This window comes from Endozoicomonas ascidiicola (assembly GCF_001646945.1).
Taxonomy (GTDB): domain Bacteria; phylum Pseudomonadota; class Gammaproteobacteria; order Pseudomonadales; family Endozoicomonadaceae; genus Endozoicomonas; species Endozoicomonas ascidiicola.
This window is the reverse complement of sequence record NZ_LUTV01000004.1, coordinates 503,519-561,189: the sequence shown is the minus strand read 5'-3', so window position 1 is coordinate 561,189 and position 57,671 is coordinate 503,519. Positions and strand designations below refer to the sequence as shown.

General features: G+C 47.1%; 52 protein-coding genes (2 of these 52 running past the window's edge). 30 read left to right on the top strand and 22 right to left on the bottom strand.

What is annotated here, in order from left to right:
* Positions 1–1,317 carry the 3' portion of an ATP-binding cassette ATPase Uup gene (uup, locus tag AKL11_RS13130; protein ID WP_067518118.1) on the top strand. The gene continues 585 nt to the left of window position 1, outside the view, so the window shows 1,317 of its 1,902 coding nt (coding positions 586–1,902); the start codon falls outside the window, past its left edge; it ends in the stop codon at positions 1,315–1,317.
* 61 nt (positions 1,318–1,378) lie between these two features.
* Here uup and AKL11_RS13125 read toward each other — a convergent pair whose 3' ends face one another.
* Positions 1,379–1,822, bottom strand: coding sequence for a universal stress protein (locus tag AKL11_RS13125; RefSeq protein WP_067518116.1), 444 nt, complete (start codon positions 1,820–1,822; stop codon positions 1,379–1,381).
* Positions 1,823–2,217: 395 nt separating this feature from the next.
* Here AKL11_RS13125 and fadB point away from each other — a divergent pair, with 395 nt between their 5' ends.
* The 5 genes from fadB (at position 2,218) to AKL11_RS13100 (ending at position 9,656) form a co-directional block, all read left to right on the top strand.
* Positions 2,218–4,368 (top strand): fatty acid oxidation complex subunit alpha FadB, encoded by a 2,151-nt coding sequence (fadB, locus tag AKL11_RS13120; RefSeq protein ID WP_067518113.1) that lies wholly within the window; start codon positions 2,218–2,220, stop codon positions 4,366–4,368.
* Between the two features lie 46 nt (positions 4,369–4,414).
* Complete coding sequence (gene fadA, locus AKL11_RS13115; protein ID WP_067518111.1) at positions 4,415–5,587, top strand: acetyl-CoA C-acyltransferase FadA; 1,173 nt, start codon at positions 4,415–4,417, stop codon at positions 5,585–5,587.
* A 509-nt stretch (positions 5,588–6,096) separates the two neighbouring features.
* Positions 6,097–8,739 carry a type I DNA topoisomerase gene (gene topA / locus AKL11_RS13110; RefSeq protein WP_067518109.1) on the top strand — a complete coding sequence of 881 codons (2,643 nt, stop codon included), beginning with the start codon at positions 6,097–6,099 and terminating at the stop codon, positions 8,737–8,739.
* Between the two features lie 91 nt (positions 8,740–8,830).
* Positions 8,831–9,307 (top strand): DUF6586 family protein, encoded by a 477-nt coding sequence (locus AKL11_RS13105; protein WP_067518107.1) that lies wholly within the window; start codon positions 8,831–8,833, stop codon positions 9,305–9,307.
* Positions 9,308–9,413: 106 nt separating this feature from the next.
* The gene (locus tag AKL11_RS13100; protein WP_067518488.1) at positions 9,414–9,656 is read left to right on the top strand and encodes a hypothetical protein; all 243 of its coding nucleotides are present in this window, start codon (positions 9,414–9,416) and stop codon (positions 9,654–9,656) included.
* Positions 9,657–9,665: 9 nt separating this feature from the next.
* Here AKL11_RS13100 and AKL11_RS13095 read toward each other — a convergent pair whose 3' ends face one another.
* On the bottom strand, positions 9,666–10,091 hold the full coding sequence (locus AKL11_RS13095) for a SulA-like leucine-rich domain-containing protein (protein WP_067518106.1): 426 nt from the start codon (positions 10,089–10,091) through the stop codon (positions 9,666–9,668).
* 168 nt (positions 10,092–10,259) lie between these two features.
* On the bottom strand, positions 10,260–10,856 hold the full coding sequence (gene lexA, locus AKL11_RS13090) for a transcriptional repressor LexA (RefSeq protein ID WP_067518103.1): 597 nt from the start codon (positions 10,854–10,856) through the stop codon (positions 10,260–10,262).
* Between the two features lie 197 nt (positions 10,857–11,053).
* On the opposite strand from lexA, the gene AKL11_RS13085 reads away from it, so the two are divergent.
* The 3 genes from AKL11_RS13085 to AKL11_RS13075 all read left to right on the top strand — a co-directional run bounded on the left by AKL11_RS13085 (position 11,054) and on the right by AKL11_RS13075 (position 13,435).
* On the top strand, positions 11,054–11,683 hold the full coding sequence (locus tag AKL11_RS13085) for a TetR/AcrR family transcriptional regulator (protein WP_067518101.1): 630 nt from the start codon (positions 11,054–11,056) through the stop codon (positions 11,681–11,683).
* A 52-nt stretch (positions 11,684–11,735) separates the two neighbouring features.
* Positions 11,736–12,218 (top strand): L,D-transpeptidase, encoded by a 483-nt coding sequence (locus AKL11_RS13080; protein WP_067518098.1) that lies wholly within the window; start codon positions 11,736–11,738, stop codon positions 12,216–12,218.
* A 101-nt stretch (positions 12,219–12,319) separates the two neighbouring features.
* Positions 12,320–13,435 (top strand): mechanosensitive ion channel family protein, encoded by a 1,116-nt coding sequence (locus tag AKL11_RS13075; protein WP_067518096.1) that lies wholly within the window; start codon positions 12,320–12,322, stop codon positions 13,433–13,435.
* Between the two features lie 217 nt (positions 13,436–13,652).
* On the opposite strand, the gene AKL11_RS13070 is transcribed toward AKL11_RS13075, so the two are convergent.
* Positions 13,653–14,738, bottom strand: coding sequence for an IS630 family transposase (locus tag AKL11_RS13070; protein WP_067518094.1), 1,086 nt, complete (start codon positions 14,736–14,738; stop codon positions 13,653–13,655).
* A 179-nt stretch (positions 14,739–14,917) separates the two neighbouring features.
* Between AKL11_RS13070 and AKL11_RS26640 the strand changes: the two genes are divergently transcribed.
* The gene (locus AKL11_RS26640) at positions 14,918–15,076 is read left to right on the top strand and encodes a pilus assembly FimT family protein (protein ID WP_095210363.1); all 159 of its coding nucleotides are present in this window, start codon (positions 14,918–14,920) and stop codon (positions 15,074–15,076) included.
* Here AKL11_RS26640 and AKL11_RS13065 read toward each other — a convergent pair.
* Positions 15,059–16,708, bottom strand: a complete 1,650-nt coding sequence (locus AKL11_RS13065) for an IS66 family transposase (protein ID WP_067518092.1) — start codon at positions 16,706–16,708, stop codon at positions 15,059–15,061. The genes AKL11_RS26640 and AKL11_RS13065 overlap by 18 nt on opposite strands.
* Before the next feature lie 213 nt (positions 16,709–16,921).
* Between AKL11_RS13065 and AKL11_RS13060 the strand changes: the two genes are divergently transcribed.
* From AKL11_RS13060 to AKL11_RS13040, 5 genes are all read left to right on the top strand, one after another.
* The gene (locus tag AKL11_RS13060) at positions 16,922–17,212 is read left to right on the top strand and encodes a GspH/FimT family protein (protein ID WP_067518089.1); all 291 of its coding nucleotides are present in this window, start codon (positions 16,922–16,924) and stop codon (positions 17,210–17,212) included.
* Positions 17,213–17,344: 132 nt separating this feature from the next.
* Positions 17,345–18,367, top strand: a complete 1,023-nt coding sequence (locus AKL11_RS13055) for a mechanosensitive ion channel family protein (RefSeq protein WP_157673552.1) — start codon at positions 17,345–17,347, stop codon at positions 18,365–18,367.
* An 18-nt stretch (positions 18,368–18,385) separates the two neighbouring features.
* Positions 18,386–19,555, top strand: a complete 1,170-nt coding sequence (locus AKL11_RS13050; protein WP_067518085.1) for a SpoIIE family protein phosphatase — start codon at positions 18,386–18,388, stop codon at positions 19,553–19,555.
* Positions 19,556–19,596: 41 nt separating this feature from the next.
* A complete protein-coding gene (locus AKL11_RS13045) occupies positions 19,597–19,929 on the top strand; it encodes an STAS domain-containing protein (RefSeq protein ID WP_067518083.1) in 333 nt (110 codons plus the stop codon).
* Between the two features lie 2 nt (positions 19,930–19,931).
* On the top strand, positions 19,932–20,375 hold the full coding sequence (locus tag AKL11_RS13040; protein ID WP_067518081.1) for an ATP-binding protein: 444 nt from the start codon (positions 19,932–19,934) through the stop codon (positions 20,373–20,375).
* 24 nt (positions 20,376–20,399) lie between these two features.
* Here AKL11_RS13040 and AKL11_RS13035 read toward each other — a convergent pair whose 3' ends face one another.
* A complete protein-coding gene (locus AKL11_RS13035; RefSeq protein ID WP_067518079.1) occupies positions 20,400–21,203 on the bottom strand; it encodes a CsiV family protein in 804 nt (267 codons plus the stop codon).
* A 33-nt stretch (positions 21,204–21,236) separates the two neighbouring features.
* Positions 21,237–24,704, bottom strand: coding sequence for a transcription-repair coupling factor (gene mfd / locus AKL11_RS13030; protein ID WP_067518076.1), 3,468 nt, complete (start codon positions 24,702–24,704; stop codon positions 21,237–21,239).
* A gap of 304 nt (positions 24,705–25,008) precedes the next feature.
* On the opposite strand from mfd, the gene AKL11_RS13025 reads away from it, so the two are divergent.
* The 4 genes from AKL11_RS13025 (at position 25,009) to AKL11_RS13010 (ending at position 29,698) form a co-directional block, all read left to right on the top strand.
* Entirely contained in the window at positions 25,009–26,448 is a 1,440-nt protein-coding gene (locus tag AKL11_RS13025) for a glyceraldehyde-3-phosphate dehydrogenase (protein ID WP_067518074.1), read from the top strand.
* Positions 26,449–26,819: 371 nt separating this feature from the next.
* Positions 26,820–27,050, top strand: a complete 231-nt coding sequence (locus AKL11_RS13020; RefSeq protein WP_245673475.1) for a FeoA family protein — start codon at positions 26,820–26,822, stop codon at positions 27,048–27,050.
* Positions 27,047–29,407, top strand: coding sequence for a Fe(2+) transporter permease subunit FeoB (feoB, locus tag AKL11_RS13015; protein WP_067518072.1), 2,361 nt, complete (start codon positions 27,047–27,049; stop codon positions 29,405–29,407). The genes AKL11_RS13020 and feoB overlap by 4 nt, the downstream gene beginning before the upstream one ends.
* 30 nt (positions 29,408–29,437) lie before the next feature.
* The gene (locus AKL11_RS13010) at positions 29,438–29,698 is read left to right on the top strand and encodes a FeoC-like transcriptional regulator (protein ID WP_067518070.1); all 261 of its coding nucleotides are present in this window, start codon (positions 29,438–29,440) and stop codon (positions 29,696–29,698) included.
* 5 nt (positions 29,699–29,703) lie between these two features.
* On the opposite strand, the gene AKL11_RS13005 is transcribed toward AKL11_RS13010, so the two are convergent.
* The 3 genes from AKL11_RS13005 to AKL11_RS12995 form a co-directional block, all read right to left on the bottom strand.
* Positions 29,704–30,216 carry a class I SAM-dependent methyltransferase gene (locus AKL11_RS13005; RefSeq protein ID WP_095210361.1) on the bottom strand — a complete coding sequence of 171 codons (513 nt, stop codon included), beginning with the start codon at positions 30,214–30,216 and terminating at the stop codon, positions 29,704–29,706.
* Between the two features lie 11 nt (positions 30,217–30,227).
* Positions 30,228–30,683, bottom strand: coding sequence for a DUF2147 domain-containing protein (locus AKL11_RS13000; RefSeq protein ID WP_253705199.1), 456 nt, complete (start codon positions 30,681–30,683; stop codon positions 30,228–30,230).
* Positions 30,684–30,942: 259 nt separating this feature from the next.
* Positions 30,943–31,956, bottom strand: a complete 1,014-nt coding sequence (locus AKL11_RS12995; RefSeq protein ID WP_067518068.1) for a GlxA family transcriptional regulator — start codon at positions 31,954–31,956, stop codon at positions 30,943–30,945.
* A gap of 192 nt (positions 31,957–32,148) precedes the next feature.
* On the opposite strand from AKL11_RS12995, the gene AKL11_RS12990 reads away from it, so the two are divergent.
* The 3 genes from AKL11_RS12990 (at position 32,149) to cobB (ending at position 36,277) form a co-directional block, all read left to right on the top strand.
* Positions 32,149–33,987, top strand: coding sequence for a beta-ketoacyl synthase (locus AKL11_RS12990; protein ID WP_067518066.1), 1,839 nt, complete (start codon positions 32,149–32,151; stop codon positions 33,985–33,987).
* 184 nt (positions 33,988–34,171) lie between these two features.
* Complete coding sequence (locus tag AKL11_RS12985; protein ID WP_157673551.1) at positions 34,172–35,557, top strand: hypothetical protein; 1,386 nt, start codon at positions 34,172–34,174, stop codon at positions 35,555–35,557.
* Between the two features lie 24 nt (positions 35,558–35,581).
* On the top strand, positions 35,582–36,277 hold the full coding sequence (gene cobB, locus AKL11_RS12980; protein WP_067518061.1) for a Sir2 family NAD+-dependent deacetylase: 696 nt from the start codon (positions 35,582–35,584) through the stop codon (positions 36,275–36,277).
* A gap of 14 nt (positions 36,278–36,291) precedes the next feature.
* Here the strand turns inward: cobB and AKL11_RS12975 are convergent, their stop codons facing one another.
* Positions 36,292–37,467 carry a vWA domain-containing protein gene (locus AKL11_RS12975; RefSeq protein ID WP_067518059.1) on the bottom strand — a complete coding sequence of 392 codons (1,176 nt, stop codon included), beginning with the start codon at positions 37,465–37,467 and terminating at the stop codon, positions 36,292–36,294.
* Between the two features lie 6 nt (positions 37,468–37,473).
* Entirely contained in the window at positions 37,474–38,313 is an 840-nt protein-coding gene (locus tag AKL11_RS12970; RefSeq protein ID WP_067518056.1) for an AAA family ATPase, read from the bottom strand.
* Positions 38,314–38,560: 247 nt separating this feature from the next.
* Between AKL11_RS12970 and cysK the strand changes: the two genes are divergently transcribed.
* Positions 38,561–39,532, top strand: coding sequence for a cysteine synthase A (cysK, locus tag AKL11_RS12965; RefSeq protein WP_067518054.1), 972 nt, complete (start codon positions 38,561–38,563; stop codon positions 39,530–39,532).
* A 214-nt stretch (positions 39,533–39,746) separates the two neighbouring features.
* A complete protein-coding gene (locus tag AKL11_RS12960) occupies positions 39,747–40,031 on the top strand; it encodes an RNA recognition motif domain-containing protein (protein WP_067518052.1) in 285 nt (94 codons plus the stop codon).
* Here AKL11_RS12960 and AKL11_RS12955 read toward each other — a convergent pair.
* From AKL11_RS12955 to gloB, 7 genes are all read right to left on the bottom strand, one after another.
* Positions 40,025–41,620, bottom strand: coding sequence for a dipeptide ABC transporter ATP-binding protein (locus tag AKL11_RS12955; RefSeq protein ID WP_067518050.1), 1,596 nt, complete (start codon positions 41,618–41,620; stop codon positions 40,025–40,027). The two genes, AKL11_RS12960 and AKL11_RS12955, sit on opposite strands and share 7 nt — an antisense overlap.
* Positions 41,621–41,626: 6 nt before the next feature.
* The gene (locus AKL11_RS12950; RefSeq protein ID WP_067518047.1) at positions 41,627–42,658 is read right to left on the bottom strand and encodes an ABC transporter permease; all 1,032 of its coding nucleotides are present in this window, start codon (positions 42,656–42,658) and stop codon (positions 41,627–41,629) included.
* A gap of 2 nt (positions 42,659–42,660) precedes the next feature.
* A complete protein-coding gene (locus AKL11_RS12945) occupies positions 42,661–43,749 on the bottom strand; it encodes a microcin C ABC transporter permease YejB (protein ID WP_067518045.1) in 1,089 nt (362 codons plus the stop codon).
* Between the two features lie 17 nt (positions 43,750–43,766).
* Positions 43,767–45,761, bottom strand: a complete 1,995-nt coding sequence (locus AKL11_RS12940; protein WP_067518042.1) for an extracellular solute-binding protein — start codon at positions 45,759–45,761, stop codon at positions 43,767–43,769.
* 75 nt (positions 45,762–45,836) lie between these two features.
* A complete protein-coding gene (locus tag AKL11_RS12935) occupies positions 45,837–47,642 on the bottom strand; it encodes an extracellular solute-binding protein (protein WP_067518040.1) in 1,806 nt (601 codons plus the stop codon).
* Positions 47,643–47,796: 154 nt separating this feature from the next.
* Positions 47,797–49,401 (bottom strand): lytic transglycosylase, encoded by a 1,605-nt coding sequence (locus AKL11_RS12930; RefSeq protein WP_095210360.1) that lies wholly within the window; start codon positions 49,399–49,401, stop codon positions 47,797–47,799.
* A 41-nt stretch (positions 49,402–49,442) separates the two neighbouring features.
* Positions 49,443–50,225, bottom strand: coding sequence for a hydroxyacylglutathione hydrolase (gene gloB / locus AKL11_RS12925; protein ID WP_067518038.1), 783 nt, complete (start codon positions 50,223–50,225; stop codon positions 49,443–49,445).
* A gap of 169 nt (positions 50,226–50,394) precedes the next feature.
* On the opposite strand from gloB, the gene AKL11_RS12920 reads away from it, so the two are divergent.
* From AKL11_RS12920 to nudC, 4 genes are read left to right on the top strand one after another with little or no spacing between them, the layout of a single operon-like run.
* Positions 50,395–51,216 (top strand): methyltransferase domain-containing protein, encoded by an 822-nt coding sequence (locus tag AKL11_RS12920; RefSeq protein ID WP_157673550.1) that lies wholly within the window; start codon positions 50,395–50,397, stop codon positions 51,214–51,216.
* Complete coding sequence (gene rnhA / locus AKL11_RS12915) at positions 51,213–51,656, top strand: ribonuclease HI (RefSeq protein WP_067518034.1); 444 nt, start codon at positions 51,213–51,215, stop codon at positions 51,654–51,656. Before AKL11_RS12920 ends, rnhA begins: the two co-directional genes overlap by 4 nt.
* 25 nt (positions 51,657–51,681) lie before the next feature.
* Positions 51,682–52,407 carry a DNA polymerase III subunit epsilon gene (gene dnaQ / locus AKL11_RS12910; RefSeq protein WP_067518032.1) on the top strand — a complete coding sequence of 242 codons (726 nt, stop codon included), beginning with the start codon at positions 51,682–51,684 and terminating at the stop codon, positions 52,405–52,407.
* A 45-nt stretch (positions 52,408–52,452) separates the two neighbouring features.
* Entirely contained in the window at positions 52,453–53,256 is an 804-nt protein-coding gene (gene nudC / locus AKL11_RS12905) for an NAD(+) diphosphatase (protein ID WP_067518030.1), read from the top strand.
* 13 nt (positions 53,257–53,269) lie between these two features.
* On the opposite strand, the gene AKL11_RS12900 is transcribed toward nudC, so the two are convergent.
* Positions 53,270–54,523 (bottom strand): ISL3 family transposase, encoded by a 1,254-nt coding sequence (locus AKL11_RS12900; RefSeq protein WP_067518028.1) that lies wholly within the window; start codon positions 54,521–54,523, stop codon positions 53,270–53,272.
* 213 nt (positions 54,524–54,736) lie between these two features.
* Between AKL11_RS12900 and AKL11_RS12895 the strand changes: the two genes are divergently transcribed.
* Together AKL11_RS12895 and fghA are read left to right on the top strand one after the other, a co-directional pair.
* Positions 54,737–55,864 (top strand): S-(hydroxymethyl)glutathione dehydrogenase/class III alcohol dehydrogenase, encoded by a 1,128-nt coding sequence (locus tag AKL11_RS12895; RefSeq protein ID WP_067518026.1) that lies wholly within the window; start codon positions 54,737–54,739, stop codon positions 55,862–55,864.
* Positions 55,865–55,921: 57 nt separating this feature from the next.
* Entirely contained in the window at positions 55,922–56,770 is an 849-nt protein-coding gene (gene fghA, locus AKL11_RS12890; RefSeq protein ID WP_067518023.1) for an S-formylglutathione hydrolase, read from the top strand.
* Positions 56,771–56,856: 86 nt separating this feature from the next.
* Here fghA and AKL11_RS12885 read toward each other — a convergent pair whose 3' ends face one another.
* Both AKL11_RS12885 and AKL11_RS12880 read right to left on the bottom strand, forming a co-directional pair.
* Positions 56,857–57,168 (bottom strand): carboxypeptidase-like regulatory domain-containing protein, encoded by a 312-nt coding sequence (locus tag AKL11_RS12885; RefSeq protein WP_067518021.1) that lies wholly within the window; start codon positions 57,166–57,168, stop codon positions 56,857–56,859.
* Positions 57,169–57,600: 432 nt separating this feature from the next.
* Positions 57,601–57,671: the 3' end of a cytidine/deoxycytidylate deaminase family protein gene (locus tag AKL11_RS12880; protein WP_157673549.1), read on the bottom strand. It continues 499 nt past the right edge of the window; only the last 71 of its 570 coding nucleotides appear in the window; its start codon lies beyond the right edge, outside the window; its stop codon occupies positions 57,601–57,603.

The following is a 57,671-nucleotide window of genomic DNA, read 5'->3' as shown; positions in this document are numbered from 1 at the left end:
TTGAAGGACTTTGGTGGTGCACTGTTGTTCATCACCCACGATCGTTCTTTCCTGCAATCGTTGGCCACGCGCATCATCGAGTTAGATCGTGGTCAGCTGACCAGTTGGGACTGTGATTACAACACCTATCTGGAACGCAAAGCGCACGCTTTAGAAGTGGAAGCAGAGCAGAACGCCCTGTTTGATAAAAAGCTTGCCCAGGAGGAAGTGTGGATTCGTCAGGGCATCAAAGCTCGCCGCACCCGTAACGAAGGTCGGGTTCGTGATCTGAAAAAGTTGCGGGAAGAACGCAGCCAGCGTCGTGAAGTGCAGGGCAATGCCAACTTTGGACTGGAGCAGGGTGACAGCTCCGGTAAGTTAGTGCTTGAAGTGAAGAATGCGTCACAAGCCTTTGATCAAAATACGGTTATCAAAGATTTCAATCTTCGTGTCATGCGTGGTGACAAGATTGGTTTGATCGGTGCTAACGGTGCCGGTAAATCCACATTGCTCAGTATTTTGTTGGGCAATCTTGAGCCGCAAGTTGGCACGGTAAAAATGGGCACCAAGTTAGAAATCGCCTATTTTGATCAGCTGCGCAATCAATTGGATCTTGAGAAAACCGTTATTGATAACGTGGCCGAGGGGCGCGAAAGCATCATGATTAATGGTGCCAGCCGTCATGTGATCAGTTATCTCGGTGATTTCCTGTTTCCAGCCAACCGCTGTCGTGTGCCTGTAAAGGCATTGTCCGGTGGGGAGCGAAATCGATTATTGCTGGCCCGTTTGTTCAGTAAACCTGCCAACCTGTTAGTACTTGATGAACCGACCAACGATCTGGATGTAGAAACTCTTGAATTGTTGGAATCGCTGCTGATGGATTTCCAAGGCACGATTCTACTGGTGAGTCACGACCGAACATTTTTGGATAATGTGGTTTCCAGCACGCTGGTGTTTGAACCAGGTGGTCATATCAGCGAATACGTTGGCGGTTTTGATGACTGGCTGCGGCAGGGTGGTGCTATCAACAAGCTGGTTGCAGAAAGTGGCTCTGCAAAGAAGCAAGGAAAGCCCAGCGAATCGGAAGCAGCGCCAGTGAAAGACAGCGCGCCCGCCAAAAAGAAACTGAGTTACAAGCTTCAGAGAGAGTTGGATGGGTTGCCCGCTGAGATTGAAGCGTTGGAAGCAGAGCTGAATGATCTGGAAACGAAAACAGGTCAGGCTGACTTTTATCAGGGTGATCAGGAGGCTGTGCAACGGGTGCTTAGTCGTCTAGCGGAGTTGAACGAATTGATTGAAGAAAAGATGGAACGTTGGGAAGAGCTCGATAATATGTAAATCAGATCTGAAAAAAAGGGTGTCATTTGACGCCCTTTTTTGTGTGTCTTTCAAGACTGCATTAGCTGTCGTTTTTACCAACCCGAACCGCAAGAACATCACAGTTTGCGCCGTGCAGAACGCTGGTAGAAGTCGATCCTAAAATCAGCGCCAGTCCGTGACGACCATGACTGCCTACTACGATCAAATCCACATCGCTTTCTTCAGCAATACGATGCACTTCCCGCTCTGGGCGTCCGTAAACAACATGCTGTTCACCTTTTTCCAGATTGATCGAGTTTGCCAGATTGGCAATGCGTTCTTTGGCTTGTTCGGTGATCTCGTCCTGAAGGGTGGTTAGATCCAGAGGAATGTCGCTGCCATAGGCAACGCTCAGTGGCTCAACCACGTGTACCAGAGTGAGTCTGGCTTGATGTCTTTCGGCAATGGTCTTGGCCTTGTTGAGTACGTCATCGGACTCATCGGATAGGTCAACCGCAACAAGGATATGCTTGTAGAGGCTCATAAGCTGGTTTCCTTTATGAAATCTTCTCAAGTCTTGGCCTCTCTATTGTAAGGCTTCGTCGTGTTTTATCCATGATTTTCTTTGCATTGGTCAGTAAAAACCATTAAAAGACAATGGTTATCTTTGTGCTGTCTTATTTTTTGTAAAAGAGCGGGTTTCTCTGTCATTTTCTGTTTTTATGCCGGGGCTTCAGGGTTGACTTTGAATCTCTTTTCAAAGAAGGTAGGCATAAATTCAAACACCTGTATGAATTTGCAAGGAAGTAACTGGTTTTGCCAGTGTTAATTCAGGAAGTCATATAGGATCGGAAACACTGCTCTATAAATAGAAAGGCGAGCAGACAGTATCCGATTGCTATAGAGCAATAATAATCAAACATCCGAAAGGAGACGTTCATGATCTACCAGGGCAAGGCGTTCAGGGTTCTGCCTGTGGAAGACGGTATCGCCGAATTGCAGTTCAATCTGGAAGGTGAGTCCGTCAATAAATTCAGTCGCCCGGCGATTGAAGATCTTGCAGCGGCCATTGCAGCGATCAGTGCTGATGGCTCTATCAAAGGGCTGGTTTTGACCAGTGGCAAAGACAGTTTCATTGTCGGTGCCGATATCAACGAATTCGTTCAAACCTTCAAAGAAAGTGATGACGTTCTCTATGCCGGCGTGATGGAAGTGAACAAAATCTTCTCCAGCTTTGAAGATCTGGATATGCCAACCGTTGCCGCCATTAATGGTATTGCACTGGGTGGCGGTTTTGAAATTTCTCTCTGTGCTGACTACCGGGTGTTGTCTACCAACGCCAAGGTTGGTCTGCCAGAAGTCAAACTGGGCATCTATCCAGGTTGGGGCGGTACGGTTCGTCTGCCAAGGGTTATCGGTGCAGACAATGCCGTTGAGTGGATTGCCAGCGGTAAAGAGTTTCGCCCGGATGCTGCACTGAAAGTGGGTGCGGTTGATGCAGTGGTTGCTCCGGAAAAACTGAAAGACTCGGCTGTTGCCCTGATCAAAGATGCATTGGCTGGTGAGCTGGATTATAAAGCTCGTAAGGCTGAGAAGAAGGGTAAACTGACACTGTCTCCTATCGAAAGCATGATGGTGTTCGAAACCACCACTGCTTTTGTTAAGCAACAGGCTGGTCCACACATGCCAGCGCCGGTTGCAGCGGTTAAATCCATCCAGAAGCATGCTTTCCTGGAGCGTGATAAAGCGCTGGAAGTAGAAGCCAAAGGCTTCATCAAACTGGCGAAAACCGATGTCAGCGATGCGCTGGTTAACCTGTTCCTGAATGATCAGAAGCTGAAGAAAAAAGCCAAAGACTCTGCTCATCTGGCTTCAGAAACCAACAAGGCTGCTGTTCTTGGTGCTGGTATTATGGGTGGCGGTATTGCATACCAGTCCGCTCTGAAAGGCACGCCGATCCTGATGAAAGATATTAATCAGGCGGGTATCGATCTGGGTCTGTCCGAAGCCAGCAAATTGCTGTCCAAGCGTGTATCCCGTGGTCGTATGGACGCTGCCAAGATGGGTGGTGTGCTGAACAACATCGTACCAACACTGTCTTACGGTGATTTTGAATCTGTAGACGTTGTTATTGAAGCCGTTGTTGAAAATCCTAAGGTGAAGAAAGCGGTGCTGGCGGACGTTGAAAACTACGTTGCTGACAACGCGGTTCTCACATCAAACACCTCAACCATTTCTATTACTGATCTGGCCAGCGACCTGAAACGTCCTGAACAGTTCTGTGGTATGCACTTCTTCAACCCTGTGCACGCTATGCCACTGGTGGAAGTTATTCGCGGTGAGAAGACCAGCGAAGAAACGGTAGCCACTGTCGTGGAATACGCTCGCAAGATGGGTAAGACACCGGTTGTCGTTAATGACTGCCCGGGCTTCATGGTAAACCGTGTTCTGTTCCCGTATTTCGCTGGCTTTGCTTCACTGCTTCGCGACGGTGCTGACTTTAAGCAGGTTGATAAAGTCATGGAACGTTTCGGTTGGCCAATGGGTCCAGCTTACCTGCTTGACGTAGTGGGCATGGATACCGGTAACCACGCTGAAGGTGTGATGGCTGAAGGTTATCCAGACCGTATGCAGAAAAGCTTCAAGACGGCTATGGACGTTATGTTTGAGAACAAGCGCTTTGGTCAGAAGACAGAAGCCGGCTTCTACAAATATGAGCAAGACAAAAAAGGCAAGCCGAAGAAGGTCGTTGACGAGTCTGTTTACGAGTTGATGGCTGACGTTTGTGCTGAACGTAAAACCTTTGAAGATGACGAAATCATCGCCCGCATGATGGTGCCGCTGTGCATGGAAACCATTCGTGCCCTGGAAGATGGCATTGTTGACTCCGTTGCTGATGCAGATATTTCCCTGATCATGGGTATCGGTTTCCCACTGTTCCGCGGTGGTGCACTGAAATACATCGATACCATGGGTGTTGCCGAGTTTGTGGCCCTGGCGGATAAATACGCCGAGATCAGCCCACTGTACGCGCCAACGGACAGACTGCGGGAAATGGCTCGTAACGGCGAAACATTCTACGGCGCTTAAGTCGCGACCGATGAACCATTTTCAGGGATTATAAAGAGAGAAAATCATGAGCCTGAATCCAAGAGATGCAGTGATTGTTGATTACGGCCGAACCCCAATGGGGCGTTCCAAGGGAGGCATGTACCGCAATGTACGTGCTGATACCCTGTCGGCTGAACTGATTACCGGTGTTTTGAACCGCAATGCGGCGCTAAACCCGGCAGAAGTAGAAGACGTTATTTGGGGTTGTGTCAACCAAACTCTGGAACAGGGCTGGAACATTGCCCGTATGGCTTCGTTGATGACGCCAATTCCTCATACCTCAAGTGCTCAGACGGTCAGCCGTCTATGTGGTTCTTCCATGAGCGCACTGCACACTGCTGCGCAAGCCATTCAAACTGGCAATGGCGATGTGTTTGTTGTAGGTGGTGTTGAGCACATGGGCCACGTTGGCATGATGCACGGTGTGGATCCAAACCCGCGTCTTTCCAAATACGGCGCCAAAGCGGCGGGTATGATGGGACTGACAGCAGAAATGCTGGGCACCATGCACGGTATTACACGTCAGGCGCAGGATGAGTTCGGCGCTCGTTCTCACCAGCGTGCCTGGGCTGCTACGCAAGCGGGAAATTTCAAAGATGAAATTATCCCAATGCAGGGGCACGATGCAGACGGCAATCTTCGTCTGTTTACTCAGGATGAAACCATTCGTCCAGAAACGACAGCGGAAAGTTTGTCTCAGCTGAAGCCAGCCTTTAACCCTAAGGGTTCGGTTACGGCGGGTACCTCTTCACAGATTACCGATGGCGCGTCCTGCATGATCGTGATGTCTGCCCAGCGTGCTCAGGACTTGGGTCTGCAGCCATTGGCTGTGATTCGTTCCATGGCGGTGGCTGGTGTTGATCCGTCCATCATGGGTTACGGTCCTGTACCAAGCACCAAGAAGGCGCTGAAGCGTGCTGGCCTGACCATTGACGACATTGACCATGTAGAGTTGAACGAAGCGTTTGCTGCCCAGGCTCTGCCCGTGTTGAAAGACCTGAAACTCCTCGACAAGATGGATCAGAAGGTCAACCTGAATGGTGGCGCTATTGCTCTTGGCCATCCGTTTGGTTGTTCCGGTGCCCGTATCTCCGGCACTCTGCTGAATGTGATGAAGCAGAATGGCGGCAACATTGGCCTCTCTACCATGTGCGTAGGTTTGGGTCAGGGTATTACAACTGTCTTTGAACGGGTTTAATCCTGTATCAATGATAAAACAGAAGCTGGTTTCAGCTTCTGTTTTTTTATGCACTTAGAAAAGGTAATGCTTTCTATTGTCTTTTCTAAGTACATATCCTTAGTGTTTACGGCCGAGCGTAGCTTGTCAGTAAACCCCTAAGTTTTAGATCATCTTGCCGTTATCGTTTACATGAATTCAGGGCTGACTGGATTGATGACGTGTGTTTTTGCAGCACAGCGATAATTTTTTATACAGTGGGATATAACAGAGAAACTGCGGATCGAAGGCGTTTTCAGCGATGTTTCAGAGTGTTAATTGATCAAGGTTTTGGTAAGTGTTTTCATGGTTTTCCTTGACCGATTATTGACTTCGCCTTATATATTGAAGCAATTTCTATCCCGGCTTTCCTGTTTTGGCTGATGACTTTTTCTGCAAAAACTGGGCATACAGCATAATATGCTGATAACCTGCTCTCAGAATCTGATCAGTCGGAACAATGGAACAGATGACAGGACGTGTAAGGCAGCATGGGTAAATCGCTAGTTATTGTGGAGTCGCCAGCCAAGGCGAAAACCATCAACAAATATTTGGGCAAAGACTATGTTGTCAAATCCAGCGTTGGTCATATAAGAGACCTGCCAACGTCGGGTGGTGCCAAGAAGCCTGTTGATGCAAAAGCCCGAGCGAAAGCCGCGGCCGAATCGAAGAAGCTCCCACCAGAAGAACGGGAGATTCGCAAAAAAGCCAAAGCGCGTAAGCAGCTTATCGAGCGCATGGGCATCGACCCGGACAACAACTGGGAGGCACACTATGAGGTGCTTCCTGGTAAAGAGAAGGTGGTTGATGAACTGACGCGTCTGGCAGAAAATGCCGACACTATTTATCTCGCAACGGATTTGGACCGCGAAGGGGAGGCTATTGCCTGGCACCTTCAGCAGGCCATTGGTGGTAATCCTGATCGCTACCGACGTGTTGTGTTTAACGAGATCACCAAAAAGGCGATTCAGAAAGCCTTTGAAGCACCCGGTGAGTTAAACCAGGATCGTGTGGATGCCCAGCAGGCTCGCCGGTTTCTGGATCGAGTGGTTGGCTACATGGTTTCACCACTGTTGTGGTCGAAAATTGCCCGAGGCTTATCTGCTGGTCGGGTTCAGTCCGTAGCAGTTAAGCTGGTGGTTGATCGTGAGCGTGAAATTCGCAGCTTTATACCGGAAGAATTCTGGGAAGTGTATGTGGATCTGACTACTGCCAAAAAGAACACTGTTCGCTTTCAGGTGGCTAAAGAGAACGGTGAAGCGTTCAGACCCACCAATAAAGCAGCTACTGATAAAGCGCTGGCTGTTCTTGAGAAAGCGGAATACTCCCTGACCAATCGGGAAGATAAGCCTACCAAGAGTAAACCTTCAGCGCCTTTTATTACTTCGACGTTACAACAAGCAGCAAGTACACGACTCGGGTTCAGCGTTAAGAAAACCATGATGATGGCTCAGCGTCTCTATGAGGCAGGCTATATCACCTATATGAGAACCGATTCCACCAACTTGAGTCAGGATGCAGTGGAAAGTGCCCGCACTTACATTGTTGATCAGTACGGTGAGGATTATTGCCCAGAACAGCCAAACCGCTATTCCAGCAAAGAAGGCGCTCAGGAAGCCCACGAAGCGATTCGTCCTTCCAGTGTGACGCAGGAGCCGGGTAGTCTGAAATCCATGGAGAGGGATGCTGAGCGGCTTTATGAGTTGATCTGGCGACAGTTTGTTGCCTGTCAGATGACACCTGCCCAATACCTCAGTACCTCATTGACCATTGATGTGGATGGCTATCAGCTGAAGGCTAAAGGTCGCACCTTGAAGTTTGATGGTTACACCCGTGTTCAAAAAGCAGTGGCTAAAAAAGGTGAAGACCTTATTTTGCCTGCGCTGGACAAAGGTATTGGCTTCGACTTGGATAAACTGGATCCAAAGCAACTGTTTACACGACCACCGGCACGTTTCAGTGAAGCGGCATTGGTTAAGGAGCTGGAGAAACAGGGGATTGGTCGTCCATCTACTTATGCTTCGATTATCTCAACGATTCAGGATCGAGGCTACGTGACTGTCAAGAGTCGTCGATTTTATGCTGAGAAAATGGGCGACATTGTTACGGATCGTCTGGATGAATCTTTCCGTGACCTGATGGATTATCACTTCACTGCTCGCATGGAAGAGCAGTTGGACGATATTGCTGAGTCTGGTAAAAACTGGAAGCAGGTTCTTGACGAGTTTTATGCGGATTTTTCCGAGAAGCTCGCTAAAGCGGAACAAGAAGAAGGTGGCATGCGTGCCAACGAGCCTTCTCTAACAGATATTGAATGTCCGAGTTGCAGTCGTCCAATGATGATTCGTACTGCTTCTACTGGCGTGTTTCTCGGTTGCTCAGGCTATGCGCTCCCCCCGAAGGAGCGTTGCAAGACCACCATTAACCTGGTGCCAGGTGAAGAAGTTGAAGATGTTGATGATGAGTTTGCCGAAGTCAATGCCCTGAGAGCCATGCGTCGTTGTCCAAAATGTGCAACGGCGATGGAAAGCTACCTGATTGATGAAAAGCGCAAGCTTCATGTTTGCGGCAATAATCCTGATTGCTCTGGCTATGAAGTCGAACAGGGTAGCTTTAAGCTGAAAGGCTACGATGGCCCGGTACTTGAGTGTGATAAATGCGGCAGTGAAATGCAGTTGAAGACGGGCCGTTTTGGTAAGTACTTTGGTTGTACCAATGCTGAATGTAAGAATACGCGGAAACTCCTGAAAAATGGCGAAGCGGCGCCACCAAAGATGGATCCGGTGCCTATGCCAGAATTGAGCTGTCTCAAGGTTGAAGACCATTACATCCTCAGAGATGGCGCGTCAGGATTGTTTTTGGCGGCCAGTCAGTTTCCAAAGAACCGGGAAACCCGTGCCCCGTTGGTTGCCGAGCTTTTACCGCATCAGGCGGAGATTGATCCTAAGTACGGTTACTTGATGGACGCACCAAGACAGGATCAGGATGGCAACCCTTCCATTATTCGTTACAGTCGCAAGACTAAGTCTCAATATGTCATGACTGAAATTGAAGGAAAGGCGACCGGTTGGAGCGCTACTTTTGACGAAGGCAAGTGGCACGAGAAGCAAACGAAGAAGCGCAAATCCAGTTAGTGGATGACCAACACACAGGTTAAATAAAAGTAGCAATGCTTTTGTTTAACCTGTTTGGTTACTTTGTATTTGGTGATTTCAGGAGTTGGTTATGACCAATAATTGGCAGGGATATACTAACAAAATGTTGTTCCACTCCCGTTTGCTGTTAGAAGCCTGGGAGAGTGCAGACGATATTGCCAAGCCTGCGTTTCGCGAAGCTTGTCTGAATGCCATGATACAGGCGTATTATTCTCTACTGGCTGAGATAATGACTAATTACCGCCTCCCTGTTCATCAGTTACCAACCCTTGATCAAGCCATTAAAGGCATTCACCAGAAAGGTGAGGTTTCTTCCGAGCTGAAGTATGTTGAGCGTTTAGAGCAACAGGATTCCTGGCTGGCAGCACTGTTGAAAAGCCATGAAGAATGCTCAATGCCCATTGAACGAAAGGGTATCAATCACAATGAAATTCCACTATTCAATGAGAGCTCAATTCGCTATGACCTTCCAGGTAATCTTTTGTCGGCGCTTGAGTCTTTAAAAGAGTTGGTAACTTATAGTCGGAACTTTAGTCTTGAGTGGTAGGTGATGGTGATATATTCAGTGCTTCGCCTTGAAAGCACTGGATGGCTCATGCAAAATGCTTTTCAATATTTATTTGTCCGTTATTTTATCTAAGCACGGGATGTCTATGTCAGCGTCGTTTCTGGAAATTGTAGAATTACCTTCTGGCGAGATTGTTTTGCGCCGAAGTGATGAAGAAGATGCTGAACCACTGGTGACCATGTCATTTTCTCAGGAATTGGTGGATTTCCTGCAGGGAGATCAGTTTGAAATCGCCCGCGTTATGTTAGACGCCTGTATTGAAGAAGTAGGGCGTAAAACTGAGACGGATGCCGGTGAGTATGTTCCGGAAGACCGAGTGCTCCACTAAGTAATTAAATTACCGGTTTCTAATGGCTAATGCATGACATTGGCCTGACCTTGCAGCACATTCGAGCTCGGATAATTCTCTACTGGTTAGTTCATTAACCCAGCTGACGACTGTGTGGCTGGTGCCTGAGGCAAGTGCCTTTTGAGTGAGTTTAAATGGGTCTGCTTTTGCTGAATGATTCAATACCTGTAGACGTTGATTCTTCAGGCCATTCGTTTTCAACCAACTAATAGTGTTTCCCGCCTGTTCGCCAGAGAGTATCAGTGTCAGCCAGCGTTGATCCTGTGGGTCATTTGCTAGATCATTTAATAGGGACTTTAATAGCTTTCCTGATTTGAATAATGAGCCTGAAAGAATCACTTCATCAATTGAGTGAATGCTTTCAGGTTCAGGGAAAGCGTATTGTTTTTTTTCTGCCAGTGATAATAATTGCATGTCTGACTCCTACAACGGCAATACCTGCCTTAGATTAACTATCATACTTCTTTATTTACAGGTGCCAGCCCCCTCAGACATCACATGTCTGTATAAATGAGGAGTAGGCATTTAATGGATCGAAGCGGTATCAATACTGTCGAATAAAAACTCAGTTTTTTTTGTAATTTAGTGTCTAATTACGCCAACACTTAAGCCTTCAATCGCAAAATCATCAACACTGAGATCAACCTCGATGGTATTAAAGTCTTCGTTCTCAGGGTGGAGATAGACCTTGTTTTTAATCTGCTCAAAGCGTTTCACAGTGACTTCATCTTCAATTCTGGCCACTACAATCTGACCGTTAGATGCAGTCGCTGTTTTGTGAACAGCTAATAAATCACCGTCTAAAATGCCAATGTTCTTCATGCTCATTCCTTTAACTCGAAGCATGAAGTTTGCTTTGGGCGAAAAGAAATCGGCATTGATTGAAAGGTGATTTTCAATATGTTCCTGGGCAAGAATTGGGCTACCTGCAGCCACTTGACCTACAATGGGAAGGCCTAGCTGGTCAGAGCCGGGTATGCGGATGCCCCGTGATGCACCAGGCGTGATTTCAATCGCTCCTTTACGGGCAAGAGCTCGCAAATGTTCTTCGGCAGCATTGGGTGACCGAAAGCCAAAAGTTTTCGCAATTTCGGCACGGGTAGGTGGAAAACCTGTTTCTTCTATATAAGAGCGAATCAGGTTTAGTATTTCCGTTTGGCGTTTGGTTAGTTTATACATGATGGTATCTGTTTTTATATACAGTACATGTGATTATATACAGTATTTTTTCGGCTGCAATAGCTGATTCTTCAGCAAACACGATAAACAACCTAAAACCCTGTTGGCATATAGATGCATTACACGAATTCTGACTTGAAGTTTTATGTCTCGAACGGTAGTTTTAAACAAACGTTTACATTGGAGGTATATATAATATGTCACAGCCAGCAACCGTAGACAGGATTCTGGATGCTGCGGAGAAGTTGTTTGCTGAGCACGGATTTGCTGAGACCTCCCTGCGCTCTATAACCAGTAAGGCCGGTGTTAATCTAGCTGCCGTTAATTATCATTTTGGCTCCAAGAAAGCACTGATACAGGCTGTTTTTTCCCGTTTTCTGGATCCGTTTGTCCAGAACCTATCCGGGGCATTGGCAGATTACGAGTCCGGGGAAAAGGAGGTGGATCTGGAGGGTATTCTGCATCTTCTTGTGGATCAGATCATGGCCGTGCAGCCGAGAAAATCACAGGATCTTTCTGTCTGTATGCGACTGATTGGGCTTGCTTATACCCAAGGGCAGGGACACCTTAAAAAATATCTGCGAGAAGTATATGGAGATGTTTTTCAGCAGTACCTTCAATTAATGGTCAAGGCGTGCCCTGAACTTCCGATTGATGATCTTTTCTGGCGCGTGTATTTCATGCTGGGATCTGCTGTGTTTACATTGTCCGGTGCCAATGCGTTGCGTGCTATTGCGGAGAGTGATTATGGTGTTCATCATGATCTTGAAGAAATTATGCGTAAAATGGTGCCGTTTATGGCGGCCGGTCTTCGGGCGCACGTTTAAATATTGTTGTTTGACTGTATTCGTTGAATAGAATGTTGGAGTAAATTCCCTCATGCACATAACGGTCCATGTTGCGACTCAGGAAATGGTGCTCCATGAAGATGATGGCAGTAAGCGACGTTACTTGATTTCGACGGCCAGTAAGGGCACAGGCCAGCAGGAAGGCAGCTGGCAAACCCCTTTGGGCAAGCACATTATCAGGGCGAAAATTGGTGATGGCCTTCCCAGGCACGCCGTTTTTGCTGCGCGTCGATTTACTGGTGAAATATATGATGAAGCACTTAAATCCCAGTATCCTGCGAGAAAAGACTGGATTTTGAGTCGAATTCTCTGGTTGAGCGGTCTTGAACCTGGTTTTAACCGGCTGGGTAGTGTCGATACTATGCGACGATACATCTATATTCATGGTTCTCCGGATACAGCGGAAATGGGTAAACCCGGTTCCCGCGGCTGCATACGGATGCACGGTGATGACATTATCGATTTGTTCGCTCGGATATTATCCGGGACGCCAATTGAGATCTTATCTGCTTAGTGATTATAATCAGCTGTCGTATATTCTTACCGCCAGAGCCTGACACTTGGTTTATAGTAAATACCTGAGTATTTGGCTTACCTTTCAGGTCTTCTTCTCCTATGGATTTTCAGTCCTTGCTTCACGAACCTCTGCCTGAATGGCTGTATGTGCCGGTTATAGCTCTTGTCACCACGGCGATTATCCGTTTTCTGTCTGGCTGGTTATTCAAGGCACTGATTGCTGAAGCCAAAACCACGAATAATATCTGGGACGATGCTCTGTTAATGTCTGGGCAGAAACCAGTTCACCTTTTTATTTGGGTGGCTGGTATTAGTTGGACTATAGAGGAGTGTTGGGAAGGTTCAGCGGGCGAACTGTTTACACGATTTTTGACCTTCAGAGACTTTTTGTTTGTCCTGCTATTTTGCTGGATTTTTATATCCTTTATAAAAACAATGGAGAGCCATTACCTTCAGCTGGCTGGCAAAAAGAAATTTGATCAAACGAGTGTGATTGCCGTGGCAAGGTTATCCATTATTGCCGTTGTGATCGCAGGTATTTTGATTGTTATGCAATCCATGGGCTATAAACTGTCCGGTCTACTTGCCTTCGGCGGTGTGGGTGGTTTGGCGCTTGGTTTTGCGGCAAAAGACATGCTGGCCAATTTTTTTGGTGGCTGGATGATTTATCTGGACAAACCTTTCCGCGTTGGAGACTGGATCAGTTCTCCCGATAAGAATATTGAAGGCACTGTTGAGTATATAGGCTGGCGACAGACCCGGATTCTGACTTTTTCAAGGAGACCACTATACGTACCGAACTCAACCTTCATGAGTATCTCGGTGGAAAACCCATCAAGGATGCAAAATCGAAGAATCAAGCAGATGTTTGGGTTACGTTATGATGATAATACTCTGATCAATCGGATACTTGAGGACATACGAAGCTACTTGGCTGACCATAAGGATGTTGATCAGAGTAAAACCTTAATGGTTAATTTTGTCGGCTTTGGCGGATCCAGTCTTGATTGCAGCTTGTATTGCTTTACACGAACGACTGATTGGGCAAGGTATTTATTAATTCAGGAAATGATCCTGCTTGAAATTTTAATTATTGTTCATCGCCATGGTGGTGATATTGCTTTTCCAACCAGAACACTGGATTTGCCATCTAATCATCAAATGAACCCATCAAGCATGAAAATGGTTAAAGAGGTTGAAGAAAATGCTTTCTGATGGTCTGTACTAACTGTATTTTTAATACTTTTAATCTTCTCTAGGCATGCCCTCGTGAGCCATATGCGTAACTGCTCATTTTTTGGTGGTAAAAACACACTTTCTGAAAATTCTTCATTGATTTTACTGGGCTGCAGAGGCAACGCTGCGAAATCTACCACCAAATTTTGAGCAGTTACCCATATGCATTAATTGTGGGCTGCCACAATAACTCAATCTAGTGTAGTGCGCCGTTCTTTTTGCTGCTTAAGCGGCAATTAGCTCGAACTACCTTCTCCAGTATGTCATTAGCCTTGGCTGTCCATATAAACGGCTTGGGCTTCTCGTTATGTTTTTCGATATATTCCTCTATTGCCTCCACAAGCTCTGGAACACTTTTGAATACCCCTCGACGTAAACGCTGTGTGGTTAAATCTCGGAAAAACCTCTCAACCATGTTCATCCATGAAGCTGATGTCGGTGTAAAGTGAACGTGGAATCGCGGGTGCTTTTCCAGCCACTCTTTTACCTTCGGATGTTTATGAGTTGCGTAGTTATCACAGATAAGATGTAAAGACTTATCTTTTGGGGTTTCCCKATCAATCTGTTTCAAAAACTTCAGCCACTCTGCATGAGTATGCTTTTGCTGGCATTGACCAATAATATTTCCTGTAAGTACGTTCAGTGCTGCAAACAAGGTAGTTGTCCCATGTCGTTTGTAATCATGAGTCATTGTCGCAGCACGTCCCTTTTTCAGAGGTAAGCCCGGCTGTGTGCGATCAAGTGCCTGAACCTGACTTTTTTCATCACAGCACAACACTAGGGCATGTTCTGGAGGAGTCAGATAGAGTCCAACGATATCCTCAAGCTTTTCCACAAACTTTGGATCACGAGAAACTTTGAATGTCTTTTCCAGGTGAGGCTTAAGGCCATGGGCTTTCCATATGCGACGCACGCTTGTCGCACTGATGCCAGCGGCTTCAGCCATAGAGCGAGTGCTCCAGTGAGTAGCATTATCCGGCTTTGTTTGAGTGGTCAAACGAACGATTTCCGTAGCATTAATCTGTTTGTTACGACCACCACGAGGAAGGTCTTTCTCTATTCCCCGAAAACCTTCAGCTACATAACGAACTCGCCAACGGCTTACTTGTCCCCGTTCGATATTTAATGCTTCCGCAATTTCAAGATTGGTTTTTCCATCTGCAGCCAAAAGAATAATTTTAGAACGACGGGCAATGCGTACAGAGCTTTTATTTGACGACGATAGWCGTTTTAGTAGTTTTTGTTCCTGTTCACTCAGGCTTATCTTGGCTGCGACTCTCATAGATAGTATCCGTCCTTAGATGCTCTTACCTATAATGGCACAGCGAGATTATTTATGTTGTATTAAATGCAGCTCACTACACTAGTGGTTATTGGATTAAGGTATATGCCGATTAATTAAGTGATATTTAAAATCATTTTAAGCAATACATGGTTTTTCTACGCTGATTAACAAATAGGATGGCATGGCGAATGCTGGTTTTAAAACGAAGGGAACATGGCTTTACGCTGATCGAGCTGCTGATTACAGTCATTATTATTGCTATCTCAATTTCTCTCGTCACGCCCATTGGTCAAATTGCAGGTAACTGCTCATATTTCCTATGCAGAACCACATAGCAGTAGCTCTGATTTTTCTCTAATCAGATCTGACAAACGCGAAATATCTCCAGTACCCGAAAGCCTGTCCTTTAGGTACCTCGCAAACGACAGCCCATACTGACGGCACGTTTTTTTCAGGCTTGCGAATGTATCCCGACAGCGTTGACCTTGCTCGCTTCGTGTACCTCCGCTGATCTTTCGTCGTTTAACATACTCCCGGATTTGTCGTTCACTCCAGTTGTTGTGCAAAGGTAACCAGGGATGTTCCAGAATCAATAATAGATCGTCCCTAATGACCCGTAGCTTCCCGAGAACACTGCGTAAGTCGTCATAACACGTATGCGTTGATATCCAGTGATTGAAGTCTTGTTCAATCTGATGCTTTTTATGGTCTGTAGGGCTCTGGCAGTATACCTCAATATCATCATAAATCCGCCAGTACTGATCCAGTACCTTGTCACGATCTGCTCGTTCCAGATCGTTTTCGGGAATGAGTTTCGCTAAGGGTCTGCCTGCATGAAACCAGCAGGAGGAATGGGCAAAAACAGTATCAAATTGTCGGGCTCCGTCGCTATGGATCACCATAGACTCCGGAAATCCATGTTGCAGCAATCCGGCCTTGAGAACACCCTCTGTCGCCATACGTCGTTGATTTTTAGAAAGCAGTTTCTGATCATCCAGAAAGGCTTCCCAGCTAGCTTCATTAAGAAAATGTACTTCCCCAAATGATGACAACACGTCAACCCACTTTGCAGCCATCTTCACTTGTTTCATGTAGGCAATGGCGACAGGATTCAGAACATGGCATCTACGTTGCCCCTGCAGCAGAGTCAGGAAATTAATGCGGCTTTTACTCGATGTGCTGGCAAAGAAAGTAAACAGATTATTTTCAATCACCGTACAAACACCATTTTTGCCTCCGTGACGGGCTCCGGTGTCGTCCACTTGTAAAGTGCGGGAGCAGGCAATACCCGTCTCAAGTAACTCATCTTTCTCCTGATGGAAGAGCTCGTTATTCTCCGTCAGAAGATTATTGAGAGAGCCTTCAGAAATAGGGCAACCGTAGTCGTGTAACCAGTCCAGAAGCAGCGGTTGGGTTACACTGCAAGAGTGGTACATTTCAAGTATCAGTGCTTTAAGATTATGACCAAAGCGGTTCTTAACGTGATCAGGCAAAGGGGCAAGGATGGTTTTGCCCTCTGGGGTTTTCCAGTACTCACGCCGGTAAACCGCTGTGACAAATTGCAGGTCGACATCAATGTGTGTGAAATCCTGATAACCACCATTTATCCAGTCGTCTTGCACATCATCAACACGACAAAATGCCTCTTTAACTGTGGAAGGGACTGGCTTAGAAGTTTCTCCCGGCTTTTGTTGTCTGGTGCGTTTGCCTTTTGGCGGTGGGCTGTTACCCGAACCTGATGCAGTCTTGTCCTCATCCTCTGAGTCAGAATCTTTTTTCTGAGGACGAATATTGGGCTTGCCCTTAAGCTTCTTCAGATGCCGTATTTCTGCATGCAATTTGGTGTTTTCAGCAGTTAGTTTCTCGATCTGGACAGCTTGCCTCTCGACTTTTTCGAGAAGGGTTTGTATCTGGAGCAAAAGTTCGCTGACGGATACTTCTGGGGAAAGAGAGGCTGGCAGATTCATGGCGGTGATTATATCGAAGTTTCAGGATATTTCATTGCTCTACGTGTGTTGACTTGCATAGGAATTATGAGCAGTTACAATTGCAGAGCGCTTTCGCCTGGATTATTTTAACCAGAGGGTATATTCCAGCGCGATGCTGGTAAAGAGTGAGGCGATTAAACGATTACAGTTGGTCAGTGCCTGCCTGCCAGTCTAATTCTGGAACCAGTTGCGATGGTGATGCAAACTGGGCAGGTGGTTGGGTTATTTTTGAAAATCCGAATGAATAATGATGATTTGATTGACCCAACTGAAGAAGTGATTCGTGTTTACAACGCTATCGATTCAATCATTGAAATACGTTGGGGCGGTGGAACCCGGTTATCATTTACCTCGGCAGGTGTCCCCGTCGCCAGTGGTGAATTTTCAATGTGCACCTCCACTTCAAGAGCCATCGAAGAAAGGGTTGTCAACGTAACCAGTACAGGTTTGATTACCAAGCAGGTAAGGGGAGCGTGTCCATAAATGGTGGTCAAATTCGATGTTAGCTGATTAGGCTTGGAAATGAGTACTAAAGTTCAGTATCGAACAATTTGAAAGTACTGGTTACTCAGCAAGCTACACTGTATTGAACGATAATTATGCTTGGCTGCTGCAATGAGTGACGGTTTTTTGTCTTTTTACTACCACATTATTTTTGCTTTCTTGCTGTCTGCCATTTTCTTCTATGGCTTTCGGCGGGTATCCATATCACTTCAAAATGACTCGCACGAAAATTTTAGAACGATTGTTATAAAAACAGTTAAGTTGCCTTTGCTGTTATTGCCTTGGTTTCTCTTTTTGTTTTACACAGCGTACGCCTGGCCTGGTGATAAAAGTGATGAGTATTTGAATGTTCTGGATTTGGTTCGCCGGGTTTTCTGGATTCTCTATGTGGGCTGGTTCAGTTGGGAAGTCAGTCTTAATGTCGGTGCAATGCTGCAGGCTTCCAGCGGTAGACTGGCCGAGCAGGTTTCCCATTCAGTGGTTAGCCGCACCATTCAGTTGCTGGCGACTATTGGTATTTTTCTAAATCTCGTTCATGTGTTTGGTTATAGTCTGTCTACTTTGCTCGCTTTTGGTGGAGTGGGCGGCATTATTCTGGGTCTTGCTGCTAAGGACTGGTTGTCCAATTTCTTTGGTGGATTAATGCTAATGCTCGATCGTCCATTTTCAGAAGGCGACTGGATTCGATCGCCAGATCGTTCCATAGAAGGCCACGTTGAAAAGGTAGGCTGGCGATTAACCAAAATCCGTACATTTGATCGTCGTCCGATTTATGTTCCTAATTCAATTTTCAGTGGCATTGTTGTTGAAAACCCGAGTCGAATGCGTAACCGTCGAATGGTAGAAGATTTCTCCCTGTGTTATGAAAATCTCGAAAAAATGCCTCGTATCCTCAAACGGATCGATGAAACGGTTTCTTTGTTATCGGATGTGGACGCTACCGAACCTCACTATGCTGTTTTCATGCGCTACGACGACTCTGGTCTGTTATGTCAGATACGTGCGCACATTACTCGAGTTGATCGAGTGGGCTATTTACAGGTGCAGGAAAAAATACTGCTGATTGTATCTGACATTGTGGCGGAAGAAGGGGCGGCGTTTGCCTACCCCACCCGAAGGATTATCAACGAATAACCAGGCTCCGAGAAAGATATGGAAATCTTAGTAGTAGAAGATGCCCGCGATCAGCGAATGATGCTGACGAGGTTGCTGAAAAAACAAGGCTTTCAGGTTTATGAAGCGGCTGATGGCCGTGAGGCGTTGGTGATGATTCATGATCATCGGGGTATTCGTTTTGTCGTTAGTGATTGGATGATGCCCGGGATGGATGGCATAGAACTGTGCAAGGCTATCCGCGCCACTGATTTTCACCGCTATATCTATTTTGTTCTGTTAACTGGTAACTCCGATGAAGAAGCCGTGGTTGAGGGAATCAATGGCGGGGCAGATGACTTTCTGAAAAAACCGGTTGATTTTAATGAGCTTCAAGCCAGGTTAAATGCCGGCAATCGAATCATTGAATTGAAAGCTGCGTTGGAAGCGAAAATTGACGCCATTGAAACGGACTTAAAATCCGCTGCAGACACTCAGGCACAATTATTATGTGATCCAGCTCAATTAGGGAATGTAGCTTTCAATTGGTATTTTAAACCCAGTCGTTTTCTGGGTGGCGATATGTTTGGCTATCACGAACTGGGCGATGGGCAAATTTGTTTTTATCAACTAGATGTTGCCGGGCATGGCATACCTTCTGCGCTGTTGTCATTCTCTTTAAATCATATTCTCTGTGATGATCAACACGGCAACGTGGTGAAAGAAGTACTGGATACACCCCCGTATGTTAGAGCCAGAGCGCCGGATCAAGTGCTGTCCAGGCTAAACGAGCAATTTCAAGCCAAAGCAGAATCAATGCTGTATTTCAGCATGGCTTATGGGCTGATCAATAATGAGACCGGCGCTGTTTCCATTGCGTTAGCGGGGCATCCGCCTCCCTTGTGGGTTCGTAAAACAAGCGCTTCGATAGAAGTACTTCCGATCGCAGGTGTGCCAATTGGTATGATGCCGGGAATGTGCTACTCAACTGAATCGCTGCAGTTAGCGCCGGGTGATCGGCTGTTCCTCTACTCCGATGGCTTAACAGAATGTGAGAACCGGGAAGGAGAGATGTTTGGCGAAGATCGGTTAAAAAGTATGCTCAAAGAGTCGATCACGAACGACGTGGATTTAGTAGTGAAACATTTTGAAGATAGCATCAGGAACTGGTCGGGCTCAGAGGTATTTGAGGATGACGTGACTTTTTTATTATTGGAATGGAATCCGTAAACGATAACTAACTAACTGGCTGACAATGCAAGGAGTGCACAATGCCGTTTGATACCAAGAGCGAATCCAATCACCTGGTGGTGTCCGTGGATGAGGCGCGTCTGGATGCTTCTATCGCAGAGAACTTTAAAGACTATTTATTCAATCATATTGATCAGGATGCATCGGATATGGTGATCGATTTATCCGTAGTTCGGTTTATGGATAGCAGTGGTCTGGGTGTGCTCGTATCAGCTTTGAAAAAAATGGACGGTAAAAGCAAAATTAAACTGGCTGGAGCTCAACCCGCGGTATTGGATCTGTTTCACCTTACCTCTATGGATAAACTGTTTTCCATTTTACCGACAGTGACTGAGGCGATAGAGGAGAAGTAGTCATGCCAGATGAAACCGGGCATTCGCTAAAGCTGCAAATTGACAGCGAACTTTCAAACACGGCATTGGTCGCCATGGCGGTTCGTGGTCTTTGCACCATGACAACACTTTCACCGGTAGAAGTGAACCGGGTCGAACTGTGTATTGTAGAAATAGTCAACAATGCCATCGAACATGCTTATGACAGTGAAAAAGGGCATAAAGTAGAAGTGGGCGTGGATCTGCTGCAGTCGAAGCTGCAGTTCACCGTCAGTGACTGGGGGAAAAGCCTCGACGAATCCAAGTTAGATGAAAAAGAAGAGTTGGATGTTGATGGTGATAATCCAGCGAGCTGGCTATGCAGTGGTCGAGGGCTGAGTATTGTTCAAAATCTGATGGATCAGATTGATTATCAGTCCGAAGGGGATAAAAATAGTTTTATCATGAGTAAGCAAATCCGGGAGTGATTTGCTTACTCCATCTTTCAAACATCAATTCACTATTGTAATACTGCTTTCTTCATCGTCTGTTTCTTCCGGCTGCCAGGGCGTCAGTTTGAAAATAACACCAATCACTGGGCTATCCATATATTGAATTTCCCGCGTACTACGAATCCTGCGTCTCTGCTCCAGAGGGTAGTTGGCAATGACGCGCATTGGCGGCAGGTTGGCATTTTGGAAAATAACCTGCTCACCAGTCGCTTGTTCCTGGCTATTCGGGTTTTGGTCACCAATTCTCCCTAGAGAGCTGGTGATAAACGTGTCCACAGGTTCCAGCTTTTTTAACCAGAAGTCCGCATCCACATGAAGAAACCGTTCTTCGCTGACAGTGATCGTGCCATCCAGCAACATGGGATCGATACCATCAATCATTGTTGAGATTTCTACTGGTGGCATTTGTTGGCCAGACATCAGCGAGCCGCGCCAGGCCTTTTGTGTGATCACTTCATAACGCCCACTCTTTGCCAGTTTATTGGCTTCTCTCGTCAGTTTCATTTCATTGGCCGGCAGTGAAATAAACGCATTATCCGGGAGTGTCGTCAGAGAGCTGCTGCCGATGTCGAAAGAGGGCGTATAGAAAGGGATTTCACCTTTAAGGGTGATGGTGCCTTCAGGTTTACTGGTGGCGGTTACGTCTGGCCATGCTTCACCACTGCTATCGCTCAAATAGCGAAAGACGATGATGTCTGCCTGATACCATTTTTCTTCAGGCTCAGCAGCCTGAGCCTGAAGGTTGACCAGAGGCAAGCTAAATAACAATGCAGCAGACAGCGCAATAAAGTGGTTTCTACTCATAAATGGTCTCAAGTGGTCTCAAAAAGTTTTCTCTCATTGTGCTGGCTCGCCGAGCAATTGCAGAAGGGATTCTATGGCCTTGAAGCGCTGCTCTGATGTGTCCATGGTTTCACTGTACTTTAAGATGCTACTGCCTTCCAGCCGGAACTGCTGTGCTCTGGATTGTATCAGTTTAATGATGGTCATTGGATCAACCGATGGCTGTTCTTCAAATTCGATACGAGCGTCTTTAGTACCGGCATCGAGTTTCTGGATACCCAGCTTCTGGGCTTTCAGCTTCAGAGACATCTGGCGAAACAGGTGTTTGGCCGGGTCGGGAAGCAGTCCAAACCGATCAATCAGCTCCACTTGAAGGTTTTTTAGTCCTTCATCATTTTTAGCGGCAGCAATGCGCTTATAAAGAATTAATCGGGTATGGACATCGTGAATATAATCTTCTGGCAGCAGGGCTGGCAAACGCAGGTTGACTTCGGTTCCGTGGTTCAGCGGTTTGTCTGGATCCGGTGTTTTACCATCGCGGATTGCTGCAACGGCCCGTTCCAGCATCTCTGTATAGAGGGTAAAACCGACACCAAGAATCTGACCACTTTGACCTTCGCCCAGCAGCTCGCCCGCTCCACGAATCTCCAAATCGTTAGACGCCAGCATAAATCCTGCACCCAGAGTTTGTGCTTCTGAAATGGCTTCCAGTCGCTTCTGGGCATCCTTTGTCATGGCTTTTGGCGAAGGTGTCAGCAGGTAAGCATAAGCCTGATGATGAGAACGTCCAACTCGGCCGCGCAATTGATGCAGCTGCGCCAGACCAAACTTATCCGCCCGGTTGATAACAATGGTGTTGGCGTTAGGGATATCAATACCGGTTTCAATAATTGTGGTGCAGACCAGCACGTTATAACGTTTGTGATAAAAGTCGGACATCACCTGTTCCAACTGCCGTTCGCGCATCTGGCCGTGTCCGGTGATAACGCGAGCTTCTGGTATCAGTTCCTGCAGTTCGCCGGCTATTTTTTCTATGCTTTCTACTTCATTGTGGAGGTAGTAAACCTGCCCACCCCGAAGCAGTTCACGGAGAATGGCTTCTTTCACCAATGGCTGATCGTACTGGCGCACAAAGGTTTTTACGGACAGTCTTTTTGCCGGTGGCGTGGCAATAATGGAAAGATCCCGAATGCCAGACATTGCCATATTCAGTGTTCTTGGAATCGGCGTTGCCGTCAGCGTGAGAATATCGACTTCAGAGCGTAGAGATTTCAGCTTCTCTTTATGACGAACACCAAAGCGATGCTCTTCATCAATGATTAACAAACCAAGCTGTTTAAAGGTGAGATCACCCTGAAGGATTTTGTGAGTGCCGATGACAATATCCACTTTGCCTTCCGCTAAACGTTCCTTCAGTTGATCCACTTGTTTCTGAGATTTAAAGCGGGAAATAACATCAATTTCCACCGGCCAGTCAGCAAAACGATCTCGGAAGCTTTCGTAATGTTGCTGAGCCAGCAGGGTGGTTGGCACCAAAATCGCGACTTGTTTGCCACTTTGCGCCGCTAGAAACGCTGCGCGCATGGCCACTTCGGTTTTACCAAAGCCTACATCGCCGCACACCAGACGATCCATGGGTTTGGGGGCACACATGTCTTTTACAACGGCGGCAATGGCTTGTTGCTGATCGGGCGTTTCTTCAAAAGGGAAGCCTGCAGCAAAGGCAAGATAGTTTTGTTCAGGAGAGTCAAATGCAAACCCGGTTCTGGCTTCACGGCGGGCATAAATGTCCAGTAATTCTGCAGCCGCATCCCGGGCTTTCTCAGCCGCTTTACGCCGGGCTTTGGTCCACTGTTCACTGCCAAGGCGATGCAGTGGCGCCATTTCATCATCAGCACCAGTGTATCGGGAAATAAGATGGAGTGACGCAACCGGAACATAAAGCTTGGCTTCGTTGGCGTATTCCAGCGTCAGGAACTCGGTGGTTTGACCATCCACGTCGAGCGTTTCCAAACCGCGATAACGACCAACACCGTGATCGATATGAACAACAGGAGCACCCATTCGCAGTTCAGTCAGGTTTCGAATAACCTGATCAGGGTCTTGATCTTCACCGCTTTTGCGCCGGCGGGCTTGAACTACTCGCTGCCCAAGAAGTAACGCTTCGGGGATGATGGCGGTTTTAGCATTGCTTAAATAAATCCCGTGTTCCAGCAGACCAATGCTGATCGCAAGTTTGGGGAGCGATTGTTGAAATTCGGTAAAGCTTTCACAGGCGTTCGGAACAATCTGGCTCTGTGCCAGTAACTCCAGTAGTACTTCGCGGCGACCAGCACTTTCTGCCACAAGTAATACATGGTCAACGTCATCAATAAGGGCTTTTAGCTGACTGAGCGGTTCATCGGTACGGGCATTCAAAGTGAGTTCTGGTAACGATTCCCGATCCAGATTAAAGCGTCCGGCTTTTGCGGGTACCGCTTGCTCATACAGAGTCACTCTGGGAAGCTTGTTGAGTCTGCTGTGGAGTTCATCCGGCAGCATTAACACACTGGCGGGTGGCAGAATCGGGCGCTGGGGGTCTACCCGGCGATTTTCGTAGCGGGCATGCACATCCTGATAATATTGATCCAGTCGATTGCCCACGGATTCATAGGAAAGCACTCGGGTCGATTCTGGCAGGTAATCAAACAAAGTGGCTGTTTCTGTAAAGAACAACGGCAGGTAATATTCGATACCTGGGCTGGCAATGCCTTCGCCAATGTCCTGATAGATCGGGCAATCCCGATGGCTGACATCAAATTGTTCCCGAAAGTTGCTGCGGAACCGCTCACGCCCTGCTTTATCCATCGGGAATTCATGGCCGGGCAGAAGATTTATAGCGGCCACTTTATCAACGGAACGCTGGGTTTCCGGATCGAAGGTTCTCAAGGATTCAATTTCATCATCGAACAGATCAACCCGGTAAGGAATCTCAGACCCCATAGGGTAGATATCAACGATGGAGCCACGAATGGCAAACTCACCGTGCTCCAGTACCGAATCCACACAATGATAGCCAGCCTGTTCAAGCTGCGCCCGCCGTTCATTGGTGTTGAAGATATCACCGGGCTTTAATGAGAGACCGCTGCCCAGTAAAAAGGATTTTGGGCAGAGGCGGTGCATCAGAGTGCTGACCGGAATCACCAGAACAGTCTTTTGCTCTGAATGACCGGCCGTGGGTAAATGGTAAAGCGTCGAAAGTCGTTGGGAGATAATGTCCTGATGGGGAGAAAACGTATCATAGGGCAGAATTTCCCAGTCCGGCATCTGGGTGACTTTTACATTTGAGCTATCGGGCAGGAAGAATTCGAGTTCTTCAACTAGCCGGCTAGCCGATGCACTGTCCGGCGTGATGATCATCAGCGGGCGATTATCCGCCGTTGCTGCGGTAGCAATGGCGTAAGCGTATCCAGCTTTGGAGAGATTACCCCACTGAAGCTTGTCCCCGGGGTGAGCGGGCAGGGGGAAGTTGTGTTGAAGCATGAATTGTCCGGACGTCCTCTTGGTGCTTTTGGTATTGATCAGTTTACTGAGTAGCTTTTTTAATAGCTTTCTGAATAGCTGAACCTATTGCCGCACTTCATTTACCGATCGGGAATTGTAGCGTTTGTTAGCGGTTTCTCCCAGTGCCTTAAAAAGGAATAAGTAGTACGGGTATGTGATCGATTGTGTTATCTGTTGGTCTTTATTGTTATCTGTTGCTTTGCGTTTTATTAGAAAGGATAATAGCCGCGAAACAAAAGTCCCATGACGGGATTTCATTACAAATAGATAAAAACGACGGGAAATTATCGTGGTAGCAGACCGTTTTCAAGACTGGAAAGAGCGCGAGGCTCTTGCAGAGTCCATGATCCCTCTGATTGGTCAGTTGTACCGGAATCATCATGTTGTCACCTCGGTTTACGGACGCCCGGTGATCAACCGTTCCGTCATTAACCTTCTTAAAGCGCATAAGTTTGTTCGGCAGATTGAAGATAGCGAACTATCTGTTCGCGAAACCTATCCCGTGCTCGACATTCTTTCGAAGTTAGATCTAGGCCCATCCCGGATTGACATTGGTAAGTTGGCAGTGGACTATCGCCGCGAAGGAAATGGTTTAAGTCTTGAAGACTATGTTACTGAAAAGGTTGCAGGTATTACCAATGGCAATAAACAGCCATTGAGTGAAGGTCAGGATGTAGTGTTATACGGTTTCGGTCGTATTGGCCGTTTGATGGCGCGTTTATTGGTTGAACGTGCCGGCGGTGGTTCTGGCTTGAATTTGCGTGCGGTTGTGGTTCGCCCGGGTGGTGCGGATAACGATCTACAGAAACGCGCCAGCCTTTTGCGCCGTGATTCAGTCCATGGTTCCTTTCAAGGCACCATCTCTGTTGATGAAGAAAATAGCATTATTTACGCCAACGGCGTTGGTATTCAGGTGATCTATTCCAATGCACCGGATTCCATAGATTACACCGAATACGGCATCAACAATGCCATCGTGGTAGATAACACCGGCAAATGGCGTGATAAGGAAGGGCTTGGCCTGCACCTTGAAGCGAGTGGTGTGTCCCGCGTATTACTGACGGCGCCAGGTAAAGGCGATATCAAGAACGTGGTTTATGGTGTGAACCATAACGACATTCTTCCGGAAGATCAGATTCTTTCCGCCGCTTCCTGTACCACCAACGCCATTACCCCGGTATTGAAAGCCATCAATGATCAGTTTGGTGTTGAACATGGGCATGTTGAAACCGTTCACTCGTACACCAATGACCAGAACCTGATTGATAACTATCACAAGGGCGAGCGTCGTGGTCGCAGTGCGGCACTGAACATGGTCATCACCGAAACCGGTGCTGCCAAGGCTGTGGCCAAAGCACTGCCAGAGCTGGAAGGTAAACTCACCGGTAATGCGATCCGGGTGCCAACGCCTAACGTTTCTCTGGCAATTCTGAACTTATCTCTGGCAAAAGAGACGGACGTTGATGCACTGAACGACTTCCTGCGGGAAACCTCTCTGCACTCCAGCCTGCAAAAGCAGGTGGATTATGTGACGTCCGTTGAAGCAGTTTCCAGTGACTTTGTTGGCAGCCGACGAGCCGGTGTGGTGGATGGGCAGGCCACGATTGTTGATGGTAAGCGTTGTGTTCTCTACGTCTGGTACGACAATGAATTTGGCTACAGCTGTCAGGTGAATCGTATTCTGCAGTACATGTGTGGCGTGATGTACCCATCTATTCCATAAGCCACACTTAATACAGTCCAATACCCTACCCAGCGATTAACCATGAAATCGCTGGGTGTTCTTATTAAAATAATTCTCTCTACCTTTAACTGTCGACTTATCAATCAGTTGAATTGGCATAATACAATTGATTTGAATCAATGCGCGTTATAAATTGCCAGACATTAAATTGTAACCATTCTCATTTGTGTATATATTTCGGGTAGCTGAAAATGACCTGAAGTCATCATCGCAGCGCTAATTCCACAACAATAATAATGTTTTCAAGGTGTCTTTTTGAGAACGTTAGCCTGATTTTTGAACTGAACTTCTTTATATCATTGATATTTTCAGCCGCATCCTTTTTCAAAATCAGTGGAGAGCGGTCAATAATGGTGACATTGGGTGAATTAAAAACCGGTGAGAAGGGAAAGGTCACGGCTTTCAACCAGTCGGGCAATGCTTATCGGCGTAAACTGCTGGCCATGGGACTGACCCCGGGAACCCAATTCACTGTCAGCCGTGTTGCCCCACTGGGTGACCCCATTCAATTGGAAGTAAGAGGGTTTAAACTGTCTGTTCGTCGTGATGAAGCAGCAACGGTTGAGGTGTCCCGACTATGATTCCCACAAAGAATCCGACCAATGAACACGTTGTTGCCATTGTAGGTAACCCAAACTGCGGCAAAACCACACTCTTTAACGCCTTGACGGGGTCTCGCCAGCGCGTCGGCAACTGGCCCGGCGTGACGGTAGAAAAGCGCAGCGGCATCTACAAAATTGAAGGTTCATCCATCGAGGTGGTTGATCTGCCCGGCACCTATTGTCTGGATGTCATCGACAGTGATGTCTCCATGGATGAACAGATTGCCCGGGATTATATTCTTCAGCGGGAAGCAGATCTGATTATCAATATCGTTGATGCTTCTAACATTGAGCGAAACCTCTATCTCACCTCCCAGCTTCTGGATATGGGCGTCCCGGTCATCATTGTTTTAAACATGATGGATGTGGCGAAAGAGAAGGGGATGGATATTCATCTGGATGCCTTATCAAAAGAACTGGGCTGTCCGGTGTTGCCACTGATTGCCAGTAAAAGTAAAAACATCAGTGTATTTCAGAAATCCATTAATACCTTTCTTGAAAATGGCGTCGCCATTGCGCCACCACTTAATATTGGTGAACAACTGGAAGCCGCATTGGCTGAAATTGAGTCAGTGTTGAAAGTGGAATTAGAGGATCACGGGGCTTTACGCTGGCAATCCCTGAAGTTACTGGAAGGCGACCCAGCTACCGAGAGTGCTGATGTGCCTGAAACGTCTTGGCAATCAGTCAACACGGCAACACAGCAAAGACATCTCCTTGAGTCTGCGATGGATGAGGATATGGACATTATTCTCGCCAGCCGTCGGTACGATGCCATTGGCCGTGTGATGACCAGTGCCATTAAAGAGCGTGGCATGGTCAGCCATAAGTTGACTGAATCCATTGATCGTATTGTTCTGAATCGTTTCCTGGGCTTTCCGGTGTTTCTGGGTGTCATGTATTTGATGTTCATGTTCACTATTAATTTCGGTAGTGCATTCATTGATTTCTTTGATCTTTTTACCGGTGCATTACTGGTTGATGGCCTAGGCTATTGGCTAACCAATCTTGGTACTCCGGATTGGATCGTTACTCTGCTCGCCAACGGGGTGGGTGGTGGTGTGCAAACCGTTTCCACATTTATTCCGGTAATCGCGTTTCTCTTTCTCTTCCTGTCGATTCTTGAAGATTCTGGTTATATGGCCAGAGCCGCATTTGTTGTTGACCGGTTAATGCGGTTTCTAGGATTGCCCGGTAAAGCATTCGTGCCGATGCTGGTGGGTTTTGGCTGTAACGTGCCCGCTATCATGGCGGCCAGAACGCTGGATAATGAAAAAGACCGGTTGTTAACCATCTCCATGGCGCCATTTATGTCCTGTGGTGCCCGGTTGCCCGTCTATGCCTTGTTTGCAGCAGCATTCTTTCCAGAGTCGGGGCAGAATGTCGTCTTTACGCTCTATCTGGTGGGTATTCTGGCGGCGATTTTTACCGGGCTTATTCTGAAGAAAAGTGTGCTGCGTGGGGATAGCTCACCGTTCATTATGGAACTTCCAAACTACCATTTGCCTTCGGTCACTCAGGTGTTGCTTCGTACCTGGGATCGATTGAAGTCTTTTATTCTTCGCGCCGGTAAAGCCATTGTGATGGTGGTGGTGATCTTGAACACATTGAATGCGATTGGCACTGATGGTTCTTTTGGCCATCAGGATACCCAAAGCTCCGTGCTGAGCAAGATTGGCCAGAGCATCACCCCTATCTTCGCACCAATGGGCATGACGGAAGATAATTGGCCAGCAGCGGTGGGTCTCTTTACCGGCATTCTGGCGAAAGAAGCTGTTGTCGGTACCCTCGATTCTATGTACAGCGCCATTGCGGCTTCAGAAAACAAGAGCGCTGCAGAGGATGAATCTTTTGATTTGATGGCGGGCATTCAAGAAGCATTTGCTACCATCCCTGCCAACCTTGGTGATCTTGCCGGTTCGTTTGCTGATCCGTTGGGGATTCAGGTGGGTGATCTCAGCGACATTGAATCAGTGGCCAGTGATCAGGACGTCGATGTCAGCACCTTTGCAGTGATGGCAAAACTCTTCCCAAGCGATGCCGCGGTGATTGCCTATCTGTTGATGATACTGCTGTATACACCTTGCGTTGCGGCATTGGGTGCGATTTACCGGGAAACTACCGCCGGCTGGACACTGTTTATTGCGTTCTGGACCTTCCTGCTTGGTTATGCGACGGCAACGTTGTATTACCAATTGTCGCTGGCTCATGTTCAACCTGAAGAAACGGCACTCTGGGTTGTGAGTATTGCTCTTGTGATGTTTATTGCCATTGCATTGATGCGAAAACTGGGTGGTGCTGTTCTGTTAGGGCGCATGGAGTCCTCAACGCAATGAAGTCACTGAAATGATTATCCGGATTACGCTGTGCTGATTGCTATTCGTGACTACCTGAAAGAACAGAAGGTCTGCTCCCTTGCAGACCTCAGTGTGAAGTTCAAGACGACACCTGAGGCGATGCGGGGCATGTTGTCTCACTGGTTGCGAAAGGGGCAGGTAATCTGTGAGTCACCGCAGTGCTTCACGGCCTGTAAAAAAGGCTGTGTTTCCTGTGACCCTGCGGAACTGGAAATCTATCGCTGGAAAGGAAGAGAGGCTTTGGGAATTCCTTTAACGTCCGTTTCATGAACGGCTTATAGCCGATAGAGATACACCGGCGTCTGGTAGAGGTCATTGGATTTCATAACGTTTACCGGATGTCGTTTTCGCAAGCTGAAGGTATGGGTGACAATCCAGCACCCTGAGGGCAGTTTGGGAATTAGCTTTTGCTCAATTTTCTCCATGGCGCCCGGGTAAAGATAACAAAGAATCAATCCCGTCTGCTGAAAGTCCCCGTTGAAAAAATCCTGCTTCTTAATGCACGCACCCGTTGTAAGTTGACTGAACATTGCGGGTATTGGTGAACGCTCATAGCCGTAAATAGTCTGGGTAGGGTATTTGACCTGCAGTAGATTGAGGAGCTGTCCCCAGCCGCATCCTAACTCAACAGCATTACCCGATAGGTTATCAGGAAGGATTTCCAGTATTGTTTTTTGTACAGAAGGAGAGGTGGGTACAGGGCCAATGCCTAATCGCAATGCCCAGAATAAAAGAGAGCCAGCAACAAGGCTGGCTATCAGAAAAACAATAATAGCTAATAAGTTCAACGAGTTATCACTTATTCTTCAACACGCAGCCAGGTCTGGGAACGGCCAAGCAGAGCAAAGCCGATGTAACCACGAACTTCCAGTTTCTCACCACCGTCAGTGACTTTCATGTTAGCGCTGTATACTTTACCTGACGCTGGATCAATAATTTCACCATCGTCGTACTTACTGCCCTGTTTTTCCATGCCCCAGAGAATAGTCATTCCTTCAATTTTCTGGTCTTTCAAGTCACCTTCGCACAGGTTGCAGATGTCATCTTTTGACTCAGGATCGAGCAGCTTGGTGATTTTGCCAGAGAGCGTTCCGTTGTCTTCAAAAATAGTGACATAGCTGGTGGCGTCGCCAGTTTCATCATCAATGGTTTTCCAGGTTCCCAGTGGTGAAGCAGCGAAAGTGAGGGTTGAAAGGGTGGTCAGCAAAAAGCCTGCTGCCAGTTTTCCCATTTTGAAAGACGTCATCTGTGACATTGTCAAAAGATCTCCGTAGTGCCGATGTGGCTGATTATTATTATGAGTCCAAAAGCATACCGAATCTGTTTACTTTTCGTAAGGGCATAACCGTGAATTATACCAATGGCGTTTTTAAATTTTGGAACGAGCAAGTTATTTTGGGCGACTGGGCAAGGCGAAGAGACGAGTCATAGGCGTAGCTATGGCGAGGAACTTCAACGCAGATCCAGTCGGTCAAAATGGCTGCGCAGCCCATAATTTAAAAACAGAATTGGTATTAATCGTTGAGATAGAATAATTTACCCCGAACACTTCGCCTGAACTCTGTGGGCGTGAGCTGGTAGTCACGCTTGAAAAGACGGGCAAAGTAATCAGGATCACTAAACCCTGCCTGAACCGCAATTTCTGCAATGCCCAGATTCGTATTCTTTAATAGATCTCTCGCCTGATCAAGTCGGATTTGGCGAACGTAGGCCATGGGTGTGATTCGTGCAGCTTCGCGGAATCGGCGGTTAAGAGTGCGACTGTTTAAGTCGGATAACCGACAAAGGTCTTCAATGGAGATGTCATTGGCGAAGTGCTGGTGAATGAAATCTTGCAACGCCACAATCACTTCATCCTGATGCGCGGTTTTATGATCTTCAGCAAAGTGGGTTTCTTTGAAGGATTTTCGAATCTCATGGGAGAACTGCTGCTCAACTTTGCGGGCAATGGTCGTGCTGAAAGCACCCTCAATAAGATGCACCATTAGGTCGGCAACGGAATTGACACTCCCGGCGCAATAAATCCGCCCAGCCCGGGTAATTAAATGATTTGGCATAAAATCTACGGCAGGAAAAGCCCGCTGTAACGTGTTCATATAGAACCAGTGCGTAGTGGCGGGTTGACGATTCAAAAGACCGGCTGCAGCCATAAATGTAACGCCGGTTCCGGCAACCACAAAAACAGCACCTGCTTTGTGCTGCTCTTTGATCCAGTTAACGATCGCCGGGTTTTTACGAACCAGTGGCACGGGATTTCGCCACAGTGCAGGGATTAATATCAAGTCACCGTGCCCGGTTGCTGATAATGGGGAATCTGGAGTGATTCTCAAACCCCCGGTGGTAGTCACTGCATTTTCCTGATTTGAGCAAAATAGAATGTCAGTTTTATCGGGTGGTTTGTGGATGTCCTGATAAGTGCGGGCTGCCTCGAGCATTTCCAAAGGCAAAGTAATACTGGTACTGATCATATGCTCAATGGTCAGAATGAAAACTCGACGGATGGATAATGAAATGGGCTGTTTAAGCATAAGTTCAGCAATATGTTGTTAACAATATAGGTTTTAGTGGTTTTTTATCTGGGTTAATGTCTTTTCTGTCCGGATAAGTTTAACACAAACCCATTACACTGATAGTCACTTTCCGCTTTAAGTAATTTCCCTGATTACCGTCATGCTCTTTTCCCATGGAATGCAGAGCAAGTTATTTTACAGGAGTATGGTTTGTCCAGATTACCCGTTATTGTTGCCCAGGGTGGCATTAGCCCCGCCGGCAGAACGTCCGGTTTTCATGGCTATCGCCGACTTGTGCTGGAAAGCCTGGAGGGCAATGCTCAGAAAGAAACCATTGAGGCATTGCGGGTTCTGAGAAATCTGCCAGAAGACACGAGTCGTGAAGCTATTCTGTCGGGCACATTGGTGCGCAGGCTGGAAAAGAACCTGTTCAATAGTGATGCCATTGATATTCATCAGGCCATAAAAGCGGAAGAGGGAACCGAGATTGTCCTCAGCGCCCGACGTCTACCAGACCCTCTACCAGAAGGTTGGCAGGTGGAACCGCTTAACGGTGGTCGTATAAAGGTTCGTATTTCAAACGCACAACCGATGCTGGTGCCTTGTACCCGCAAATCGTCGGTGAATGCGGCAGGGCAGTTACCCAGTGGTTTTTCGCCAGAAAAACTTTACCAATCCCGCAATCACCCTCGTTCGCTGGCCATGACGGTTTATGGTGCATCCGATGCCATCGGTTCTTCCGGCATAGACTGGCAAGGGCTGAAACAAAAGCTCAGCCCGGATGACATTGCCGTATATTCCGGCAGTGCCATGGGGCAGATGGATTACAACGGTTACGGCGGCATGCTGCAGGCACGTTTGATGGGCAAGCGGGTAACCTCCAAGCAGTGTCCACTTGGGTTTGCGGAAATGTCGGCGGACTTTATCAATGCCTATATTCTTGGTTCTCTGGGGAATACCGGTACCAGTATGGGCGCCTGTGCCACCATGCTTTACAACCTTGAACAGGGTTTGCAGGAAATTCGCAGTGGTCGTCGCCGTTTAGTGATTGTCGGTAACAGTGAGGCACCCATCTTACCGGAAATTTTGGAAGGCTATTCCACCATGGGAGCTCTGACGACTGATGCCGCTATGAGACAACTGGATGGTTTATCCGACAGTGAAAATCCGGACTGGGGTCGCTCTTGCCGACCTTTTGGCAATAATGCCGGGTTCACTATTGCTGAATCGTCTCAGTTTCTGGTGTTAATGGATGATGAGCTGGCTCTGGACATCGGCGCCGATATTCTGGGTGCCGTTGCAGACGTTTTCATCAATGCTGATGGCTTCAAAAAATCCATTTCCGCTCCAGGTGCCGGTAACCATCTCACCGTAGCGAGAGCTGCCGCGATGGGTAGAGCCATTGCCGGTGAAGATGCATTGCGCCATCGTAGTTTTGTCCAGGCTCATGGCACGGGAACTCCGCAGAATCGAGTCACAGAGTCACAGATTCTAAACGACACAGCCAAGGTGTTTGGTATCAAGAACTGGCCTGTGGCCGCCGTGAAAAGTTATCTGGGGCATTCTATTGGCGCAGCTGGTGGTGACCAGATCATGGCAACCCTGGGAGCGTGGAAGTATGGCGTAATTCCCGGCATTCAAACGATTACCGGGCTGGCGGATGACGTTTGCTCGGAGTATCTGAACATTCTTCAGCAGCACCGAGAGATGGCGCCGTCTGAAATGGACCTGGCATTGATCAATGCCAAGGGCTTTGGTGGTAATAATGCGACGGCATTGTTGTTGAGCCCCACATTAACCAGAAAGATGCTGCTATCACGGCATGGCGATCAGGCGATGAGTTCATGGCAAAAACGCAATGAATCTGTCGGCGCGCAGCAGGAAGAATACGAGAGAGGCTGTCTTGATCGCTCCGTTAACCCTATTTACCAGTTCGGTGAGGGTGTTCTGGATGGCACATCGTTGAGTTTTTCCGATGATAAAATTGAAGTGCCAGGGTTTGGTAAGGCGGTAAATCTGAAGCTTGAGAACCCTTACTGGTCTTTTTAAATTCAATCTTTCCTGCCAACGTTATTTTTCAATAAGGTTCTTCATGTTTAATCGCAGAAGAACCTTTTCTTTTATCGTCAGTCTATGGATGGCTAAGTGATTTCTTATTAAAGACATATTAATAAATAGACTATAAAGTACTGGAATAAATTTATATTTCCTGATGAACGAGGATAGAAAAATCATGTTTCGACCTTCGCTGTGCATCTTGAGCTGCTTGTTCTTTTTTTCAGGGGTTACGATTGGCTCAGAAGTGGAGGGGAGGCTGAGCGTTTCGGAGGCGAAAGCCAGCACAGTTACCCTGTATCGTGATAAAGCATTTATTGCACAATCATTTAATAAGCTTCCGAATCAACAAGGTGTGCTTGAGTTAGCCGGATTACCAATGAACCGCCAGAATGGCAGTCTCTGCCTTGAGTATCGCGATGGTAGCCATGTCATTCGACCTGACACGATCACCTGGTATCTGGGAGGGCTGGATCGTGATAACTACTATCGCAAGCTAGTCGGTAAGACGGTTGAAGTGTTTGGCAGTGGTCTTAATGTTTCGGTTCAGGGCAAGTTAACTACCTTTCAGAACGGTGTCGGTCTGGTTGAGGGGAATAATGGCAGGCAGTATTTCGTTGACTATCAAGACCCGCAGGGGCTCAGGGTTTTATCCCGTGAACCGTCGGAGACCCAAGGGAAATATCTAAAATACCATACGGCCAATTTTGGACAGCAAAAAACCGCGGGAAAACTGCACCTGTCTTATATTACGCCTTTGCTAAGTTATGAAAGCCATTACCGGTTAAGTGTTAACTCTACAGGCAATACGACACAAACAGGGCTGCTATTAATGAAAGCATTGCTTTCAAACAGCTCCAGCGTCGACTTCAGTAATGCAAATATTCGACTGGTCTCCGGGGATGCTTCCACTGCCCCTGGAATGTACAGAAAGGCGCAAATGATGGAAGCCAGCATGGCCGCAGACTTCACTAATCCATCAGAGCGAGTCGGAGAAGTGCTGGTAACACCATTACCAAAACAGACAGCACTTCCGGCCAACAGCAGAGAGTTGATAAATCTGCTGGCAGAAACCCTGACACTGGAAAAATATTATATTCTGGACACCTACGGCCGCAACGGTGGCAGGGGCACACTTATGGCTGAGCGGCCAACACAGTACTGGCGGTTTAAAGCACCGGTGGATTTACCGCCTGCCCCTTTACGTATGTACGATAAAGACAGCTCAGGTGTTGAAGTGATTGGTGGCCAGTCCTGGATGCCTAAAGCCACTGCCGGTGAAGACGTTTGGTTACCCATCTCGGAAGCACTTGCTGTTCGGGTTGAACGTTCTCGGGTTGAAGTGCAGCAGAAAGGAGATAAAGAATTACAGGTTAAGTGGGATGTGAAAGTGTTCAATGATCAAAAGCAATCCGTGACATTACTGCTACGGGAACGGGATGCCAATTTGCTGAAGCTGTCTGATGTCAAAGGCGCCGTTCTTGATAAACACAACCAGCTTAAACTGGAAGTACCCGCTGGCGGCCACAAGATAGCGTCATATATTGCCACTTTCCGTAGTTAGGCTCTTTTTTGAGCAGGAGCATTTTTGAACTATTCATCAATTGTCGTATTGACGGGTGCCGGAGTTTCTGCCGAATCCGGTGTTCAGACGTTTAGAGCCAGTGACGGCCTTTGGGAGAATCACCCTATTGAAGAGGTGGCTACACCGGAAGGTTATGCCCGAAATCCCAAACTGGTTCAGAAATTCTATAATGATCGTCGCCGGCAGTTGTTCACGATAAACCCTAATCAAGCCCACATTGCTCTGGCTAAGTTTGAAGAACAGTTTGCCGGTGATTTTCTGTTGGTTACCCAGAATGTGGATGATCTCCATGAGCGGGCTGGGAGTCAAAATTTGATTCATATGCACGGCGAGCTGAAGAAAGTACGGTGCCAGGATACAGATAACGTTTTTCCATGGGGTCAAGATCTTACGGTAGAAACTCCATGTGATTGCTGTGGTGTTCCGGGGAACCTTCGTCCTCACATCGTTTGGTTTGGTGAGATGCCGTTACAGATGGATGAGATTTATCAGGCGCTGTCGACATGCGATCTTTTTGTCTCGATCGGTACATCAGGCAATGTCTATCCGGCAGCGGGTTTCTTTCAGGAGGCAGCCGCATCTGGCGCTAAAACTGTGGAACTGAATCTGGAGCCAGGGAATCACGGTTCTTTGTTCCATGAACAGATTTATGGGCCGGCAACGGAAGTGGTTGATTCATTTTTCAAGTCGCTACTTTGAGAAGGGGGCAGGTGTTACCCTGCCAGCCAGCCCATCGCTTCTTCCAAACCGTTAATGGTTAATGGATACATTTTGCCTTCTACCTGCTTTTGCACAATTTGAGTAGAGGAGGTGTACTGCCATGCTCCGTGAGGAGAAGGGTTCAACCAGGCGACACGGTCAAAATGATTCAGAACCCGTGACATCCACACATAACCGGCTTCTTCATTAAAATGTTCCACACTGCCGCCCGGTGACGTGATTTCAAAAGGTGACATCGCGGCATCGCCGACAAATATCACTCGATAATCTTTGCCATAGCGATGGATGACATCCCAAAGGTTGATTCTTTCTTGATAACGTCGACGATTGTCCTGCCAAACACTTTCATACAGGTAATTATGAAAGTAATAAAATTCCAGATGCTTGAACTCTGTGCGACAGCAGGCGAACAGTTCCTCGCAAAGCCGGACATGGTCGTCCATGGAACCACCAATATCCATAAACAGCAAAACTTTTACGGAGTTGTGCCGTTCCGGCACCAGTTTGATATCCAGCATGCCTTTGTTGGCAGTAGAACGGATGGTATCGTCCAGATCCAGTTGGTCAGCAGCCCCTTGTCTGGCAAACCGACGAAGCCGGCGCAGTGCCATTTTCATATTGCGGCTGCCGAGCTGTTCATTGTCATCCAGATTTTTAAATTCCCGCTTATCCCATACTTTCGTGGCTTTTCGGTGGCGAGATTCGTGCTGACCGATGCGAATGCCTGAAGGGTTATAGCCGTAAGCGCCGTAAGGAGAAGTGCCCCCCGTACCAATCCACTTGTTCCCGCCCTGATGCCGCTCTTTCTGTTCATCAAGACGTTGCCGGAAGGTGTCCAATAATTCTTGAAGGTCCTTCATGGTCTTAATCTTGGCTTTGTCGTCTTCGGACAGTTGACGGATAAAATCCTCACGAAGCCACTCTTCCGGAATCAGCGCCTCCAGAAGATCGTCCATTGACTCAAGCCCACTGAAAAAGGCCTGGCAGGCTTTATCAAACTTGTCGTAATGACGCTCATCCTTAACCAGAATGGTGCGGGATAATTGATAAAATTCGTCCTGATCGGCAAATGCCAAATGGGATTGCAAAGCTGCCAGCAGATCAAGGTATTCTCTGGTCGTTGCTGGCACGCCAAAGGCTCTGACGGTGTCAAAGAAATTCGTCAGCATGGCGGATTAACCCCGACGATTCATAAAGGCCAGACGTTCCAAGAGATACACATCCTGTTCGTTTTTCACCAGAGCGCCATGTAAGGGTGGAATGGCTGTGCGCGTATCCCGATTTTGGAGGATGTCTGCAGGAATATCATCAGAATTCAATAGCTTGAGCCAATCTATTAGTTCAGAGGTTGACGGTTTTTTCTTCAGGCCGGGAATGTTACGGAGTTCAAAAAAGACTTCCAGTGCTTCGTCCACCAGTTTTTTCTGTAGGTTTGGGAAATGCACATCCACGATCTGTCGCATAGTGTTGGCATCAGGAAAACTGATGTAGTGGAAAAAACAGCGGCGGAGAAATGCATCCGGCAGTTCTTTTTCATTGTTACTGGTAATGATCACAATGGGGCGTTTTACAGCTTTGACTACTTGCTGGGTTTCGTAAACATGAAACTCCATTTTATCCAGCTCCTGAAGCAAGTCATTCGGGAACTCGATATCCGCTTTATCAATTTCGTCGATTAGCAAGACAGACTGCTCTTTCGATTCAAAGGTTTCCCACAGTTTCCCTTTGACGATGTAGTTGCTGATGTCGTGTACCCGTTCATCCCCCAATTGGGAATCACGCAGCCGAGAAACGGCATCGTACTCATATAAACCCTGTTGAGCTTTGGTGGTGGATTTGATGTGCCATTGAAGCAGTTCTTTACCCAGTGAGCTGGCGACTTGCTCTGCCAGCATGGTTTTGCCGGTGCCAGGTTCACCTTTAATTAGCAGGGGGCGTTGAAGGGTAACAGCGGCATTTACCGCCATTTTCAGGTCTTCAGTGGCGATATACTGGTCGGTACTGTTGAAGCTCATAAATCAGTCTTTGTTTTTATTGGCTTTTGATGGTCGTAAGATTACCCAAAAATGAAAGGGCTGGGTAGGTATTTACCTTTGCGAGTGTTGCGATCATGTTATAGATAAATCGTCTAACTCTATAAAATTAAATTACTTTACTTTACTGATAATGGGGAGTAGGTATAGCCTCACATCATAAGACATGTTCCGGCTCGATAGTGACAGTGGCTTGACTTGATATGAAACGATAATAGGAAAGGTAACAATGACACAGGTTTATCAGGATAATTCCCAGACGATTGGTAACACACCGCTCGTAAAGCTAAACCGCTTAGGCAAAGGTTACAATATTTACGCCAAGCTCGAATCCAGAAACCCGGCCATGAGTGTCAAGTGTCGTATTGGCGCCAGCATGGTGTGGGATGCGGAAAATACGGGCAAGCTAAAGCCGGGTATGGAGCTTATTGAGCCTACCAGTGGTAACACGGGGATTGCTCTGGCGTTTGTTGCTGCATCGCGGGGAATTCCTTTAACGTTAACCATGCCTGCTTCCATGAGTATTGAGCGAAGAAAAGTCATGAAGTCCCTTGGGGCAACCATTATTCTTACGGAACCCGCAAAAGGCATGCCCGGTGCGATTGCCAGGGCAAAAGAAATAGCGGCAGAGAATCCCGAGAAATTCCTTCTTCTTCAGCAGTTTGAAAACCCGGCGAATCCACGTATCCATGAAGAAACCACGGGACCAGAGATCTGGAATGCGCTGGATGGTGAGATAGATGTTCTTGTTGCAGGTGTTGGTACCGGCGGAACCATTACCGGCATTTCACGCTACATCAAAGAAACCAAGGGTAAGCAGATTACCTCCGTTGCTGTAGAGCCAAGCGCATCGCCAGTGATCAGCCAGACTATTGCTGGTGACGACGTAAAACCGGCTCCCCATAAAATCCAGGGCATTGGTGCTGGTTTTATTCCCGGTAATTTGGACTTGTCGCTGGTGGATCAGGTTGAGCAAGTTTCTAATGAAGATGCGATTGAAACTGCCCAGCGTCTTATGAAAGAAGAAGGCATTCTTGCGGGTATTTCTTGTGGTGCTGCGTTGTATGGTGCATTGAAAGTAGCGGCGAAGCCTGAGAATGAAGGTAAGAACATTGTGGTTGTCTTACCGGATTCTGGTGAACGTTATCTTTCTACCGCGCTATTTGAAGGTGTCTTTTCAGATAACGAAACTGTTCAATAATAGTGTATGTGAGTTACGCTTTTTGACCACAGAAGTTCTTAACTTCCCCAGAATCAATTCTGGGGAAGTCTTTCTCAATGGGAACAGTTGTCAATTCTGAGTAATGTAGACAGTCAGTTAATGATGTGAGAATCTTTAAGGGTTGGCACCATTACCTGGTCCAGATACCCCGCATCAGAAGCCCATAGATTAATTTGGATAATTGAGCTGGCTCATGGAAAAAAGGACTTTATACATAGGAAATCTCGCTTACACCGCAGTGGAGGTTGACCTCGAACAGGCTTTCGAATCTTTTGGTGATATAGAAGATATTAAACTGATGAGAGATCGCGAAACAGATCGCTCCCGAGGTTTTGCCTTTATTACTTTCGAAAAAGACTCAGAAGCAGAAGCGGCTAGAGCAATGGACGGTAAAGAGGTTGCTGGTCGCCCCATCAAAGTGAATGATGCAAAGCAAAAACAACCTTCTGAACGTAAACCAAGATCATTTAATCAATAAGCACTGAAAGCGGCGCTGATCAATTCTCTGGTGTATTGTTGTGATGGGTTAGAAAAAATCTGTCGGGTATCTCCCTGTTCTACGATTTCACCCTCTTTCATCACTAGTATGCGGTGGCTCATGGCTTTGACCACCGCCAGATCATGGCTGATAAAGATATAACTTAGGTTGTATTTTTTCTGCAGATCACGCAGCAGGTTAATAATCTGGGATTGTACGGTTCTGTCCAGGGCCGATGTGGGTTCGTCTAAAATCATGAGTTTTGGCTTGAGTATCAGTGCCCGGGCAATGGATATCCGCTGTCGCTGGCCGCCGGAGAATTCGTGGGGGTAGCGGTTGCGGCAACTTGAATCAAGGCCAACATCTTCAAGAGCCGAAATAATCTGCTGCTCCCGTTCATTGCCTTTTGCCAGCTGGTGGATATCAAGCCCTTCGCCAATGATATCTGCAACGGTCATTCTTGGGCTGAGGCTGCCAAATGGATCTTGAAACACAATTTGCATTTCACGACGTAGCGGGCGGAATTGCTTTTGATTCATATCTCCGATGGATTGTTCCTGAAACTGGATCACTCCTTCACAGTGTTGTAATTTTAGCAGCGCCAGGCCAAGGGTGGTTTTTCCGGAACCTGATTCACCAACAATGCCAAGGGTTTCACCTTGCTGGATTGATAGTGAGATATTAGAAACCGCTTTAATATGATCAACCGTTTTCTTGAAAAACCCTTTCTTGATGGGAAACCAGACTTTTATATCCTGAGCGGACACTAATTCGGAACAATTACTATCTAAAGGTTGAGGACTGCCTTCGGGCTCTGCGTTCAGTAAATCGATGGTGTAGGGGTGCTCAGGGTTTTTAAATACTTTCGATGTGATGCCTTCTTCAACCACCTGACCTTCTTTCATCACGTAAATTCGATCCGAAATATGACGGATCAAATTCAGATCGTGACTGATAAACAGCACAGCCATATTGAGTTTCTTCTGGAGATCTTGAAGCAGGCTGAGAATTTGCCGCTGTACGGTAACATCCAAAGCGGTGGTCGGTTCATCGGCAATAAGCAGTTCTGGCTCACAGGCCAGTGCCATGGCAATCATTGCCCGTTGTCGTTGACCACCGGATAATTCATGGGGAAAGGCTGAAAGACGACTACGGGCGTTTTTAATACCCACCAGTTTGAGCAGTTCCAGCGCTTTGGCTTTTGCTTCACTGCCCGTAAGACCCAGATGAATACCCAGTACTTCACAAATTTGTTTCTCAATGCTGTGAAGAGGATTCAACGCTGTCATAGGCTCCTGAAAAATCATACTGATTTTGTGACCACGAATCTTGCGAATTTTGTCCGGTGACAATCCCAGCAATGATTCGCCGTTAAATTCAATACGGCCAGTACACTTGGCATTGCCAGCTAACAAATGCAACACGCTTAAGGCGGTAATGGATTTCCCAGAGCCAGATTCACCCACCAGACCAATGGTTTCTCCGGCGTTGACCTGCAGAGATACATTCTTAACAACTTCTGTACTTTCACTACCCTGTTGAAAGTGGATATTGAGATCACTAATGGTCAGTAACGCGGTATCCGTCATTGTCTTCTATCCGGCGTAGTATTTTCTTGGGTCAAGGGCATCCCTGCAAGCTTCACCAATGAAGACCAGTAAAGTGAGCATGATGGACATCACCATAAATGCGGCGATTCCCAGCCATGGGGCTTGTAGATTATTTTTCCCCTGGGCGATTAACTCGCCGAGAGATGGTGAGCCCGCGGGCAGCCCGAAACCAAGAAAGTCCAAAGAGGTGAGGGTGGTGATGGCGCCGGTGAGAATAAAGGGCATAAACGTCACGGTGGCAATCATGGCGTTCGGTAAAATGTGATTGAACATCAGGCGAGCGTCGCTCATACCGAGGGCTCTTGCTGCGCGAACGTATTCCAAATTTCGCCCGCGAAGAAATTCTGCCCGTACTACGTCAACCAGTGTCATCCATTGAAATAACAACATAATGCCCAGTAACCACCAGAAGCCGGGTTCGACAAAGCTGGAGAGAATAATCAGCAGATAAAGGTTGGGCATTCCGGACCAGATTTCAATAAAACGTTGACCAAATAAGTCGACTTTGCCGCCATAAAAACCCTGCAATGCGCCGACGGCGACGCCAATGATGGTGCTGAACAGCGTCAATGCCAATCCGAACAACACAGAAATCCGAAACCCATAAATAACCCGGGCCAGCACATCACGACCCTGGTCGTCGGTTCCCAGCCAGTTTTCAAGGGAGGGAGCCGCAGGGGCAATGCGGGCATAATTGATGGTGTCGTAACTGTATTGAATCGGTGGCCAAATCATCCAGCCTTTGGGTTCAATTAATTCTTTCGCATAGTCCTGGCGATAATCCATGGCCAGTTCAAACTCACCGCCAAAGGTGGTTTCCGGATAGGTAACAAAGGTTGGAAAGTACGGTTCACCATCAAACCAGACCAGCAGTGGTTTGTCGTTGGACACGCCTTCTGCCAGAAGGGTGACAACAAACAGTATGGAAAAAATCCAGAGAGAAATATAACCACGCCGATTCTGTTTGAAATTCTGCCAGCGTCGTTGGTTCAATGGATTCAAAGTAAACCTGCTCATGGTCAGTCTCTGGCCTCAAAATCAATTCTCGGGTCAACCATGACATAGGTCAGATCACCAACCAGTTTAATCACCATACCCAGCAATGTGAAAATATAGAGTGAACCAAACACCACGGGATAATCACGATTAATGGCCGCTTCATACCCCAGCAAGCCCAGCCCATCGAGAGAGAAGATAATCTCGATCAACAAGGAGCTGGTAAACAATATACCGATCAAAGCGGCAGGAAATCCGGAAATAACCAAAAGCATGGCATTTCTGAAAATATGACCATAAAGAACCCGTTTCTCATCAAGCCCTTTTGCTCGGGCCGTTTGAACGTATTGTTTATGGATTTCATCAAGAAATGAGTTTTTTGTCAGCATGGTCAGCGTGGCAAAGCCACTGATCACCATACAGATCAGGGGTAACGTCATATGCCAGGCGTAATCTACGATTTTTCCGAAAAGACTTAACTCGTCAAAATTTTCTGAGAACAAACCTCTCAGAGGAAACAGATTCCAGTAACTGCCGCCGGCAAAAACAACAATCAATAAAATAGCCAGCAAAAAACTGGGGATCGCATAACCGGTGGTGATGACGGCGCTGGACCAGATATCAAACCGACTGCCGTGTTTCAGGGCTTTTCGTATTCCCAGGGGGATGGATATCAAGTAGATGATCAGGGTGCTCCATAAACCAAGCGAAATGGAGACGGGCAGCTTTTCTTTGATCAGGTCAATGACTTTGGCATCCCGAAAAAAAGAATCACCAAAATCAAACACCAGATAGTTTTTTAGCATGGTGAAAAAGCGCTCATGGGCAGGCTTATCAAAGCCGTAGAGCTTTTCGATATCTTTGATCAATTCAGGATCCAGCCCACGGCGCCCTCGATACTCACCGGAGTTATCGGAACTGACCTGTTGTACTTCAGCATTACCAGAACCACCAATACGGCTGAGGGCGTTGCTCTCAAAACCTTCCAGCTTGGCAATCATCTGCTCAACCGGGCCGCCGGGAGCGGCCTGTATGATCAGGAAGTTAACCAGCATGATACCAAGCAGCGTCGGTATCATCAGTGCCAATCGTCTCAGTATGTAGCTGCTCATGGAGCGATCCTGCCGGTTTAATCGATCGGTGACGTACGTTTTCTACGACGGTGCATCCATAAAGGAATCAACCCCAGCAAAACCAAACCAGAATAGAGCCATTTGTTGGATTGCTCATCATCCACCGGTGATTGAACTGGCGTTGAAGCTTTTCTGGACGGTTCTGATGCATTCGCTTCCTCTATCCACCAGGTGTACAGGTCAGTATTGTAAAGCGGTTCAGCATCGGGACGTACCACCTTGCTACTGTGAGCGATTCGATCATAAGGATAGTACCATTGCGGAATCAGGTATTCGCCCCAGAGTAATACCCGATCCAACGCTTTAACGGCAGTGGTTAACTCTTGCCGGCTATGGGCATTAATGACATGGCCAATCATGGCATCAACGACCGGATCTTTAATGCCCATGTAATTTCTACTGCCCTTGGTATCTGCTGCGGTACTGCCCCAGAATTCGGATTGCTCATTACCGGGTGAAGCTGATTGACCGTAGCCAACAACAATCATGTCGTAATCGAAATCACGAAGCCGTTGAATATACTGAGAAGTATCCACCGTACGGATATTCAGGGAGATGCCAATCTGCTCCAGATTTTTCTTAAAGGGTAGGGCGACCCGTTCCATGGATGGCTGAGCGATTAATAGCTCTATGGAAAAACGTTCGCCTTTGCTGTTGGTCAACTGTCCATTATCTAATGTCCAGCCAGCGTCTTTTAATAAAGATAGAGCAGTCTTGAGGTTCGAACGAATATTTCCAGAGCCATCGGAAACGGGCAATTCATAAGGTTTCGTGAACAGGTCTTCAGGTAACTGTTTTTTCCATGGTGCAAGCAATGCCAGTTCGTCTTCATTGGGCATGCCTTTGGCTTCCATGCCTGAATTATTGAAATAGCTGCTGGATCGAATATAGCTGTTATAGAACAGGTTCCGGTTTAGCCACTCAAAATCCATGGCGTAACTGATCGCCTTGCGCACTTTTCGATCCTGAAACTGATCTCTTCTCAGGTTATAGGCAAACCCCTGAATAGGTGCAGGGCTGATGGTTGGCAGTGTTGAAAGCACTAAGTCGCCATTGTGTACGGCGGGAACGTCATAGGCGGTTGCCCAGTTTTTCGCCACGGTTTCATAGCGGAGGTCATAAGCACCGGCCTTCAGTCCTTGCAAAGCCACATGCTCATCGCGGTAATAATCGTAGATAACTTCATCAAAGTTGTATCGGCCTTTGTTTACTGGCAGGTCTTTGCCCCAGTAGTCAGCCACTCTTTGATAACTGATACTGCGACCACCATCCACCTGACTGATTTTGTAGGGGCCGCTGCCAAGGGGTGGTGTTAGTGATGCGGAAGAAAAATCATTCTCCGGCTTTTCCCAATAATGTTTGGGGAGAATTGGCAGTTGAGACATGATGAAGGGCAGTTCAGGGTTTTGATCAGACTTGAATGAGAAAAGTACCTGACCTTTGTTCAACGCCTTAACCGATTCAATATCGGAATAATAACTGCCAAAAAAGGGATGCCCCTTTTCAATTAGCAGCTTGAAGGTGTAGCTGACATCCTCTGCTGTTATGGACTTTCCATCATGAAATCGTGCTTCCGGGTTGAGATTAAACTGAATGCTCATCTTATCCGGTGCAATTTCTGCGGATTCCGCTACCAGAGGATACATGGAAAACGCTTCATCGTTACTCTGAGTCATCAGCGTGTCATAGATCAGGTTCAGGCCAGTGACAGCAGTGCCCTTGCTGGAATAAGAGTTAAGACTGTCGAAGGTACCACTGGCTGCCATTCGAAGTTTACCGCCTTTGGGGGCATTCGGGTTGGCATAATCAAAATGAAGAAAGGGTTTTCCGGGCTGACCATATTTGGCAGTGCCGTGATGGGTTAGGGTCGTTTGTAGTCCAGTTTTAATTTCTAGTTCTGCATAACTGATGGATGGCACCGCCAACATCAATCCGAGGCCCATGATGCAGGATGAAATTCTGTGGGTTGTACCTGAATTTTTTATCATCATTAGAAGTCATCTTCAGTATGAGTCTGCAGTGCTTAACGATCACAGCAATATTGATAGTAAGAAGCATTAGACGACTTAACGTTCATACCACCAGGTACTGAGATCAAGGGTATAAGGTGCCGGGTTGGTCGGATAGCGCAGGCTTTTCTTATGAATAACAAGCCAGTCCGGCAAATACCACAACGGAAGCACGTAATGATTCCACAATATCGTACGATCCAGTGTCCTGACAAGCGTCAGTAGTTCTTCTCTGGATTTTGCCATGGGGATTTTTTCAGTTAATGCATCAACAGATTTAAGGTCTACGCCCGCAAGGTTTCGGCTGCCGTGGTGATCTACAGTGGATGAACCCCAATGGCTGATTTGTTCCGTCCCCGGAGAAGCGGTATGAGGAAAGGTGTGAAGCACAAGGTCGTAATCCTGATTTCGCAGTCGCTCGATATACTGTGCGATGTCTACCGTACGAATTTTTAATGTGATCCCCATATCCTGCATTAACTTTTGTACCGGCAGCAGTATACGTTCATTGTCTGGTGAAGAGACTAACACTTCCAGTTCAAGATGTTGTCCTTTCGCGTTGGTCATTCTGTGATTTTGAACAGTCCAGCCCGCTTGGTTCAGTAGAGCGAGCACTTTGCGTTTTCTTTCCCGTCGGCTCAGATCAGCTTCACTGCCTGGTGAACGCCAGACGGATGTTAACGCTTCTGCTGGGACTTCTTTGGGCCAGGGTTTTAATAAGTTGATTTCGTCTGTGGACGGTGCCGCATCTGCACCAAGATCTGAGCCATCAAAGATGCTGTGCGCCCTTTGGTACATACCATGAAAGAGCTGCTTGTTAATCCAGTTAAAATCGACGGTATAGCCTAAAGCCTGGCGAACACGGGCATCTGATAAAATGGGCTTACGGCTGTTGTAAGTCAACGTCAGGGTTTGGGGGTTATGGCTGGTCAGTGATGAACGGGTCAGGTTGCTTTTAACCATTCGTTGGTCATTTAGCTTGTCATGCCATTCCCTTGGGTCTACCACGATTCTGAAATCGTATTCTCCCTTTTGCAGGGCTTCCAGAAGTACGGCATTGTTCCGGTAATATTCATATTGGATCACATCAAAGTTATGCCGTCCGCGATTCACCGCAAGATCCTTTCCCCAGTAATTTTTAACCCGTTGAAAGGTAATGGATCGACCTGGTTCAACTGTAACGGCTTTATAGGGACCACTGGTTACCGGAACGTCAAGGCCTGGTGATGAAAAATCCCGGTGTTGCCAATAGTGCTTCGGGAATATGGGCATTTGTCCAAGAATTAAAGGCAGCTCACGGTTTTCACTGTTTTTAAAATGAAACGTTACCGTCCGCACGTCATTGATGTCGACATGCTCAATATCCTGATAAAACTGTTTGTAGAAGGTTGAGCCTTTTTCCCGGAGTACATCAAAACTGAACTTTACATCTTCTGCAGTGACAGCCTTATCGTCATGAAATGTTGCCAGCGGATTAATATAAAACCTGGCCCAGCGATTATCAGGATCTAACTGCATTTTTTCAGCAATCAACCCGTATTTTGACAAAGGCTCATCCCAGGACCGTGCGAGGAGTGAATCGTACATCAGGTAGCTTCCCGCCGCCGCTGTACCTCGGTCAATATAGGGTGTCAGGCTATCAAAATGACCGATAACACCTTGTTTTATCCTTCCACCTTTTGGCGCGTCCGGGTTCGCATAATTAAAATGTGTAAAGTCTGCTGGGTACTTAGGCTCCCCATAAAGACTGATAGCATGGCGAAGAGGCGGATTTTGCAGAGTTGAGTCAGCGTACACCAGTAACGATAAACTGAATAACCAAGCTAATAAAAAACGAATCGAAACGTGCAGCGTAGACCGCATTCAGTGGCACCTGTTGAACATGTTCAGAAGATTATCGACTGTCTTCGGCGAATAACTATTTTTATTGCGACAGTGGATAATGGTTCAGGAAAGCTAACAGGATAGCAGGCAATAAGTATTAGAGAGCTCCAGTACTTATTGCCTGGATGAAAGATCAGGTATCCGTTACGTCCACAAAGACAATAACACGCTGACCCGGATGGATGTATTTGCCATTAAGATCGTTGTTCCAATCCTGAATTTCATTGACTTCGACATTGAATCGGGAAGCAATCTTAGCGAGGGAGTCACCGGAACGAACGGTATAGTTGACCTTACGGAGAATGCTGCCATCGCTTTCCTGTTCGGTCCAAATAGCCAGCGCCTGATCAATCCGCAAAGTATCCCGCGGTGACAAATTGTTCCAACGGGTCAACTCACTTACGCCAACTTCATACTTCCGGGCGATACTCCAGAAGCTGTCGCCGCTTTTTACCCGGTATTCCACTTTTGATCGACCGGATACACCGCGATTCTGTTTGGCAGCTAAACGTTGGCTGGCACTGAGGGTGTACGCTTCTGATTTGCCAGTGGCTACAGGAATCAGTAGTCCCTGCCCAATGCGGATGATGGTACTGTTCAGTTTATTGGCTTCAGAAATGACATCAATGCTGGTGTTGAAGTCATTAGCAATCTTACCCAGATTGTCTCCAGCTTTAACCACATAACGCTGCCAGGACAGCCGTTGCTCTGCCGGTAAAGCGGCCAGCTGAGTTCGGAACTGCTCTGCATGGTTCAGTGGAACCACCAGATAGTGAGGCCCTTCTGGTGGTGTGGACCAGCGGTTCAGCCCGGGGTTGAGTTGGTATAGCTGTTTTAAATCGACACCGGAGAGTTCTGATGCCTTGGCCAAATCAAGCTGACCATTGGTGTTTACCTTGGCGAAATAGGGTTTGTTGGCAATGGTGTCGAAGGTCATCCCATACTTTTTTGGGTCTCTGACGATTTTAGCAAGTGCGATTAACTTGGGGACATAAGCGGTTGTTTCTTTAGGTAAATCCAGAGCCCAAAAGCGAGTGGACTTCCCTAAACGCTGATTCTTTTTAACCGCACGAAGCACACGACCAGGACCGGAGTTAAAGGCGGCCAGTGCCAGCTCCCAGTCGTCAAACATGCCGTGCATATACACCATATAATCCAGAGCGGCACGGGTGGAGGCGACAACATCACGACGGCCGTCGTACCACCAGTTCTGATCAAGGTTGTAGTGCTCGCCGGTCTCCGGCATAAACTGCCAGAGCCCGGAAGCGCCTGCATGGGAATAGGCAAAAGGATCAAAACTGCTTTCAACAATGGGCATCAACGCCAGTTCCAGAGGCACTTTACGAGCTTCGGCTTCCTTTACAATGAAGTAGAGGTAAGGTGCAGCGCGGCTGGACATGGTATTGAAGTAATTTTTGTGGCGGGTGTACCAGTTCAGCTCAGCCTGAATGCGGCTGTTGTTCTGGTCAAGATCCATTGCCAGACCGGACTGAATACGTACCCAGAGGTCATCAATGACGACAGGTTGAACCACTTTTTCAACGTCAGTACCGCTAGTGCTTTTGGCCACTAGAGTTGGGCCACCGGCCTGAGAAGCTTCAGTCGACGTTTCAGACTGGTTAAGTACCTGACAGCCAGACAACAGCGACGACATGACAATACCAGACAGCAAAAGCCTGGCATTGGCAGGAAAACGGCTGCGGGGATGGCCGTCCTTGGGTTGGGGAGCTTTGATCATAAAATAGATTCTGGGTTTATTAGTCGGTTATTCTACCATCATCAAAATTGATCCTTCCATTCACGGATTACCCGTAGAACGTGAGAAGCAGAAGCGCCCGGTTGCGCACCTTTTTGCAGTGCCGCATCGATGACTGAGGCCTGGCCGGATCTGAGAAACGGGTTAGTAGCCAGTTCCGTCGCTAACGAAGAAGGTAACGATGGTTCCAATCGTTGGCGAAGCATCTCGACCTCGAACTTCCTTTTGATAATGTTTTGGTTATTAGGTTCCACAGCCAATGCAAACTCTAAATTGGCTTGAGTGTATTCATGGGCTGGGTAGATCAAAGTGTTTGCAGGCAGTGCCGCCAGTGTTGAAAGGCTGCTGTACATTTGTTCTGCAGTGCCTTCAAACAAACGGCCACAGCCTGCTGAAAACAACGTATCGCCACAAAACAATGCAGGACTGTCCTGTTCGCCACTAGCCGTGAAATAGGCGATATGATCCAGAGTGTGCCCTGGCGTGGCAAAAACAGTGAATTGAGCGCCGGCAATCATAACTTCACTGCCATCTTTGAGAGGGTGAGTAATGCCGGAGATATTGGTGTTATCCGGGCCATAAACCGGAATATCCCCGTCAGCCGTTAAGGCTGTAATACCACCGGTATGATCATAATGATGATGAGTAATCAGAATACCGGCAAGATGGCATTGCTGTTGTTTCAATGCCTGTTCTACGGGTTGCGCATCGCCAGGGTCAACGACAAAAACATCCGAGCTCCCGGACTGATGAAACATCCAAATATAATTATCATTAAAAGCCGGAATTGGTGTAATGGTCAGCATGAAGATGAAAAGCCCTGACGGCATATCTATGTAGAAACAGCCATGGTAAATGAATGGGGTTACAATGTAGAGTCTATGTTTGTGTTTTCAGTGTAAACTGTTATCGGGAAAGGTAATATGGCTGTTAACTTTCAATATTTCACAATCTGTTTCGGGTGTGTTTGACTGCATGATTCGGCCTTTTGGAAAAAGTGCGGAAACCAGTCTGGATGATCGAGTCAAAGGGCTTGAGCATTGGCTGGACACAGACTCTGGGAAAATTCTGGTTGAGAGCGAACGCAGCCTCCTGGAACATGAGCTGAGTACGATCTTTGGTTTCCATGCCGGGCAATGTTCCATCTCATGGAAACTGGATCTGCTGTCGTCAAGTCAGGTTCGGCGTCAATTTATTCTGGGTCATCATCACCTTGATAATCCGCCAAGAGCACAAATCTGCGCTGACCCTCTTTATTGGCCAGTGACGCCCGGATCGATGGATCTGGTGTTGTTACAACATACTCTGGAAGTCGCAGACAGCCCTCACAGGCTGCTCAGTGAAGCGGCGAATACGATCATTCCAGATGGCAAACTTATTATCATTGGTTTTAATCCCTACAGCTTTGGCAGTGTTGCCCGGCACACGGTTCCACGCTATCGAAAAATGATGCGAGGTGTGCATTTTATCTCGCCATCTCGTTTGAAAGACTGGCTTGTACTGTTGAACTTTTCCATCGAGAAAATCATTTACAGTGGCTATCTTCATCCGATCAAACCCTGGTTTTCGGGTTTAAAGGGTGATCTGATTGAAGACCGTCTAGAGCAGACACAACTGCCCATCGGTGGGTTTTATCTGATGGTGGCAACCCGGGAAACGCCAGGGCTGACACCCATTCGTAAAGTTTGGTCTGACGTCCGCCGTCGTTTTGTTGGTCAGCCATTAGCAAGGCCCAGTGCCAGTCGTTTATCACTCTCTTGTCATGATATTGCCATAAAAAAAGAGGAGGGCGCTTGAGCCTCAACGTTGAAATTTTTACGGATGGAGCCTGTAAGGGGAATCCGGGGCCTGGTGGCTGGGGCGTTTTGCTTCGATACGGAGATCTCGAAAAAGAACTCTATGGCGGTGAGCCGGAAACCACGAACAATCGAATGGAATTGATGGCGGCTATTGAAGGATTGAAAGCACTGAAAAGGCCCTGTTCTGTGACCCTGACCACAGACTCTCAGTATGTCCGCAAAGGCATTCTGGAATGGATGAAGGGCTGGAAGCGTAAGAACTGGAAAAACGCGGCTGGCCAACCGGTAAAAAATCAGGATCTCTGGAAAATGCTGGATGAACAGAACCAGAAGCATGAGGTTGAATGGCGCTGGGTACGAGGCCACACCGGCCATCGAGAGAATGAAATTGCCGACCAGCTTGCCTGTAAAGGGGCTGAAGAACACAAGCGATCTTAAAATACTGAGCAGGAATCGTTAATCCATGCGTCAAATTATTCTGGATACAGAAACCACCGGTATCGACCCCAAACAGGGGCATCGAATCATCGAGATTGGTTGTGTTGAAATGATTGACCGTAAGCTCACGGGCAATCATTACCACGTATACATCAACCCGGAACGGGTGGTGGAACAGGAAGCCATCGACGTACACGGCATCACCAATGAATACTTGGCTGATAAACCCGTATTTAAAACCATTGCTCAGGAGTTTCTGGAGTTTATCCAGGGCGCTGAACTGGTGATCCATAACGCAGCGTTTGATATTGGCTTTATCAACCATGAATTTGCTTTGCTGCGTCAGGGCTTTCCAAAAGTAGAAACCGTTTGTGGCGTTATCGATACGCTGGCGCTTGCTCGAAAGAAACATCCGGGGCAGAAGAATAATCTGGATGCGTTGTGTAAGCGTTACTTCATAGATAACTCATCCCGTACGCTTCACGGAGCGCTGCTGGACTCCGAAATTCTCGCTGAAGTCTACCTGACGATGACCGGTGGTCAGAGAGCTCTACTGCTTGCTGGCGGCGATGATGACAGTGATGGTGATGATGACGGTGGAAGTCAGATTCGCAGGCTTCCCAATGATCGTCCGGCATTGAAGGTGATATCTGCTGGCGAAGATGAACTGGCTCACCATAAAAGAAAGCTGGATTATATTCAGAAACAATCGGGTAATTGTCTTTGGCTTGCGGACAAGCCTGCCAACTGAGTCTTCAGCGTTTAGTTTACAGCTTGCAGTTTACAAGGAGTTACCGTGATTGCGGATTTACCCGAGTCTGTTTCCTATTTCCCCCTCATGGGTTATGGCCCCGAGCTCAAGGCTGAGCAGTTTCTTGTTCTCTTTGAAGGTCAGATAGTACTAAGCAGCACAAACTCATGGCTTTGGGGCAGGGAAGAGTTCACTGGTTATGAAACCTCTCAGGCAATAGTTGTTGGTCATCTTGATAGTACCGTTATCGGGTTTGCCGAGCTGCGTTATCTACCAGAAGGGTACGAGGTCATCAGTCCGAGACAGTTGCTGACGATGACCAGTGAAACAACTTTTGGGTTATTGAGCCATGGCTTACAGATTCTGACTTCAAGAAAAGAGCATCGTTTCTGTGGATACTGCGGCACAGAGAACATGGCTGAAGCGGGTGAATGGGCAATGGTCTGCCCTGATTGTGGTCATCATGCTTACCCCAGAATTTCTCCTTGTGTCATTGTGGTCGTCAAAAAAGGCGACGAGTATCTTTTGGTTCAACATAACCGTCATGGAAAAACATCAACGATGCACACGGTAGTGGCAGGCTTTGTTGAACCAGGTGAAGGTGCGGAAATGGCTGTTAGTCGTGAGCTGATGGAAGAGACAGGGATTAAAGTTCGCAATATTCAGTACTGTTTCAGCCAGAGCTGGCCTTTTCCACACTCATTAATGATGGGGTTTCATGCAGAGTATGAATCCGGGGAACTTGAGATAGATAATGAAGAGCTTTGTTTTGCAGGGTGGTTTCATAAGGATCACTTGCCGGAACTCCCGCCGGAATTCACTATATCCCGTCAGCTGATTGATCTTTAGTAATTATGCCTCGTCAGTAAAATCTGTGGGCAATTTCTGGTTCAGGTAGCTTGCCAAGTGCATGGTATAACGCAATTTCCGCGCATCTGTAGGTTCTGAAACCGTAAGATTTTCTCGTAGTGAGTTTTATCTTGGTGTTCAGACCCTCAACTATACCGCTTGAATACGCCTTTTTAGCTCTGAACCAATTCAGGATAAGTGGTCTGTGTCGTCGAACTGTTTTGGCAACCTTCTTCATCGGTTCTAACTTTGATCGCATCACTCTTTTACACCAACGATCCAGATATTTTCCAGCCCAATGTGACGACACGTAATCCCAGAACACCTGAAACTCTTCCTTAAGCAGGTACGCTCTGACACTTTTGAGGTTGTATTGCAGCACTGTGCTTAACTTGACTTCTTCTTTCTCAGTCAGGTTCTCTTTCCGCTTCAGAAGGCACCAGCGAGACTTTTTCAAAACAGGCTCATAACCGTCAGCCTGAAGCTGTTTGTGCTCCGAAGCCCTGACTTCATCGATGGCTTTATTTAACATCGCCACGATGTGAAAACGATCAAGAATATGCAGAGCTTGCCCCGCAAATTCCGCAATAGCCTTCACATAAGGCTTCCACATATCAGAGCAAACATACTTTAATCGCTGGCAACGCTCTGCACCCAAAAACGTGAAAAACTGGCGGATAGTGGCTTCTGTGCGTTCCTCGCCAATCCACAGTAGTCGTGTACACTCCCGATCAATCTGATAAACCACTGTCAGGTATTTATGCCCCAGCTGATACGCCACTTCGTCAACACCTATGGCCTCAATATTATCGAGCACCCGATGGGCTTTGCCCCATTCAACAATGTACTCGACTGAATGAAATACCTTCTCCCATGAAGTATTAAACGTCTTGGCAACTTCCTTCCAGGAGAGTTTTCGAGCCCAGCCTGCGAGAAACTGCATGTACACTTTGGTCAGTTCTTTTTTACCTTCTGCCCATGGAACCTGCTCAACCTTTACGCCACATGTCTTACATTGAACGCGGCGCATTCTGTAAATCAGGAAAACTCTGATTCCCCAGAGAGGAACAAACTCGAAGCGTCGTTCAGCAAGGCGATCGTAACCCGGTGCTGGGTTGTGGCAGCCTGAACAGATAGCGTGACCATTCTTGCGGGGAACGACTGTCACATCGAAGACTTCAGAGCCTTGATGGAAGCCGAGTTTTACATCCTGATAAACAAATGACTTGAGTTTATGAACTTTATTGAGGATAGTTTTTATCAGCATCAGCGACGTTTCTTATTGTTTTTTGTCTGCAAACAAAAAAATCTATCAGAAATCGATCGCTGGTGCTTTTTTCTTCAAATTAGCTCATTTTTACCCACAGATACCCCTGAAGAGCCTCAATTTTAGGGTATTATCATCTGTCCGTGAATAAATAAACTATGATTTATGTGACGAGTGTTGTGACTCATTAAACGATCATTTTCAGGTATTAAAATGTCCGATCAATTTATCAAATCCAAAGCAGCCATTGCATGGGAAGCAGGCAAACCTTTATCCATTGAAGAAGTGGATGTCATGCTACCAAGAGCCGGTGAAGTTCTGGTGCGTATCGTTGCGACCGGTGTTTGTCATACGGATGCGTTTACATTGTCAGGTGATGATCCGGAAGGCGTTTTCCCTGCGATTCTCGGTCATGAAGGTGGTGGTATTGTTGAAATGATCGGTGAGGGTGTAACCAGTGTTGCTGTAGGCGACCATGTTATTCCGCTTTATACGCCGGAGTGCGGTGAATGTAAGTTCTGTTTGTCCGGCAAAACGAATCTGTGTCAGAAAATTCGTGAAACCCAGGGCAAGGGCTTGATGCCAGACGGTACGACTCGTTTTTATAAAGACGGCCAGCCTATCTTCCATTACATGGGCTGTTCAACGTTTTCTGAATACACCGTATTACCAGAAATCTCATTGGCGAAAGTAAATCCGGAAGCGCCGCTTGAGGAAGTTTGTCTGCTGGGTTGTGGTGTTACAACTGGCATGGGTGCTGTATTGAAAACTGCAAAAGTTCAGCCTGGTGATACCGTTGCTGTGTTTGGCCTGGGAGGCATTGGTCTTTCTGCGATCATTGGTGCCAAGATGGCCGGTGCTGGTCATATTATTGGTGTTGATATTAATGAGTCCAAATTCGAGCTGGCTACGAAGCTGGGCGCAACGGACTGCATTAACCCTAAATTGCATGACAAGCCGATTCAGGAAGTGATCGTCGAAATGACCGACGGCGGTGTGGATTTCTCTTTTGAGTGTATTGGTAATGTTAACATCATGCGCTCTGCCCTTGAGTGTTGTCACAAAGGTTGGGGCGAATCAGTGATTATTGGTGTTGCCGGTGCCGGGCAGGAAATATCCACGCGGCCATTCCAGCTGGTCACTGGTCGTGTATGGCGCGGTTCTGCCTTTGGTGGTGTGAAAGGTCGTTCTGAGCTGCCGGGTATTGTGAATCAATACATGAATGGTGACTTCAAACTGGATGATTTTATCACTCATACCATGGGATTAGAGGACATTAATACCGCCTTTGACTTGATGCATAAAGGTGAAAGTATTCGTACAGTGATTCATTATCAGTAATTATTGTATTGGTGATTAGCCTTGCCACTCAGCAGGGCTTCTAAAAAGGATGCGTCAATGGCTCTTGAAACAGTCAGTGCTAATAAAGCCTTTGGTGGGCGTCATGAGCAGTATCAACATCACTCTGATGTATTGAACTGCAATATGCGGTTTGCGATCTATTTGCCGCCTCAAGCAGAAAGAAATCCGGTTTCTGTCGTTTATTGGTTGTCTGGGCTGACATGCACGGATGAGAATTTTATGCAGAAAGCCGGTGCTCAACGGATAGCGGCTGAGTTAGGGGTTGCCCTGGTTGCACCGGACACCAGCCCACGTGGTGAAGATGTGGCAGACGATCCTGACGGTGCTTATGATCTTGGGTTGGGAGCAGGATTTTATTTGAATGCTGTGCGTTCGCCATGGGATAAACATTATCGGATGTACGACTATGTTGTTTCTGAGCTGCCTGGGTTAATCGAAGCTAATTTCCCGGTATCTGAAAAAAGAAGTATTTCAGGCCACTCGATGGGTGGCCATGGCGCTCTGACTATTGCCCTGAAAAACCCGGAACGTTACGCATCGGTGTCAGCATTCAGCCCTATCAGCAATCCCATCAATTGCCCATGGGGGCAAAAAGCGTTTGCAAACTATCTGGGTGATGATGAACAGCTTTGGCGGCAATACGATGCAACGGAGTTAATGTTGTCGTCTGATGCAAAAGTGCCGGCACTCGTCGATCAGGGAAGTGCCGATCAGTTTCTTGCTGAGCAGTTACGTCCGGAGGCACTGCAGTCTGCCGCTAAGACAACGGGTTATCCTTTGGAGCTAAGGATGCAAGAAGGGTATGACCACTCGTATTACTTTATTAGCACCTTTATTGCCGATCATCTTGCGTTTCATTCTCGTTATTTGATGAGTGACAGTTGAAGGTATAGAGGCCGGTAGTTTGGGAAACCGGTCGCCATGAGTCGACCGGCATTCAACCATTTATTTCATATATTTATTTCATATATTTATTTCATATTAAGAAAGACAAAACGGGCATTGCTGTCCTGACCATCTTTTGAAGCTTTGATAGTTACCGGGCCATAACCAACCAGGCTGGTGAAGTTTGCGCGTCCCATATCATCTGTGGTCATTTCCTGATTAAAACCATTGTCTCTGTGAACAACAACGGTCGCGCCTTTAACCGGTTTATTATCCATATAAACTCTGGCTGTCAGGTCATGATCAGGGCGGTCAACACGCAGTTCCAGATCTGCAATGGCAGACAGTGAAACGCTGGCAATGGCAATAGCGGAAAAGAGTTGTTTAATAGCTTTCATAGGTGCTCTCCAGTTTCTTCCATAAATGTGCAAATGCACATGAGAAATTCGCAAGGTGGTTCAAAAGTGCTTTCTCTCCAACAGAGAGCAAATCTGAATCTGTATTGAAAATATAGTCATGGCGTCAAAGTGGGCGAGTTATGGGGCACTTCCCTGTAGATATTGAATCTATTGGCGTAGAGACAAATTGTTATTTTGTGCCTGTTTTCTTTGGTTTGATTGATGGTTTGTATCAAGGATGAGTGGTTAAGCGCTCTTAAAACAGGCCTTTACGTGGGGTTGGGCATTGACGTTTCTCTTTAAAAGTGATTGCCCAGCGTGGGTGATCACAGTTTTATGGCGTGCTTCTCGGGCGGTGTTGTTATCAGAAAGTGAGTGGCAGAAGCGTCACTGTCTTCTGCCTTTAAGGTTGGTTGATGATAGATTCAAACATTACTCTTCAAAATCTTCCCAATCATCCAATAACCAGTCTCCGGTCATCCAGTACTGGTCAATATCCAGAC

What these genes read in the sequence shown, in the direction of transcription:
- AKL11_RS13125 (WP_067518116.1), bottom strand. Translation starts at nt 1,822, where the DNA reads ATGAGCCTCTACAAGCATATCCTTGTTGCGGTTGACCTATCCGATGAG.
- fadB (WP_067518113.1), top strand. Translation starts at nt 2,218, where the DNA reads ATGATCTACCAGGGCAAGGCGTTCAGGGTTCTGCCTGTGGAAGACGGT.
- fadA (WP_067518111.1), top strand. Translation starts at nt 4,415, where the DNA reads ATGAGCCTGAATCCAAGAGATGCAGTGATTGTTGATTACGGCCGAACC.
- topA (WP_067518109.1), top strand. Translation starts at nt 6,097, where the DNA reads ATGGGTAAATCGCTAGTTATTGTGGAGTCGCCAGCCAAGGCGAAAACC.
- AKL11_RS13105 (WP_067518107.1), top strand. Translation starts at nt 8,831, where the DNA reads ATGACCAATAATTGGCAGGGATATACTAACAAAATGTTGTTCCACTCC.
- AKL11_RS13100 (WP_067518488.1), top strand. Translation starts at nt 9,414, where the DNA reads ATGTCAGCGTCGTTTCTGGAAATTGTAGAATTACCTTCTGGCGAGATT.
- AKL11_RS13095 (WP_067518106.1), bottom strand. Translation starts at nt 10,091, where the DNA reads ATGCAATTATTATCACTGGCAGAAAAAAAACAATACGCTTTCCCTGAA.
- lexA (WP_067518103.1), bottom strand. Translation starts at nt 10,856, where the DNA reads ATGTATAAACTAACCAAACGCCAAACGGAAATACTAAACCTGATTCGC.
- AKL11_RS13085 (WP_067518101.1), top strand. Translation starts at nt 11,054, where the DNA reads ATGTCACAGCCAGCAACCGTAGACAGGATTCTGGATGCTGCGGAGAAG.
- AKL11_RS13080 (WP_067518098.1), top strand. Translation starts at nt 11,736, where the DNA reads ATGCACATAACGGTCCATGTTGCGACTCAGGAAATGGTGCTCCATGAA.
- AKL11_RS13075 (WP_067518096.1), top strand. Translation starts at nt 12,320, where the DNA reads ATGGATTTTCAGTCCTTGCTTCACGAACCTCTGCCTGAATGGCTGTAT.
- AKL11_RS26640 (WP_095210363.1), top strand. Translation starts at nt 14,918, where the DNA reads ATGGCATGGCGAATGCTGGTTTTAAAACGAAGGGAACATGGCTTTACG.
- AKL11_RS13065 (WP_067518092.1), bottom strand. Translation starts at nt 16,708, where the DNA reads ATGAATCTGCCAGCCTCTCTTTCCCCAGAAGTATCCGTCAGCGAACTT.
- AKL11_RS13060 (WP_067518089.1), top strand. Translation starts at nt 16,922, where the DNA reads ATGGTGATGCAAACTGGGCAGGTGGTTGGGTTATTTTTGAAAATCCGA.
- AKL11_RS13055 (WP_157673552.1), top strand. Translation starts at nt 17,345, where the DNA reads ATGAGTGACGGTTTTTTGTCTTTTTACTACCACATTATTTTTGCTTTC.
- AKL11_RS13050 (WP_067518085.1), top strand. Translation starts at nt 18,386, where the DNA reads ATGGAAATCTTAGTAGTAGAAGATGCCCGCGATCAGCGAATGATGCTG.
- AKL11_RS13045 (WP_067518083.1), top strand. Translation starts at nt 19,597, where the DNA reads ATGCCGTTTGATACCAAGAGCGAATCCAATCACCTGGTGGTGTCCGTG.
- AKL11_RS13040 (WP_067518081.1), top strand. Translation starts at nt 19,932, where the DNA reads ATGCCAGATGAAACCGGGCATTCGCTAAAGCTGCAAATTGACAGCGAA.
- AKL11_RS13035 (WP_067518079.1), bottom strand. Translation starts at nt 21,203, where the DNA reads ATGAGTAGAAACCACTTTATTGCGCTGTCTGCTGCATTGTTATTTAGC.
- mfd (WP_067518076.1), bottom strand. Translation starts at nt 24,704, where the DNA reads ATGCTTCAACACAACTTCCCCCTGCCCGCTCACCCCGGGGACAAGCTT.
- AKL11_RS13020 (WP_245673475.1), top strand. Translation starts at nt 26,820, where the DNA reads ATGGTGACATTGGGTGAATTAAAAACCGGTGAGAAGGGAAAGGTCACG.
- feoB (WP_067518072.1), top strand. Translation starts at nt 27,047, where the DNA reads ATGATTCCCACAAAGAATCCGACCAATGAACACGTTGTTGCCATTGTA.
- AKL11_RS13000 (WP_253705199.1), bottom strand. Translation starts at nt 30,683, where the DNA reads ATGTCACAGATGACGTCTTTCAAAATGGGAAAACTGGCAGCAGGCTTT.
- AKL11_RS12995 (WP_067518068.1), bottom strand. Translation starts at nt 31,956, where the DNA reads ATGCTTAAACAGCCCATTTCATTATCCATCCGTCGAGTTTTCATTCTG.
- AKL11_RS12985 (WP_157673551.1), top strand. Translation starts at nt 34,172, where the DNA reads ATGTTTCGACCTTCGCTGTGCATCTTGAGCTGCTTGTTCTTTTTTTCA.
- AKL11_RS12975 (WP_067518059.1), bottom strand. Translation starts at nt 37,467, where the DNA reads ATGCTGACGAATTTCTTTGACACCGTCAGAGCCTTTGGCGTGCCAGCA.
- AKL11_RS12970 (WP_067518056.1), bottom strand. Translation starts at nt 38,313, where the DNA reads ATGAGCTTCAACAGTACCGACCAGTATATCGCCACTGAAGACCTGAAA.
- cysK (WP_067518054.1), top strand. Translation starts at nt 38,561, where the DNA reads ATGACACAGGTTTATCAGGATAATTCCCAGACGATTGGTAACACACCG.
- AKL11_RS12960 (WP_067518052.1), top strand. Translation starts at nt 39,747, where the DNA reads ATGGAAAAAAGGACTTTATACATAGGAAATCTCGCTTACACCGCAGTG.
- AKL11_RS12955 (WP_067518050.1), bottom strand. Translation starts at nt 41,620, where the DNA reads ATGACGGATACCGCGTTACTGACCATTAGTGATCTCAATATCCACTTT.
- AKL11_RS12950 (WP_067518047.1), bottom strand. Translation starts at nt 42,658, where the DNA reads ATGAGCAGGTTTACTTTGAATCCATTGAACCAACGACGCTGGCAGAAT.
- AKL11_RS12945 (WP_067518045.1), bottom strand. Translation starts at nt 43,749, where the DNA reads ATGAGCAGCTACATACTGAGACGATTGGCACTGATGATACCGACGCTG.
- AKL11_RS12940 (WP_067518042.1), bottom strand. Translation starts at nt 45,761, where the DNA reads ATGATGATAAAAAATTCAGGTACAACCCACAGAATTTCATCCTGCATC.
- AKL11_RS12935 (WP_067518040.1), bottom strand. Translation starts at nt 47,642, where the DNA reads ATGCGGTCTACGCTGCACGTTTCGATTCGTTTTTTATTAGCTTGGTTA.
- AKL11_RS12930 (WP_095210360.1), bottom strand. Translation starts at nt 49,401, where the DNA reads ATGATCAAAGCTCCCCAACCCAAGGACGGCCATCCCCGCAGCCGTTTT.
- gloB (WP_067518038.1), bottom strand. Translation starts at nt 50,225, where the DNA reads ATGCTGACCATTACACCAATTCCGGCTTTTAATGATAATTATATTTGG.
- AKL11_RS12920 (WP_157673550.1), top strand. Translation starts at nt 50,395, where the DNA reads ATGATTCGGCCTTTTGGAAAAAGTGCGGAAACCAGTCTGGATGATCGA.
- dnaQ (WP_067518032.1), top strand. Translation starts at nt 51,682, where the DNA reads ATGCGTCAAATTATTCTGGATACAGAAACCACCGGTATCGACCCCAAA.
- AKL11_RS12900 (WP_067518028.1), bottom strand. Translation starts at nt 54,523, where the DNA reads ATGCTGATAAAAACTATCCTCAATAAAGTTCATAAACTCAAGTCATTT.
- AKL11_RS12895 (WP_067518026.1), top strand. Translation starts at nt 54,737, where the DNA reads ATGTCCGATCAATTTATCAAATCCAAAGCAGCCATTGCATGGGAAGCA.
- fghA (WP_067518023.1), top strand. Translation starts at nt 55,922, where the DNA reads ATGGCTCTTGAAACAGTCAGTGCTAATAAAGCCTTTGGTGGGCGTCAT.
- AKL11_RS12885 (WP_067518021.1), bottom strand. Translation starts at nt 57,168, where the DNA reads ATGAAAGCTATTAAACAACTCTTTTCCGCTATTGCCATTGCCAGCGTT.